The organism is Bacillus cereus group sp. BfR-BA-01360, from assembly GCF_022663595.1.
In the GTDB taxonomy this organism is placed as follows: Bacteria; Bacillota; Bacilli; order Bacillales; family Bacillaceae_G; genus Bacillus_A; species Bacillus_A cytotoxicus.
Window position 1 is genome coordinate 1 of the sequence record NZ_JAKUFV010000021.1, and the last position, 57,671, is coordinate 57,671.

Below are 57,671 nucleotides of genomic sequence, written 5' to 3' on the forward strand. Positions count from 1 at the left end.
CCACTTCCCGTTAATGGCGCGCCCGAGAGGAGTCGAACCCCTAACCTCTTGATCCGTAGTCAAACGCTCTATCCAATTGAGCTACGGGCGCTTATTTGTAATATTTTTCATCGCCATCTCTTAGCGACTTAATCATCTTATCATAACACATTTTTAATTGCAAGCACTTTTTTATTTTTCTTTGGTGCGGCCGAGAGGACTTGAACCTCCACGGGGTTGCCCCCACTAGGCCCTCAACCTAGCGCGTCTGCCATTCCGCCACGACCGCGTATGCGGGTGAAGGGAGTCGAACCCCCACGCCAAAGGCGCCAGATCCTAAGTCTGGTGCGTCTGCCAATTCCGCCACACCCGCGGAAATAAAAAAGAGTGAGCCATGAAGGACTCGAACCTTCGACCCTCTGATTAAAAGTCAGATGCTCTACCAACTGAGCTAATGGCTCATAAATGGCTGGGCTAGCTGGATTCGAACCAGCGCATGACGGAGTCAAAGTCCGTTGCCTTACCGCTTGGCTATAGCCCATCATTTTTTTTGTAATGCAAAATATTATATCATAGAAACAAATAAAAAACAACTGCTGATAGCAGAAGTTGAAATGGCGGTCCCGACCGGGGTCGAACCGGCGATCTCCTGCGTGACAGGCAGGCATGTTAACCACTACACCACGGGACCATTTGAACTTAATCTACCTATTTCTATGCAAGATATGGTGGAGGATGACGGGATCGAACCGCCGACCCCCTGCTTGTAAGGCAGGTGCTCTCCCAGCTGAGCTAATCCTCCAAAAGTGGTGACCCGTACGGGATTCGAACCCGTGTTACCGCCGTGAAAGGGCGGTGTCTTAACCACTTGACCAACGGGCCAATAAATGGCAGAGAAGAAGGGATTCGAACCCTCGCGCCGCGTTAGCGACCTACTCCCTTAGCAGGGGAGCCCCTTGAGCCTCTTGGGTACTTCTCTGTATAACTCCGCAGGTAGGACTCGAACCTACGACCGATCGGTTAACAGCCGATAGCTCTACCACTGAGCTACTGCGGAATAAAGACAATTTGTATCTTATAAAATTTCACGTTGTAAGTCAAGATGTTTTTTTACATTTTGTTCAAACGTGACATGCTTATAATATACTGGATTGCTTTTTAACTGTCAAGGCGTTTTTCAATTTGTTTTACTTTCCCCTTGCACCTTCCGCACACATATTTTCTTATATTCATTTGACGCCTACGTACATATTGAAACGAACACTCCACACATTCATATACATACGTTCTCTCTCCTTTATTTGATACAGGCATTCTCTTACAAAATCGAGGTGCATCCACTTTTTCTAATAGTTGACGAAAGTCACGATCCCTATGCTGATATCCTTTTCCTTCAATATGCAAATGATAATGGCATAGTTCATGCTTAATGATTCCAATCAATTCTTCTCTCCCGTATAATTTGTAGTAATGATAATTCAGTTCTATATTATGACTTTTTAATACATATCGCCCGCCTGTTGTCCGTAATCGCATATTAAATGTCGCTCTATGTAAAAATGGCATTTCAAAATATCGTAATGATATTTCTTCTACAAGTCTTTGAATTTCTTTGTCATTCACCTGTATTCCTCCCAAATGAAAAATAAATTTACACTTTTCTTGCTTTTGATACATATATTAAATAGTACATATACCCATCCTCATACAAAAGGCAGAACTTCTATAAAGTGAAACTTTAATCAGTAGGTTTCTTCATCTCTACTGATTATAAACTTTCACCAACCGGGCTGTTTGTTACCGGCAGTAGGGCTTCCAACCTATCTTCCTTGCTTCTCTCTGCATCTTGAGGCGAGAGTCTTACTGTCCTAAAATGGCGGGATAAATGATAGAAGTCTCTTCCCTAAACTCTTATAGGGCGTTTCTAACACAACACATCTATATGCCTTTTCACACAAAGAAACTACTTATTTGAGTAGGATAAAACAAGGAGGGATACGCGTGCCCACATGGCTTCGAAAACAAATGCAGCGTGCATATTTTGAAAAAAACCGGTATCAAATTAAGCTTTTAAATGAATGCTGGTTTTATTATAGCAACACAAATCAAAATTCGACTGCACTTCCACGTTCCTAACGAATACTTATTTTTTTATCACGCAAACTACCATAAAGAAAAGAGAGCAATCTTTTCTGCTCTCTTTTCTTTCTTACTCGATAGGCAACATGGATAAAGCTACACGTCCCTTTTTCATATCCACATCATCTACCCATACCTTTACAATTTGTCCAACCGACACAATATCTAATGGATGCTTTACAAATTGCTTACTTAACTTAGAAATATGTACCAATCCATCTTGCTTCACACCAATATCTATAAAAGCACCGAAATCAACAACGTTTCGAACAGTCCCTTCTAATTCCATACCGCGCTTTAAATCTTCTAGTTTCAAAATACCTTTTTTAAGCAACGGTTTCGGTAATTCATCACGTAAGTCGCGTTCAGGGCTAATTAAAGCATCTATAATATCCATTAAAGTAGGTTCACCGATATTGGTTTCTGAAGATAATTTCGAAACGTCTACTCCTTCTAAACGTTTTTGTAGTTCTGGTGTTCCTACATCTTGAATTGTTAACCCTATTTTGTTTAATAGCAATTCAACATTCTTATACTGTTCAGGATGAATACTTGTTCGGTCTAATGGGTTTTCTCCTTCTAGTATCCGTAAGAAACCGATACATTGTTCATATGTTTTCGCACCTAGTCGCGGTATTTTCTTAAGTTCTGCACGATTTGTAAATTTTCCATTCTCTTCGCGTTTTACAACAATATTTTTCGCAACTGTTTTGGATAATCCTGATACATATTGCAATAGTGGCACCGAAGCTGTATTTACATTTACCCCAACTTGGTTAACAGCTGTTTCTACTACAAATGTTAATGATTCGTTCAATCTCTTTTGCGATACATCATGTTGATATTGCCCCACTCCAACTGATTTTGGATCTATCTTTACCAATTCAGCAAGCGGATCTTGTAAACGACGACCAATTGAAACCGCACTTCTCTCCTCAACTTGTAAATCCGGAAATTCTTCACGTGCTAAATCAGAAGCTGAATATACACTAGCTCCCGCCTCATTGACAATCATGTAAAATACATCTTGTTTAACATCTTGCAAGGCATCCACAATAAATTCTTCTGTTTCCCTTGAAGCTGTTCCATTTCCAATTGCAATCATTTGTACTTTATACTGATTTATAATAGAAAGAACTTTCTGTTTTGCATCATCGTACTTTTTCACAGGCGGATGCGGATAAATGACATCAATATGCAGTACCTTTCCTGTATCATCGACTACTGCTAATTTACAGCCTGTTCTATATGCAGGATCTACCGCCAATACGACTTTCCCTTTCATAGGCGGCTGCAATAATAAGTTACGCAAATTCTCAGCAAAAATATGAATCGCTTGCTCTTCTGCTACTTCTGTTAATTCCTTACGAATTTCCCTTTCAATCGACGGCTGAATTAAACGTTTATATCCATCTTCAAGCGCTAATTGTACATACATGGCACTTTTCGAAGATTCATCACAAATCACTTTCTTATGTAAAAAACGAAGCACTTCTTCTACAGGCGGCACAATAGAAACTTTTAATATCTCTTCTTTTTCACCACGATTCATAGCTAGCACACGATGTGGTACAATTTTTTGGATTGCTTCTTCATAACCGTAATACATCTCATATATGTTCTTTTCATCTTTTTCTTCATCTTTCACAGAAGAAGAAATCATTCCCTTTTTAAACGTAACATTTCGAATCCAAGTGCGATAGGAAGCGTCATCTGAAATCATTTCCGCAATAATATCCTGCGCTCCTTGCAATGCGTCCTCTGCCGAGTCCACTTTTTTCTCAGTATTTATAAAGGACTTTGCTTTAAATAGCGGTTCCTCTTTTGAAAATAGCAATAACCATTCTGCTAACGGCTCTAGCCCTTTTTCCTTTGCGATCGTTGCTTTTGTTCTTCTCTTTTCTTTATAAGGACGGTATAAATCCTCTACTTCCTGTAATTTTGTTGCAGCAATAATCTGTTGGTGCAACTCTTCTGTCAATTTACCCTTTTCCTCGATTAGACGAATCACTTCTTCTTTTCGCTCTTCGAGTTGCATGACATACTGCCATCTATCTAAGATTGCACGAATCTGCACTTCATCTAAAGAACCTGTCCATTCTTTTCGGTAACGAGCAATAAATGGAACTGTGTTACCCTCTTCTGTTAATTGAATCACATGACGAATTTGTTTTTCAGTAAAGCCTAATTCTTTTACTAACATTTTCATTAACACTTGACGATTATCTACCATTTCCATATATAATCGAAACCTCCTCTAATAAAAAAAGTTGCCCCTACAAAGAGCAACTTAAACTGCCGATTTAAAAATCTATTAGTCCTAAACTAATTTGTAAAGCCTCATCTACACGAATCATCATCACTTCATCTAAACGTGTGATTTTGTCCGTTAAGCGTTGCTTATCAATTGTTCGAATCTGCTCGAGCAAGATCACAGAATCCCTCTCAAATCCGTACTTCTTCGCATCAATCTCCACATGCGTGGGCAATTTTGCTTTCTGAATCTGTGCAGTAATCGCTGCTACAATCACAGTCGGACTAAAACGATTTCCGATGTCATTTTGAATGACAAGAACCGGACGAACGCCTCCTTGCTCAGAACCAACAACTGGGGAAAGGTCTGCAAAATACACGTCGCCGCGTTTTACAATCAAAATATTACCCCCCGCTTACTAAGCGTTCTACTGTATGAGCTGCTTCATACTCTGCTAAGAAAGCTTCAGATGCAATACCAAGATTAATTTTTCCCATTTCAATGTACCCACGTCGCATTGATTCATGTTGGTAGCGTTTTTTCGTCTTATGTTGACGCAATAACAGTTGTGTTGCCTGGCAAATTAGTTCATGGCGATTCTTATTCTCTTGTTTTCCAATCCCGTCCAATTCCGTCACCACTTGCTTTGGCAACCGAACCACGATTTCAGTAGTTACACTTGATTCGGACACAAAAATACACCTCCACCGTCAACTACACACTCAAATATATATGACACCTATTGTAATAATACCATTGTATGGAGCCTGTTGCAAAGACTTCCTTATTCCTTGCTTATGTTTTCCAATTCACAAACAAAACATTCATTCTCTTTTATTTTTCCTTTTCTAATTTCAACATCATATAATACCTTTATGCCTACGAGCTAATCTTAAATACTTCTTTTATATATCATTCAAATAGTTGATTACTTCTACTACTTTCCCATTTCGAATGAATATACGCGGTACACGAAAACTAGTCGTTGTTATAATCTCGTAATTAATCGTACTTGTGTACTCCGCAACTTCTGCTGCGTGAATATATTCACTCCCTTGTTTGCCAATAAGTGTGACTTTTGTACCAAGAGAAACTTTATAAGGAAGACGCAACATCAATTGGTCCATTGTAACTCTACCTACAATCGGAACTCGTTTTCCATTTACAAGCACTTTAAATCCTTGTAATCTTCTAAGCCAGCCATCCGCATAACCAATCGGTATGGTAGCAATCCACTCCTCCGTCCTCGTCTGATACGTAACACCATAGCTAACCCCATCTCCTTTCATAACTTGCTTAATATGTGCAACAGTTGAATGAAGAGAAAGGGCCGCTTCTAATTGTATTGGTAAAAAAGGGCTTATTTCTATAGATGGTGTTACCCCATACATTGCAATTCCGATCCGAACAGCATTAAATGTAATTCCATGGAATCTCAAAGTAGCTGCACTATTCGCTGCATGAACAAGCCTCGGACTTACTCCAAGTTTTTCCAACCAACTCAGTTGCTCTAAAAATGTATTGTATTGTTTATCAAAGTACGATGTCTCTACTTCGTCCGCTGTTGCAAAATGTGTATAAACTCCTTCAAACTCTAGAAATGGAGCATTTTCTAAACTTCTTAAAAATCCTTCTAATTCCCCGCGCTCACGAATCCCAATTCTCCCCATACCACTATCAAAGTTAAGATGAAATTTCATTGAAACTGGACTATTCCAAAGTTTTATCGCTTCTTCCACCCATTCTTTTTGAAACACAGTTAATGTAACATCATGTTCCGCAGCTACATTTACATCGCGTGGCGCTGAGGGACCTAATACTAAAATAGGTGCTGTAATACCTGCACGCCGAAGGATCAAAGCTTCATCTAAAAACGCAACTGCTAATCTTGTCGCTCCGGCCTCTAATGCTGTTTTGGCTACTGGTACATAGCCATGTCCATATGCATTCCCTTTTACTACAGCAAAAATCTCTACATCATCTCGGATTAATTCTTTAATGCGCGTAACATTGTTATAAATTGCATCCAAGTCTACTTCAACCCACGTATCACGGTAAAACGATAATTCTTCCATAAAAAAACACTTCCTTATATAAGATATACGAAGCTTATTCTTTTATATGCAACTTTTCACGAAATCCATTCCTTGAAGTAAGAAAAAAACGTGGTGTATATATCACCACGTCTAAAAAAGGTCATTTCACCTGCTTTTCTGTAACAGAACGAGCAACCATTAACAACTCTTCTTGTTTTAAACCTTTAGACACAAGCATATATTCCACTCCGTTATGAGACCATGTTAAGGAGTCCTTTGTTAATGCGCCAATTGTAAAGCCTAGGTCAACTAACTCTCCACTTACACGAATTGGCGACGAAGCCTCCGCAGCTTTTGCCTTTTCTTGTATTAAAGTAAAAGATTTCTTCTCTCCAGTGTATGTGAGAATCGCACGCTTGCCACTGTCTGTCTTTAACTCTTTCTCTTCTTTTAAAACAACACCTTGCGGGGTATCGCGCGGATATAAAATAGCAAATGACTTATCTTCTTTCACAGTTGTTTGTACATCCATTTGTGCTCTTGACATATTTTGTTTCATATCAAAAGCACCTTTATCAAATTTTGCATCAAATTTCACCTTTGAGAAGTCGACTTTCACAAGAACATTTTGATCGTTATCCATTAGTTTTACTGAAACAGGTGCTAAATCACTCTTATTCAATTTTATTTCCTGCTGTGGTAACATGTTTTGATGATGATAATTCGTTTTTGTCTTAAATACATAGTATTTATCGGTCTTTTTAAACGAGAGATTCTTCTTATCCTTTAAGATGTCCCTTACAAGCGACTCATATAAATAAGCTTGACTGCTATTTTGTGGCCAATCGCTTTGGAAGCGAAAACTTTTATTAAGAGATGGTGTTAACACAAACACACCTTCATTGTTTCTTAAAATAATTTGACTTTGATCTTTCTTCGCATTTTTCAAATTCACACGGTAATAAGCAGGCTCTTTGTGCCAAACTTCTACTTTGTACTCTTGCGGCTCATTTCCCGTCTTAATAGACAATGTTGCTTCAGCCTGGTAGCTCTTCATCCCTTTCACTTTCGCTTCTAAATCCCGCACAACATCTTCCTGTTTCTTCTCCATACAACCCGCTAGCACAAAAACGGTCAATAAACCGACAATCACTAAAAATAGCTGCCTTTTCATCATTTCAGCCCCTTTGCCCCATAAATAAATGGAAGATATTTCTTCCCTATCGCTACCTCAAATATATGAGACAAAGCTTCAAAATATGCAGACTAGCATGACGGGCTTTCTAAAACAACTTGAGCAACTGCGAATTCTCTACTATGACTAATGGATAGATGGACAATATATTCCGTATTTGTAAAAAGTACTGGTTTCCCTTTTTGATCATTTTTTATTTCAATATCTAAAAAACTCACTTCTTTTCCAATACCCGTTCCAACAGCTTTAGAATACGCCTCTTTTGCTGCAAATCTTCCAGCTACAAATTCTACAAGACGCTTCCCCTTTAACTTAGCAGCAACGTCGCGTTCTGTTTCAGTCAAAATCCTTTCTATAAAGTTCAGTTTTCCATTTATCATCTTTTCAATTCGATTTAACTCAATAATGTCTATCCCAATACCTAGAATCATTCTAACAATCCCCTTCTTCTATTTCTCTCTCTTCATTCATATTGTAAGAATAACAGAGAATCTTTCCGATGCAAAAGGTGGGATTATAAAATGCCAAGGATATTGCCATATATACGAATCAGCTCACAACCCGTCACCTTCTCTTTACTCTTCTTACAAGTGCTTATGATGCTATTGGGACATTTTTTCTTCTCTACTTTAGCCGCCTACAATGAATACATATCTAATGGAGAATGGTGGCGATTTATAACTTCCCTTTTTCTTCACGTCGACTTTCAGCATTTTCTTTCAAATATGATTTGTTTACTTATTCTCGGCCTTTCAATTGAAAAATACTTAGGTAGCATCGCTTTTTCTATTATTTTTTTTACCGCTGGTATTAGCGGTAATATTCTCTCTTACCTCATTATGTCCATTACATATATCCATACTGGGGCATCCGGTAGCATATTTGGTCTACTCGGCGCACAACTTTTCATTTTTTACAGCCACTATCGCGATGCAAACGGAAAGGAACTCATGTTATTTTTTTCAATTCTATTTATCCTTCTCCTCTTTACTTTCTTTCATTCTTCTTCCAATCCCATCAGCCATTTAACCGGTCTCTTAATCGGTGGTATTTTGGCACCTTTTTTACAAAACACGCGTTAATGTAGAACTTATAGAATGGAAGGGCTCTCACTATGCTGCATCTTCTCTTTTTAGTATCATATATGCACAAAAAAAGGATGATTCAAAAATCATCCTTTTTTTATTAAGCTTGTGGCTTACGGCTATGATGCTTTCTTTCACCACGTCCATTTGAAGAGCCAGAGCGACCTTCACCTTTACGACCACGGCTGCGATTACGATCGCGATTACGGCCATCACGTTCACGACTACGGTTGCGGTTACCATCACGATATCCGCCGCTTCGTTTCTTAGAACCACGTGAAATTACAGGCGGTTCTGATGTTAAAGAGATTGGCGTTGTATCCGGCTCTTTTGTCATCATTTTTAAAGCAGCTGCTACAACCGCTACAGAATCATTTTCTTCTAACATTTCTTCTGCAATACGCTTGTAGTATGATAAATTGTCATTTTCAATTGCACTTTGTAGTTTTTCCGCAATTAGACGTTGTTGCCCTTCTAATGCTTCATCCAGCGTTGGTGCTTTCATGCGATCCATTTTACGCTTTGTTGTACGCTCGATATTTTTCAATTGTCCCATTTCACGCGGTGTTACAAATAACATCGCAAGACCCGTTTTACCAGCACGTCCCGTACGGCCAATACGGTGAACGTATGATTCTGGATCTTGTGGAATGTCAAAGTTGTATACGTGCGTTACACCTGAAATATCAAGACCACGTGCTGCTACATCCGTTGCAACAAGAACTTCAATAGAACCTTCTTTGAATTTACGAAGTACGGACATGCGTTTCGCTTGTGTTAAATCACCATGAATCCCTTCCGCTGCATAACCGCGTAAGTTTAGTGCTTCTGATAATTCATCAACACGGCGCTTTGTACGACCGAATACGATTGCAAGTTCTGGAGATTGAATATCTAATAAACGTGTTAATACGTCAAATTTTTTCTTTTCTTGTACTTCTAAATAGAACTGCTGGATATTTGGCATTGTTACTTCTTTTGCTTTTACTTTAATGTGCTGAGGCTCAGTCATGAAACGCTCCGCAATGCGACGAATCGGCTCTGGCATTGTCGCTGAGAATAATAGCGTTTGATGCGTTTCTGGCACATCTGTTAAAATCGCTTCAATATCTTCAATAAAGCCCATGTTTAGCATTTCATCCGCTTCATCAAGAACAACCGTTTCTACATTTTGCAAACGAAGTGTTTTACGATTGATATGATCTAAAATACGTCCTGGCGTACCAACAATAATGTGTGGACGTTTTTTTAGTGCACGAATTTGACGGTTAATATCTTGGCCACCATAGATTGGTAAAATACGAACGCGCTTATGTTGACCAATTTTATAAAGTTCTTCACCTACTTGAATTGCTAATTCACGTGTTGGCGCGATCACAATTCCTTGAACCATTTCTTTATTTGTGTCCACTTTTTCTAATAGTGGTAATCCGAATGCAGCTGTTTTTCCTGTACCTGTTTGCGCTTGCCCAATAATGTCTTTACCTTGCAATGCATGTGGAATTGTTTCAGCTTGAATTGGTGTAGCCTCTTCAAAGCCCATTTTTTCAACAGATTGCAGTAAAGAATCGCTTAATCCTAATTCTCGAAATGTTGTCAATGTTACTTCTCCTTTTCTTATCCTAGTACTTATCATTTAAAAAAAGGCTTTTTCCGTGTTTGCGGAAAAGCCCTTTTCCTGAATGCTCACGTATATAAACGGGCGTATATTCGTCACGAAAATACTTCTAAACGTTATTACACTTTATCAATTATAAGTTTTGTATGTGTAAAAAGCAAACCCCAACTGTTACCTTATTTCATAATATAGGGCTTTTTTCTTCACTTTCTCTTTTCAACTTTCACTGTAAGCGCTTATTATAAGTTTCTGCTATTTTCGTGATGAACATTCCTATTTATATACCCCAATTATTTCAACATTGTAATGATTTCTTCCATTTTCATCCCGCGAGATGCTTTCACCAACACGACATCTTCCATATCTACAATATCTTTTAGATTTTTCACTAATTCTTCCTTATTGTCATACGCCTTCACACGTTCATTTGGGAAATTAATTTTTGCTCCTTCAGCAATTTGAGCTCCTAATCTACCATATGTGAATACATAAGAAATTCGTGCAGGATCAATGAGCTTACCTACCTCATAATGAAATTGTACTTCTTGATCTCCAAGTTCTAACATATCACCCAGAACAACAATCTTTTTAGCAAACCCATCTAAACCATTCATCAAATGAAAAGCAGCTTCCATTGCAGTTGGACTTGCATTGTACGCATCATTAATAATTGTTAATCCGCTATTTGTTTTTACAACTTCCATACGCATTCCTGTCATTTGGAGCGTCACTAGACCTTGTTTCATTTCTTCCCATGTCACCCCAAAGTATTTCGCAATTGCCATCGATGCAAGTGCATTATATACATTATGCTTCCCAAGAACAGGCAAATAGAACAATACATTTTCATCTCGGTTCATTGTAAAATGCGTCCCAGTTGCTTGTAATGTCACAGAAGTTGGATAATAATCATTCGCTCTAGCATCTCCAAATGTAATCGTCTCTACCGCTAAATCCATCTTCGGTACGCGATTTGTTAATAAAGGCTCATCCCCGTTATATACAAATACTCCACCTTCTTGTAATCCGGTAACAATCTCAAGCTTCGCTTCTGCAATTGCATCTCGAGAACCTAAATCCATCAAATGAGCTTCGCCAATGTTTGTAATAATCGCTGCATTCGGACGAGCTAACTTAGATAAAAATTCAATTTCTCCTCTACTAGACATTCCCATTTCTAAAACAGCAATTTCTGTATCCTCTTCCAAATTTAAAATCGTAAGAGGTAGGCCGATATGATTGTTAAAATTACCTTCTGTTTTTTGGACTTTAAATTTAGTTGCAAGAAGACTCGTCACAATATCTTTTGTAGATGTCTTACCATTACTTCCTGTTACCCCAACAACTTTTACATTCAATTGATCACGATAGTTTTTAGCTAACATTTGCAATGCTTCCAATGTATCTTCCACAAAGATAACTGGCATATTCGCAGGTGGGTTTTGTACATCTCTTTTCCAAAGTGTAGCTACAGCACCGCTCTCTATTGCTTTCTCTACAAATGAATGACCATCAAAACGTTCACCTTGAATTGGCACATATACATTCCCTTTTTCCATTTTCCGTGTATCAATTGAAACACCTTGCGCAGTCATATCAAAATATTTCTCTGCTAAGCCTGTTCCATTTACCATTTTCTCGATTTGCTTTAACGTTCTTTTTATCATATGAAACACTCCTTATATAGGGGAAGCACTATTCTTGTGAATAGTGCTTCCCCCTTTTTTTGTTAGATTGTATATTTAATTTTTTGTTTTTCCTTATGACGCTCAATTGCTAAACGAATTAATTCTTCAATTAACTCTGGATATGACAACCCCGTATGTTGCCATAATAACGGGAACATACTAAATGGTGTAAATCCTGGCATTGTATTTACTTCATTAATATAAACTTCGCCATCTTTTGTTAAAAAGAAGTCAGCTCTTGTTAAGCCTGCACCATCCAAAGCTTGGAATGCACGAATTGCATCTCGTTGAATTGTAGCTGTTTCTTCTTCTGTAATTTCAGCAGGGATAATTAATGCTGTATCACCATCAATATATTTCGATTTATAATCATAGAATTCTTTCTTAGGTACGATTTCACCTACAACAGAACATTTCGGATCATCATTTCCTAAAACGCCCACTTCCACTTCACGACCGATAATATTTTCTTCTACAATAATTTTACGGTCAAATTGGAAAGCTTCCTCAAATGCTTTCTCTAATTCTTCACGATCTTTACATTTATTAATACCAACGCTTGATCCAAGGTTTGCTGGTTTTACAAAACATGGATATCCTAGCGCTTCTTCTACTTTTTCATAAGCTTCTTCACGATTTTTCTCCCATACACTGCGAACGAAAGATGTATATTTTGCCTGGTTTAATCCAGCCTCTGCAAAAATATTTTTCATCACAACTTTATCCATACCAGCAGCTGATGCTAACACACCATTCCCAACATATGGTATATTCATTAATTCTAATAGTCCTTGTACCGTTCCATCTTCACCGTTTGGCCCGTGTAGCAATGGGAAAATAACATCAATTGCTTCCTCTTGCTTAGAAGCAGGTGCAGGGATAATTTCTGTACTTAGTGATACCGGAGAAATGGCATTCGCTTCTCCACTCATTTGTAAAGCTTGCACACTTGTTACTTCGCCTTCAATGCGTTCCCCACGCATCCATTGGCCTTGCTCTGTAATATAAATTGGATGAATCTCGAATTTTTCTTGATTTAATGCTTTAATAGCAGCTAGAGCTGTTTGTAATGAAACTTGATGCTCTGCTGATTTCCCACCATATAATAAACCTAATTTAATTTTCGTCAATGAAATCACCCTAACCAATTGTTTTCATTTTTCTATTTTAGCACTTTTTATAAAAATAGGTAGTTCTATTTGAAATAAAATGAAACTTCCACAAATAATAGAAAAGCACCGTGTATTGGTTTCTCTATTAGAAGTATATAATGTGAAACTTTAATCAGTGGGGGCTTCATCCCCCACTGATTATGATCCTTCACCAATCGGGCTGTTACGGGCCTCCCTACTCCCACCTATCTTCCTTGCTTCTTTCTGAATCTTGAGGCGGGAGTCTTACTGCCCTAAAATATGAAAAATTCATTCCTTTTGTGTATGTCACCTATTCATTATAAAGATTGCTTTACTGCATTTTCCTTTTGCTTCTTTTCAACAAGATGATCTAATGATATGTATACAAGACCTGCTACTATGCAGCCTATCGCTAAAATTGTAAATAATAAGTGCCCTAATAAGCGGTCAAGTAACACACCTCCTAAAAGAGGCCCAAACGCATTCCCTGTAATCCATTGCAAACTTGCTGCACCCATATATGTCCCGCGTAAATGTTCCGGTGCTAAATTAGCAACAAATGTCATTTGTACAGGAGACATAATCATCTCTCCTAATGTGTATACAGCATATATAATTAGCAATATGATGAAGAGAACTGTCACATTGGTTCCAAAGTTGCCAAACCATTTTGGTACCCATCCTATAAAAAACAAACCAAATCCAAATAGCCACGCACCATATAACATCGTCTTCCCAACCGGCTTATCTGTTGCCCATTTAGAAATTTGAAATTGAAATAAAACAACTAGTAGGCCATTTAAAGCCATTAAATATGGGTACGGATTATTTTTCCCCAATATATCTTTCATTTCATTATCAAAATGAAGCGGGAGCATTCCCTCCGTTTGAGAAAATCCCATTGAAATAATAATTCCTGCCAACAAATAAACCATTAAAACTCTATCTTTTAAAACAACTCTCCAAACAGAACCTCTTTGCTTACTTTCACCTTTTGATTGGGCAATCTGAGCTTTCGGCATTGTTTCACGAATCAATAGGAAGACAAGTAATGCATAAAACAACATAGTAGATGCTGCAATCATAAACACAAGGTCTTTTGATAGTATAACGACCAATGAACCCAGAATCGGTCCAATTGCTGCCCCAATATTATGTCCCATCCGCAATAGACCATATGCCTCTGTTCTTTTTTCAGGTGCAGTAACATCAGCTACCATTGCAGACGCCGCTGGATGAAATAACGAGTTACTAAATCCCAAAAGAATAGATAATATAGCATAAGGAATAAATCCTTCTATAAATAAAAAGCCGAGCATCAAGAGCGCATTACTAGCCATCGAAAAAATCATAATGGGCTTTCTTCCATATATATCAGCAATTCTTCCCCCTATAAGAGAACCGATACTCGCTGCGATAGGAGAAAGCGCCATAATAATTCCTACCTGAAATAAGGAATCTACACGATCTTTTAAATACAATGCAAAAAACGGCATCAACATCATCATCGCAATTCCATTTAACGTTTCTCCTATAAATCGAATCCATACATTACGATCCATCCCTCTCAATTCACGCCATGTTTCCTTCATGTTTTTCCCCCTTTATTTAGCCATTTATTATGTTATAACAATTACAGAAAAATGTAAATTTTCAAAACACATATCCTGCTATTGTGAAAAACACACGACGCTCATCATTTATTACATCGTATGCAGCGCGTACATATTGCAGCATTACACCTCAATCAAAAATAAACAAACATTATATCCCTATATCTTTTTTTGGTTATTTTTGCTATTCTATACATTGTCGATTCCAAAAAGAAAGAGCATGTTCATTTTTTGAACATGCTCTTTCTTCTATTTAACTGTATACGAATTTTCTTCAATCCAACTATACATATACTTTTCATCTTCTATTTCATGCGCTTGTTTTACAATGCGCAGCGGACGGAATGTATCAATCATAACCGCTAATTCAATTGTTTCCTTTTTCCCTAAACTCGCTTCTGTTTTACCTGGATGCGGTCCATGAGGAATTCCACTTGGATGGAGTGTAATAGACCCCTCTTCTACCCCCTTCCTACTCATAAAGTTTCCTTCCACATAATACAGAACCTCATCACTATTCACGTTACTATGATAATACGGTGCTGGAATAGCCTTAGGATGGTAATCATATAAACGAGGTACAAAAGAACAAATAACAAAGTTATGCCCTTCAAACGTTTGATGAACTGGTGGTGGTTGATGAATACGGCCTGTAATCGGTTCAAAATCTTCAATATTAAAGACCCATGGATATAAATATCCGTCCCACCCAACGACATCTAACGGATGATGACCTAAAACATGCTTATGCATAAATCCACGTGATTTTGTCATAACGACAAATTCACCCTTTTCATCATATGTCTCCAGTTTCTCTGGACCGCGAATATCCCTCTCGCAGAAAGGGCTATGTTCTAATAACTGACCATACTCATTTCGATAACGACGCGGTGTTGTAATTTGACTATTCGCCTCTACAACAAGAAACTTAGATTCACCTTCGTCCGGAATCATTCGATATATTGTCCCGATTGGAATCGTTATATAATCTCCTTTGCGATAATGAATCGTTCCAAACATCGTTTCGATTTTCCCAGTTCCATGATGGATAAATAACATTTCATCTCCATCACCATTGCGGTAAAAATAGTCCATTTTTTCCGTCGGATGTACAACACCAATTAATAAATCTTCATTTCCTAATATAAAATTTCTACCACTTATTACATCGCCTTTCTTTTGATTCTCCTTCGTACGAAAATGACGATGCGAAAGCGCCCCCTCTTCTTCATACTGTAATTGACAAGAATACGCTAATGTAGCGCGCTCTACTTCTGTCGGCATATAGTGATGATATAAAATGGATTGTGTACCCGAAAAACCTTTTGTTCCCATTACTTGTTCACGGTAAAGTGATCCATCTTTTTTACGAAATTGTACATGTCTTTTATGGGGAAGTTCTCCCATGTGACGATAATACATGGTCATCACCTGCTTTCATCTCTTTTTTAATTGTATTACGCAGTGTACCTAATCCTGTAATTTCAAGTTCTACTACATCGCCATCTTGTAGCCACTGCTCCGTCCCTAATTCTAAAATGCATCCAGTCCCTACTGTTCCAGAACCTATTACATCTCCAGGGTATAACGTAACATTTTCAGAGGCACGCTCAATCATTTCTGCAAACGTATAATAAATATCTTGAAAATTCCCTTTGGATAAGAGATTTCCATTTACACGGGCGGTCATTTCCAAGTTATAACGATCCTGTAATCGATATATGTCCAGCTCATCTTTTGTAACAAGATAAGCACCTAATGAAGTGGCAAAATCTTTTCCTTTTGCTGGCCCAAGCCCTACTTTCATCTCTTTTGCCTGTAAATCCCTTGCACTCCAATCATTCATAATACAATAACCAAAAATATATTCTTCCGCTTGTTCACGCGGAATATCTCTACCTTCTTTCCCTATAACACAAGCAATTTCTAATTCATAATCAAGCTTTTCAGTATTCTTTGGTCCAATGACAACATGATCTGGACCGATTACAGCACGGTGATTCGTAAAATAAAAAACCGCAATATCATACCATTCAGGAACGACATCTAAACCACGACGCCCACGGGCTGTTTTGACATGTTGTTCAAAAGCATAGAAATCGCGTATACTGCTCGGATTTGGAAGTGCAGCACAAAGTTCCACATGTTCTAAAGGGTATATACCACTTGTCGGCTTTTGAATACGACGTGCAATCTCTAAGTGCTCATTCGCTTTCTCTAAAAAAGCCAGCATTGTAGAAGGAAGTACGCCACCACTTGCTATATTCATATCAATCACTTGATCGCCTTCTAGCCACCCTGCTCGCATCTCTTGTGAAGGAAGACGAAACGTAACAAATTTCATCAATACTCCTCCCTGCTTATCATCAAATAACGTATCCACCAGCAGTCCGATTTCTTACTGGTGGATATACATTTTATAGGTTTCCGCGACGTTCTTGCTCTCTTTCAATTGATTCAAATAACGCCTTAAAGTTCCCTTCTCCGAATCCACGAGATCCTTTACGCTGAATAATTTCAATAAATAAGGTTGGACGATCTACAATCGGTTTTGTAAAAATTTGTAGTAAGTATCCTTCATCATCACGGTCTACTAAAATCTTAAGCTCTTTTAATTTTTCAACTTCCTCATCGATTTCTCCGACACGTGCCGTTAATTCTTCATAATACGTATCTGGTGTGTCTAAAAATTCAACTCCATTGGCACGAAGCGCTTCAACTGTTTTGACAATATCATTTGTTAACAATGCAAGGTGTTGTACACCCTCACCATTGTAAAACTCTAAGTATTCTTGTATTTGCGACTTTCGTTTCCCTTCTGCAGGCTCATTAATCGGGAATTTAATACGACTTCCATTTGTCATAACTTTTGACATCAACGCAGAATATTCCGTACTAATATCTTCATCATCAAAATGAATCATTTGTTTAAAGCCCATAACATTTTCGTAATAGCTAACCCATTCTTCCATTTTCTCAACGTTACCGACAACATGGTCTACAGCAATTAAACCTGCTTCTTCTGATGGGACTTCGAACTCAGCTTTTTCATAGCCAGGCATAAATGTTCCTTTATAGTTTTTACGCTCTACAAGCGTATGAATTGTATCCCCATACGTACCAATTACTGCTTTTTTTATTGCTCCATTCTCATCTGTTAACTCTTCCGGAGGGGAAATTGCAACAGCACCTCGTTTCACAGCTTCTGAGTATGCTTTCTCGACATCGTCAACAAGTAGCGCAACGTCTTTTACCCCATCTCCATGAAGTTTTACAAATTCTGCGATACGATTATCACTATTTAATGCTCCAGACACAACAAAGCGCATATTTTTTTGTACAAGAACATAAGATACCTTTTCGCGGTTTCCTGTCTCTAATCCAGAATAAGCTACGATTTTGAAGCCAAATGCTCTTGCAAGATAATAACTTGCCTGCTTTGCATTTCCTACATAAAATTCTACATGGTCTACATCACGTACTGGGAAAAAATCCTCCATTTGTGCAGTCAACGCATCCATAGATTGTTGTTTCATAACTTTCTCATCCCCCTGTAAATGAATTGAATATTACATACTTACAACCATTCGAAAACTCTTTCAGATACTAATAGCAAATTAGTTAGCAAGCTAACAAATTTGCGACTTTTTAATTTTTCTATTTTTTCTGTCAAATTCCTCTTTTTTTCTCCCACATAAAATTCGACTTTTTTCTATCTAAAAGTTAGCTCATTTCCAACAAAACACTCAAAAATAAAAAAAGCTCTAACATATTATCAATAATTAATATGTTAGAGCTTTTATCTTGTTAAAATAATTGTTCGAATTAAATATGAAAAATTCTTTCTATTTCTATTCATCATACAAATACATTTGCAAGGAATACGATTAACATTGTTAACACGGCTGCCCCACTTGCTGTGCCTAAAAAATCCATCTTTGTTACTTGTAATACTTGTTCCATATTCCTCATGCTCCCTTCCTTTTATTTATATATAAAGTATAAAAATTTTATTATACTAAAACACTTGAAAGAAATACGATAAGTGCTGTTAATACTGCTGCTCCACCTGCTGATCCTAAGAAATCCATCTTTGTTACTTGTAATGCTTCTTTGTTTTCCATATTGTTCATGCTCCCTTCGTTTTGCATATGTATTTCAATTCTTACACTAAAACGTTAGCTAAAAATACGATGAATGCTGTTAATGCCGCTGCCCCGCTTGCTGATCCTAAAAAATCCATTTTCGTTACTTGTAACACTTGCTCTTTGTTCATATTTTCCCTCTCCTTTTATATGCATCTCTATATCATTTTGAAGAAATGATTGATTCATAATTTTTATCTTTTCGTTACAATAATTCGCTCGGCGTAACGTTTGTAACATTAATGTAACATAACTCCCTTTCGTCCGCAACATCATTTGCAAAATTTATGACGTTTTTTTTACAAGATAATAAAAATATCTACTAATATCCTTTTATATAAAGGATTCTATCGTTTCATTGTTTGTAATGTAAATGTAACATTTGTATTACACTCATAAAAATAAGCATACTAAAGTGAAACTTTAATCAATAGGATTTTCTTCATCTCTACTGATTATGAGCCCTCACCAATCGGTCTGTTACGGGATAAACGAATGATAGCGATTTTTTCCTATCTCTCCTTAAAATAGATTACTTCCTGACTTCTACTTTTTATCTCAAAGTTGATATATTTCCTTAACATAACTATGTATAATAAAAGCAAAGAGGTGGTCATTTTGAAATTAATCGCATTAGATATGGATGGTACACTCTTATCATCTAATCTTGAAATCTCCAAAGAAAACTTACAAGCAATTCATGCTGCACAAGAAGCTGGGCATATTGTAATGATTTGCTCTGGTCGTGCAAAAGAAGATGCTTTAAAAGTATTGGAAGAATATAAGTTATCACTTCCAGTTGGAGCAAGCAATGGGGCAATTGTATATGTGGATGGAAATGTAATTAATTCTCGCTGTTTACAAAATGATAAAGTATACAAGCTTGCAAAATTACTAGAATCTGAAGGTTTTCCATATAAATTATATACAAACCAAGGAGTCTATGCTCCTTATAATTGGAATGAACAAGTTATGCGTACATTTGAAGAAAATAAGCATGAACTTGACATTACAATAGAAGAATTGGAAAGAATTACAGAAAAACAAAAAAAATCGAATCTAATTACTGATTTTCAAAAAATCGAAGATGTTATAAGTAATGCAGACTTAGAAATATCTAAATTCTTTATTTTAACTTTCCATGCCGGACACCGCTCGGCACTACTACAAACTTTACAAAAAGATAAAGAGATTATGGTTACAGCGTCAGCACCAACAAACTTGGAAATTATGGATAAAGACGGTCATAAAGGAAATGGACTACGAGAAATGGCGGCACATTTCAACATTCCGCTTAGAGATACCGTGGCAATCGGTGATAACTTTAACGATGTGCCAATGCTTGAAATAGCAGGTCTATCTGTCGCAATGAGAAATGCCGAAGAAGATGTAAAGAAACTATGTGATGTAGTGACATTAACAAATGATGAACATGGCGTTGCGTACGCAATTAAACAATATGTATTAAAACAACCTTCATCCAGCAAGTGATAAAAAGGCTCTTTCACCATTTGAAAGAGCCTTTTTATTTACATATGATGACAAGCAACGTGATGTCCTTCCTCAACTTCTCGAAATTCTGGTACAGCTTGCTTACAAATATTTGTTGCAATTGGGCAGCGCGTATGGAAACGACAGCCTGATGGTGGATTAGCTGGGTTTGGAACATCACCTTGCAAAATGATTCGTTCACGCTTCACAGTTGGATCGGGAATTGGCACCGCAGATAATAACGCTTTTGTATACGGATGAAGTGGATTCGTATACAATTGATCACGAGAAGCTGTTTCGACAATTGTCCCTAAATACATAATCCCTATTTTCGTACATAAATGCTCAACAACGCTTAAATCATGCGAAATGAATAAGTAGGAAAGACCTTTTTTCTCACGCAACTCACTAAACAAATTAATAATTTGTGCTTGAATCGATACATCTAACGCTGCAACAGGTTCATCGGCAACAATAAATTCTGGATCTAATGCCATCGCCCTTGCAATCACAATACGCTGGCGTTGTCCTCCAGAAAATTCATGCGGATAACGATCTATATGATATGGGGCTAATCCACACAATTCTAATACTTCCAACACTTTTTCCCGAACATTTTTCTTTGTTGCTAAACCATGAACTAACATTGGTTCACTAAGCGCTTCACCAATTCGCATCCTTGGATTTAATGAACTAAATGGATCTTGGAATACAAGTTGCATATTGGGGCGATATTTTCGCAGCTTTTCTTTCGATAACAAGTGAATATCTTCCCCTTTAAATTTCACTTCACCTTCTGTTTTTGGAACGAGACGAAGAATGGTTTTCCCAATCGTCGTTTTACCACTTCCAGATTCACCAACTAGACCGAATACTTCACCTTTATTGATTGCAAAGCTAACTCCATCTACTGCCTTTACATGTCCAATTGTCCTTCTAAATACACCGCCTTTCACCGGAAAATACGTTTTTAAATTCTTTACTTCTAATAATGGTTCACTCATCTCTCAGCACGCTCCTCATATAACCAGCATGCTACTTTATGGTTATTTTCATGTTCCTTAAGGTCTGGCGCTGCATTTCTACATATATCCATACAATGCTCACAGCGACCACTAAAGTAGCAAAACTCCCCTAATCCAACTAAGTTTGGAACTTGCCCAGGAATTGAATACAGTTTATCTGTTCGTTTTCCCATTACTGGCTTTGACTTTAATAAACCTTTTGTATATGGATGCTTCGGATTTTGGAATAGCTCTAATACTTTCGCTTCTTCAATGACTTTTCCACCATACATCACAACAACATAATCCGCCATTTCTGCTACAACACCTAAGTCATGTGTAATGAATAAAATAGATGTTTTGAATTCTTCTTTGACTTGTCTTAGTAAATCTAAGATTTGCGCTTGAATTGTAACATCAAGAGCTGTTGTTGGCTCATCAGCAATTAACAATTTAGGATTACAACTAAGAGCAACCGCAATCATAATTCGCTGTAACATTCCGCCGCTTAATTCATGTGGATAGGAATGAACAATCTCATCTGCACGTGCAATCCCAACCTTCCGAATGAGTTCAATTGCTTTTTTATATGCTTCATTTTTACTAAGAAGTTCATGTTCTCGTAATGTCTCAACAATTTGTTCCCCAACAGTAAATACGGGGTTAAGAGATGTCATTGGCTCTTGAAAAATCATCGTTATGTCATTTCCTCTTAAACTACGAAGCTCCTTCTCTTTCATTCCTAACAGGCTTTTTCCTTCGTAAAGAATGTCACCACCAACAATACGACCGGATTCATCAATAAGCCCCATAATAGATAAAGCTGTTACACTTTTCCCGCATCCTGATTCACCAACCACACAAACAATTTCTCCCTCTCGAACAGAAAAGCTCACATGATTAACAGCTTTCACAATCCCCTCTTCTGTTTGAAAGTGTGTTTGTAAATCTTTTAATTCTACTATTGCTCTGCTCATTCTTTTCACCTACCGCTTCATCTTTGGATCTAATGCATCACGAAGTGCATCACCAAGTAAGTTAATTGATATAACGGTTATAAAAATAGCAAACCCTGGTGGAATCCATAACCACGGACGCTTTTGAAAATCAATTAGTGAGTTTGCTGCATGAATCATATTCCCCCATGAAGGTGTAGGTGGAACAACTCCAAGACCTAGATAACTGAGTGCTGACTCCCCTAAAATAGACCCTGCAACCCCTAAGGTAGATACAACTATCAATAACGGTAATACGTTCGGAATTAAGTGATACACAATCTTACGATAGTCTTTCAACCCTAACACATCAGCTGCTTGCATAAAGGATTGTTCCCGAAGCGACAAAATTTGTCCTCTAACAAGACGAGCGAGTCCTGGCCAACCCACCAAACTTAAAATAATCATAATGACATAAAGACGGTAGTTTGATGGGATTTTCCACTCTGATAAAATCGCTCCCATTATAATGAGTAAAGGTAATCCTGGCATTGACATTAAAATATCGGCAAGGCGCATAATAACGTTGTCAACAATACCTCGATAAAAACCAGAAATGGCACCTAATAAAGCACCTAAAATTACCGATAGAACCATTGATGCCAAGCCAATTGTTAGTGATATACGCCCCGCTTGCATAAGCCTTGTTAATACATCTCTTCCAAGTTGATCTGTACCAAGCCAATGTAACAAGCTAGGTGGTTTATTTATTAAAGTAACTTGTATTTTTCCAGATGCATATGGTGAAAAGAATGGTCCAATAAAACAAAATAAAAACATAAAAATTAATGCATAAAACCCGACTAACGCCATTTTATTTTTCTTAATTTTCCTATGGGCCTGTCGCCATGGCGACGATTCATTTCTTCTTTTCTTTTTCTTCTTTATCTCTGTAGTTGTTGTAACAACTTCCATCTCTCTCCCCCCTTTACTGCAACCGAATGCGTGGATCCACAACAGCATATACAATATCCGCTAAGAAATTTGAAACAATCGTTAAAACAGAAAGAAACATTGTAAAGCCCATTAATACTGTATAATCTCGAAAATTTAATGCCTCTAATTGAACGCTTCCAATTCCAGGCCAGTTAAAAATTTGTTCAATAATAATTGCACCAGAGAATAATCCTGGTAGTTCAAATGCAAGCAATGTAATAGCTGGTAAAATGGCATTTTTTAGTGCATGTTTATAAATAACAGCCTTCTCCTTAAGCCCTTTTGCTCGTGCTGTGCGAATATAATCTTGTCTTACAACCTCAAGCATACTTGTTCTAAAATAACGAGTTAACGACCCTACACTAAGAAGTGTCAAAATAAATACTGGTAGGATCATATGTCTAGCAACTTCTAAAACATAAGCAAAACCGGTTGAATTACTACCAACATCAATCATTCCACCTATCGGTAACAAATGAAAATCTACAGCAAAGACTTTAATCAGAAATAAGCCAATAAAGAATGACGGAAATGACATTGCAGCAAAAACTCCGACTGTCACAAGCTTATCGAATAAGGAGTGCTGTTTTGTGGCTGAAAATACTCCGACAATAAGCGCGATTAACCAAATTAAAAATAAAGCTACAATCGCTACCATAAACGAATTCCAAATAAATTTATTTAATAGCGATGTTACAGATTCTTGATATTGCAAAGAAAAACCAAAGTTCCCTTGTAATGCATTACCCAACCAATGAAAGTAACGTTCCATAATTGGTTTGTTTAACCCATATAGTTCCCTCAGCTCCGCAGCTCTTTCTGGCGTAATCTTCGGATTCGAATCAATATAATCCCCTGGTAAAAGTGCGAATAAGAAGAAGATAATAATAGATGTACCAAACAGTGTAGGGATCATTTGTAACAACCTACGAATGATATATGTTTTCACCCTTCGTCTCCCCAATCTTATGTACTTAAAATAGAAGAACATTTTTTCATTCAGCGTTTCGAATAAAAAAATGTCTTCTATTTATACGGACTTATCTTTATTTTTCAATTGATAATACAGGTAAATTAGAACTAATGCTGTCATATTTTTCAGGATCAATTCCTTTTATATTTGCGTTGTAAGCTGTAATCATTTTACGGTAGTTTAATAGAATAACAGGTGGATCATCACTTAATTCTTTATATAGTTCTTTATAAATCAGTTTTCTTTTCTCGATATCAATTGTTTCAAGCCCTTTTTGAATTAACTCATCAACTTTTTCATTTTTATATCCTAGCGTGTTTCCATCACCTTCAGATGAATAACCACTAACTGGTTCGCTTGGATCTACTGTAATTGGAGTTGCAACAGCAGCTAAATCATAGTCACCCTTGTTCACTTTTGAAAGCATCGTATTAAAATCCATAAACTCTGGGTTAAACTCAATTCCTATTTCTTTATAATTCTCTTTCGCAATCGGGATGAATAGATCGCCCTCTTTTGCTGAACTTCCACCATAATATGTTACTTTTAATTTTTGACCGTCTTTTTCCCGAATTCCATCCGAACCGACTTTCCATCCCGCCTCATCTAATAATTTCTTCGCCTTTTCTTTGTCATATTCATACTTATTAATCCCATCTTCTGTATAAGCCCACGAAGTTGGATGAATTGGTACGTTTGCTACCGTACCGTAACCTTTCAAGGCTGTATCCACATACTTTTTACGATCTAATCCATAGATAAGTGCTTGTCGAACTTTTTTATCTTTTAAATATGGCTTTTTACTATTTATTTTTATATAAGAGAATGAAGATGCCGTCTCAATTTCAATATTGGCAAATCCTAAGCCTTTTACTTGTTCTAAAATTTCATCACCTGTTCCAACACCTGTATAGTCTATCTCACCTGTTTGGAATAGTTGAAATTTCGTATCTGCTGACGTAATTTTATAAATAAAATTTTTAATTTTTGGTTCTCCTGCATAATAATGTTCATTCGCTACGAAACGAACTTCTTGCCCAGGAATATATTTTTCAAATTTATAAGGGCCCGCAGCAAGCGGTTTACCATACAGCTCTTTTAAATAATCTAAACTTGTATTTTGTTTATAGTCCTTACCGTAATATGCCTTCGATAATACTGGTCCTCCTAAAGCGAGTAAAGCTTGAGAATTTACTTTCTCTGTTGTAATTGTAATTGTTTGTGGGTCAATAATTTGAATACCTTCAATAGCATTTGCCGTCCCTTCTCTGTAATCTTTTCCCCCCTTAATCGCATATTGCAAAATAGAATCGCTACCTTCATATGCTTGATCATGTAAAAGTGTTAATGTGAATGCTACATCATCCGCTGTTAACGGTGAACCATCACTAAACTTTGCATCTTTACGCAAGTGGAATGTGTATGTTAATTGATCGGAAGAAACATCCCATTTTTCCGCTAAATCGGGAACTGGTTTCCCTTGTTTATCTGTTGTAACAAGGGAAGCAAAAATAACAGATGTTACGTTGCCATCCCAACCGTTCTCTTGAAAATATGGTAAGAAAACACCCCCTGGTTTCGAAATACCAGCAATCAGCGTATCCTTTCTGTTTTTTGCTTTGTCCGGAACTTTCGTCTTATCTGTAGCTGCGATTTTTTCAACTTTGAGATTCTTCAAGTCCTGCTGCTTGGCAGGTTCCGTTGAAACCTCTTCTTCTCCTCCCCCACAAGCGGATAATACAAGTGAACTACCTAGTAAAATCGAAAATACACTCGCCCATCTTTTTGACTTTTTCTCCATTGTCCCCACCTTAACTTTCTTAAGTATTTCTTAAATCGCCCTCAAAAACTATAAAACCCATCGGAAAAATTTGTTTTATCTTTTAAAAAATAAGTGTTCGTGAGGGGGTAATAATTTAATTCATATATTTCCGATAGGTTTTATTTATATTAGATTACACCTCTGATTATTTTTTGTCAATTCATTCTATTTAAATATTTTTAATTTTCTTTCTTATACACTTCGAAAATGAACCTTATGTATAAAATCATAAAAATTATTCTATTTTTTCTTTCCTATGCATAAACTACTAACAAATGACCAAAAAGGGGGCGAAAATATGGACAAACTATTCCAATATGTCTTGCACTATGTGGCATTGACAATCATGATTGTGGGAGCATTGCTTTTGTTCCCATTCTTTCCAAAGTTCGTCCTCTTTTTAGCATTCTTTTTCATACTTGGAATGGCTATTATTATCTCCTTAGGAGAGGACGATACACAAAAAGAAAGCAGAGCTCAGCGCTTAAAGCTGTAAACTCTGCTTTTTGTCATTCATAACGTATTCTTGTTAAACCAATGATAAAAAATACGCCTGCAAACAACAGTAATATGCAAATCTCCCCCGTTATATCAATGAAAGTTCCACCTCTTACAATTAATTCAGTAAATCCGCGCATTGCCCACGTTTGCGGAACGAATTTGGCAATTTGTTGCATCCATTCCGGTTCAATTTCAATCGGCCAATATAGACCGCTTATCATACATGTTGAAATCACAACAATATTTCCTAGCGCAGATTGTTGATCGGCTGTTTTTACAATACTCGCTACTAGCAGCGCCAATCCAATGACCGCTAACAGTAATCCCGATACAAGCATAATAATTCCCAGCATATCCCCCCATTGAACATCAAATAAACGATTCGTTAATATCATCAAGACACCAAATTGAACCCATCCGATTAAGAAGAATGACAGTATATATCCGCCTAGTATTTGAGCTTTTGATGTAGGAGTTTCAAGCAGGCGAGACCATACTCCCATTTGCCTTAGTTTCAAAATCGTCCCTGTTGCACTTAGCATAACAATCATAACAAATAAAATAGAAAACCCTGCTGCACGTCCTGCCATGTGATTCAAATTTTTCTTCCCTGCTATAGAATCTTTTTCAATTGAGACAGGTTCTACTTTTGCATGAATACTTTCATATACATCCTTCCAAGAAGTTCCCCTTGTTTGTTCGAGTTTTTTTGCTGCTGCTACCTCAATTTTCATTTTTTTAATCGTACTTTGCAGAACTTGCTCTACAGAAGAACTTCCTGTAAAATCAGCGCTTGATTGAAATTTAATTTTTCCCGACTCTCCAGCTATCACATTCTCTTGAAATCCCTTTGGAATGATAACAATACCCGAAGACTTCTTATTTTCAACTCTCTGCTTTGCTTCTTGATCAGTTCCTTTTTCAATCGTAATGAAATGATTCCCTCTCAGTTCTTGATAATACGAATGAGATAACTTTGACTGATCATAATCTACTAAACTAATCTTTACTTTTTCGTCTCCACTTCCCCCTAACAAACCTCCGAATATGAATGTAAAAATGATTGGCATTCCAAACATGAGTATATAGCTTTGCGGTTTCGTGAAAACTTGTTTTAACTCTAACGAACAAAGCGCCCAAATTTTTTTCATTTCTTCTCCTCCTATCTCATGCGTAGACGAACAGTTCCAATAATTACTGAAACAAATCCTGCACTAGCCAAACTTAAGATAACTGGAAGTAATGTACTCCAAGATGTACCCGACATAATGTTTAAAAAACTTGTCAGCGCCCATTTATTTGGAGCAATATGAGCAATGGTTTGAAGACTATCTGGAAACGCATAAAGCGGCAGCATAGATCCGCCTAATAGAGCAAGTAATTGAACTCCAATCCCCCCCATTAAATCTGCCGTCTTCTCTTCATGAATCCATGCTGCAATAAGCATCGATAATCCAGAAACACAAATGGCATAGGAAGTTCCTACTGTTATCATCTGAAATATATTCTCGCCCCAATTCACATGAAATACATAATGAGTAGCCAATACAAATACTCCAAATTGAATAAGAGAAAATAACAATGTTCCAAAGAATTTTCCTAATAAAATAGAGAATGAACTTGTTGGAGTACTGAATAACCTTGCCAACGTTTCTGTTCTTCGCTCCGTTATAATAGATTTCGCACCAACTGTTATATTAAATAATAAAAACATGACTACCATAGCTGCTGCATAATATTGCATGGCAGTGACTGTCTTTTTACCGATGGTTCCTTTTTCGACTTCATCTCTATCGGAAGTAGCTACTGTTTGTAAATTCGTACTCACTTCTTTTGCGATTTGTTCTATATTTTTAGGTTGCCACTTTGCTAACTCTGTAATGACAACCTGAGTAGAAACTGCGATGGTTTGTGCCTGTTCTGTAAAAGAACGAATAATCGATTCAGCAATTTTTGCTTGTATATCTTTTGCTGGATTCGTCATTAGTTTTGCTTCTTTTAAAGTTCCTTCTTCTATCTGTTCACTCCAGCCGCTTGGTATGATTACCCCAACATCAATTTTTTGTTTTTTTAATAATTCCTCTAGCTCACTTTGTGATGTTACCATTTCTACTTTTATATCCTTCTCTATCTCTTTTGATTGCAATATGTCTTTTCGAAGCATCTCACCAAACTCATCCGGGCCTTCTTGATAATAGCCGATTACTGTTTTAGGTAGTCCTCCGTTATCAAATATGTTACTTAGTGCCGATCCTAAAATAGCCGTGAGCAATAATGGCATTAGTAACATCATCATAACTCCGCGCCGATCGATGATACGAATCTTTACATCTTTCCATGCTACAATGAGGCTTTTCATAACATTCTCCCCCTAATCGCGAAGTGACCGCCCTGTTAATTGTAAAAAAAGGGCTTCTAAATTTGGTTCTTGCACTTCAAGTTTTAAAATTTGCGCTCGATTTTCTACCGCTACCGAAACAACAGTACCAACAGCCTCTCCATTCTGCAATCCAATATCAAAAGTATTTGTCTCCTCATGGATAACAACCCGTTCTACAGTAGGAATTGCCCTTAATTCTCTCAATAACTTCTGAGTGAAATGATTCAATTGTACTTTCACCATAAAGCCATCTGTCAAACGATTACATAGCTCTGTTTTTGTTCCTACTGCAATCACTTTTCCATGATCAACAATGGCAACTCGTTCACATAAATGCTCTACTTCTTCCATGTAGTGACTTGTATAAATAACAGTCATACCTTTTTCATTTAATTTCTTTACTGTTTCTAAAATATGATTTCGCGATTGTGGATCGATTCCTACTGTCGGTTCATCCATAATTAATAACTCTGGTTCATGCATGAGCGCTGCTCCAATATTAATTCGGCGTTTCATTCCTCCTGAAAATGTTTCAACTTTATCTTTCGCTCGATCTTGTAATCCTACATATGCAAGCACTTCATCTGATCGTTTCTTAGCAACAGCTCCACTTAATCCATACATCTTTCCCCAAAAAATTAAATTCTCTTTCGCAGAAAGCGTAGGATATAAAGCAATATCTTGTGGAACAATTCCGATTTTCCTTTTTATATCTAATGGATACTCTTGTACAGACTTTCCTCCAACTTTAATATCACCACTATCATAAGGAATGAGCCCGCAAATCATCGCTATCGTCGTTGACTTTCCAGCGCCATTTGGCCCAAGTAAACCAAATATTTCCCCTTTATGCACTTCAAAAGATATATTCTGTACAACCTCTCTCTTTCCGAAAGATTTCACAATATGTTCCACAGCTAACATGACGTTTCATCCTCCTTGCATTCATCTACAGTTCCATTGTAAAAAAATGCCCCCTCTCTTCCATCCTTCCTCAGATAGAAATGTAAAATAAAAAAGCAGCATCATTGGCTACTTTTTTCGATTTCTCTATGCTAAAAGTCATGTGTATGTAGTAATACCATATCTCACTGCATATATAGCTGCTTGCGTCCGATCTCTAAGCTCTAACTTACCAATTAAGTTGGAAACATGATTTTTTACAGTACCCTCTGTAATAAACAACTTTTCAGCAATCTCTTTATTATTGAGTCCAAGGCCGATTTCCCTTAATACATCTATTTCACGTTCTGTTAATTGTTCTATTTGATTCTGAACACTTTGTTCTGATGTGTCTACAACTTTTGTTCTTTTTAATTCCTTTACAATTTGCGCTGTTATATCTTGCGGAAGAACAGCACCTCCGCCATGGACTGTTAATATTGCTTGAACAATCGCATCTGTCTCCATATCCTTCAATAAATAACCACTTGCACCTTGTTCTAACGCCTCAAAAATAAGTTCACTATCATTAAACGTCGTTAACATAAGTACTTTGACTTCTGGAAATTTTCCCCTTACCAATCTTGTTCCTTCCACCCCATTTACTCGAGGCATTCGAATATCCATCAAAATAATTTCAGGTTGCAGTTTTTCTATTTTCTCAACAACTTCATCCCCATCACTTGCTGTCCCTACCACCTCAAGTTCTGGGCGCAAGTTTAATAACATTGCTAAACCGTCACGAATCAATGGCTGATCGTCCACAATCATAATACGAATCATTTCGTTCCTCCTATTACCCATGTTTTTTCTTTTAACGGGAACTCAGCTTTTAGCCGAAATCCCTTCTCTATCTCACTTTCAAACCGAATTACTCCTCCATGTTCCTCTATGCGTTCTTTCATGTTCATTAATCCAAAACCAGGGCTCACTTCATTCATGCCGATGCCATTATCAGAAATCGATAACATTACTGTTTCACTGTCACAAAATAATTCAACTTCACATACACTAGCTTTTCCGTGACGTTTCGCATTTGTTAAAGATTCTTGCATAATACGTAGTAGAGTTGGCTGTAGTGATAACGGAATAACAATCGGATCTCCTTTTAATTGAAAGGTTACTTGCACTGTCGCCGCTTTTGAAAACTCCCTTAACATTTCTCGCATACTCTCTACTATATTCCCTAAATTCTTTTCTTCCTTTAGTGCACGTACCGAAGCTCTTACCTCTTGAAGAGATTTCTTAGCTAATTCATGGCATGTACGCAAAACATCTTCTGTCACATTTGACTTTTGTTTCCATAAAGCTTCGGCAAGTTGCAGTTGTACAAGTAAAGCTGTCATATTATGACCTACTGTATCATGAATTTCTCTAGCAATATCGTTTCGTTCCCGAACAGCAGTTAATTCTTCTACTTCTTTAGCATAAAGCCGTAGTTGTTCATGTGCTTCTTTTAAAGCCGTATGAGATGATATTAATTTTTCATACTGTTCATCAACCGTTTGATGTGCTACGGTCAGTTTTCTTATTAAACTCCCTACTAAAGCACTAAAGAGTACAAACATAAAGTTAATGGCGTTTGTATCCAATTCTACCTTCCCTGTATATTGATATGTATATAACAAAATAGAAAACCAACATATAAAGAAAAAACTCACAAAAAAATATACAACTTCTTTCCGCCATGTGTGAATAAATATTCCTACTGCTTCAATCCCAAATATAATCAAGTATAAAGATGTTTCAGGAAATAAAAATCCAAGCATTGCTGTAACAATTCCATTGGTTAGAAATATATAAAAATCACGTTTTTTTCCTTTTTGTGGCTGAAAGAGCAATACATGATTCAAAATATAAATAAAACATGCCATACCAATAAATACTTGCAAACCTATCGTTCCACGTGAAACATTGTTGATATATACTAAACAGATCATAATAATCGTAATGATACGTGCATACTTTAACATACAATTCTCCTCGCATTTTAAAATGTGGATTTCACCTATAACAAAAAAATTATACCATTTTATTACAAACAGATAGATGAAAAACAAGTCACCTCTCTTATATTTTTCATAATGTATCTTATTCTCCTCACTTTAATGTTTGAATAATCATTTTTCTGAAAATAATGAAGATAGACTAAACATTTCACAATATCACATCTAACCTTACAAAACTGTTATGTTCACGTAATGGAAAGCGATAGTGCGAAATGATGCCTCCCTATACAATAAAGATAGAAACAAGAGATCAAAAAAGGAGGAAATAATCATGATGAAAGAAATCGTAAAAGCAATCCTTGAGGTGTTAGTGAACGGACAAGCAGTTGTAAAAGAATTAAATCAATGATAAAAGGAGGAGTAAAGATGATGAACATGGTTAAAATGATTCTTCATGCTTTAATTGATGCAAAAGCTGTTAGCCAAGAATTAAATCAACAATAAAAGGGGAAAAGGGATATGCAGAAAGCCATCGTTATAAACATTTCCTTATGTGCAACAGGCAATCAAAAGAAAAAACTATCGAGAACATAAAAGACAAGATATCCAATACATATAGGTATCTTGTCTTTTATGTTTTCTTTTCATAAAGGGATTCTACTAATTTAGAAGAAATAAAACAGCAATTGAAACGCAAATGATACGATTGGACTATACGAAAAACAAATATAAATAAAAAGAATAGAGGCTACATGCCCCTACTCTTTTACGATTCCTTTATTTCGGTAGTATACTTCTTGCAAACCTTCATTATACTTCATATTTTGATCCGTCCACTCTGTCCCTAAGTTTCCTGGCCATCCAGATGTGTTCGCTATATATTTTAATAAAGCAAAATCGGTTAACCCTTTTTGTACTCCTCTTTTATAACCTTTCAGTAGATGAGGCATCGCAATTTGAGCATTTGTACGAGGATCTTTTAGTTGTTCATCTGTTACATGCTCTGGAGCCAGTCCACCACCGCGATGTAATTGAAACAACCCAAATGAAGTACCATTATCTCCAACACTTCTTGGGTTCAAACGACTTTCATGTTCAGCAATTGTAAGAGGAATCCATTCTGGGAGGTTTACCTTCTTTGCTTCTTCTATAATAATTTGTTTCATTCGCTTTGCTTCTTCTGAATCGCTATAACTTGTCTGTTTTGTCAATCTTTCCATTCCTTCAGTTTCACCTTGAAAATATAAATACATTCCAAGAACAATTAGAAATCCTACAAAGAATTTTTTCACTGCTTTTACCTCTTTCTTTGCTGAAATTTACTCCTTTTCATCCTTCTATCTATATGGTTCTAGCAATCTCTACAACCTTTATCATAGCAAACAAATATATACCGCAGCATCGTGCTTTAGATTGATTTAAAAAAATTCATTCGTACTTTGCCTTTTCTATTCTGCCTTACTTAAGTAAAACTGAACTGTATTCCAATATATTTGCCTTGCCACCTCGTCTATCGGAACATTTTTGATTACACGAATTTCCTTTCATACGTCTTTAATCATATTCGGATGTGTAATTTGATTCACTTGAAATTCCCAAGGTCCGTCTGTCTCTATCACCATATATTTTAACGGATAAAACGAGACGATACTTCTAATTTTTTCCTTATACAAAGTATTTGGTGTAATAGAAATATAGTAACCATTTCGAATCACTCTTTCCATCGTTTCTTTACTTCCCTTAAACCAATGAAAATGAGCATATGAAATTCCATGCTTTTCAAGTAGATCGCAAACAATGTCTGCATATTCATAGACTGCATGTAATATAATTGGCAAATGATATTCCTTAGCCAAAATTATAAATCGCTCTAATACCTCTATATACGTTTCTAATGCAAGGTTCGGCTGCTTTTGTCCTACATAATATGGAAAACAAACCTCACCGATAGCAATAATTGGTTCATATTCTTCTTTCTGAATCGGCTGTTCTGGGTGGAAACCAATCGTTGGATATACAAACGGGTACTGTTTTGCTAAAGATCATATTTCATAACAAGAATGATAGTTCATTGATACCCCCATTCATCCATCAATTGCAACACTTTTTTTCACATCGCTTAATATATTCATTTGCTCTTTACTTTCATATTGATCCAAATATGACTATCTATCCATTTCACTCCTATCACCTCTTACACTTATTCTAATACGTGATTTTAAGGAAAGGATATAAAAAAACAAGAAAGAGCATCTTTCTTGTTTTATATATATTAATTTATTGCCAAACATATAAATCTTTATTTCTATGTTTAGCATTTTATTCCATATCTATATTATTTAACAATTAAATTTGTTATTATATCAAACAATCCAATACATACTATAGCAACCATAAAGTAGCTACAGCACTCTTTCAGCGGAACCTTCACTACTTCTTCTTTACACATCTCATTTGTCTCCCTTCTGAATCATCTCCCTAATCTATTTCTATTATGCAAAAAATATAAAAAACAAGCTATCGAATTAACTTACGTGAACCTTACAATATTGTAAGGTTCAAAAAAATAACTCCATCCCTATTAGGATAAGAGCTATTTTACAGGTTAGTTGGTTTTTCAATATTCTTCATTACTTCAGACAGAAAGTAATATTGCGATACTTTCTATTCTTATTATAATAAGGTTTCTCACATACAACTATCGAATTCCCTTACATCCACCTTACAATATTGTCACCCATGATTATTGTTACTATTTTTCTTTGTAAAGGTAATCACATTATATGTCCCGCTTATTTTCTCATAGAATAATCGCTTATCACGTTTAAACATGTGAAGTAAAACATGTAAGAAAAACAAACCATTAAATACGAAGAAAAGCATCGCTATAATGAGATAAATGATTGGGTTATTTTCATTCGACACCGCAACTGCAAATAACAGATAATTGATCCCGCCAATTCCGAAATATAAAAGACCATAGCGTTTCAATAACTCTAGCCATGTAATTCTCTCGCCCTTTCCCTTCACACGCATGTGCAATAACCATTTCCCGAATGTTTTCCCATTCGTGAAATATTGGATGACGATAAAATAACAAAATACAACAAAAAAGCCATTTAATAATTCATCTAATCCCGAAGTAGAATGGAAGACAGATGTCAATTGAACTTGTTGTCCAATTAATAGCCCTGATACCATTCCAAGAATAAGCCAATCTAGCCAAAGAGCTAATACACGGCGCGTCATCCGAACAGGCTTATTTTGCAAGTCAATTTTTTCATCTAAGCGGTGCATATCTGGCAAAAAGTATACAAATAGCGGCGCAATCCAAAAACCAATAACTCCGCTCGTTGTATTTAAGATGAGATCATCTACATCAAATAAACGATATGGACAATTATACATACCATAAAACCCTGTGATTTGCGTAATTTCAAAAAATAGAGAAGTTAAAAAGACAATACACAACGTTTGCATAAAATTCCGTCGGAAATAATAACGCAAATACACTCCTAGTGGTAATAATAAAATGGCGTTAAATGCCGCTTGTAGGAAACTGCGCTCTTTTAATGCAGCGAGATACGTAGCTGGTTGATTCCAAATCACGTTTGTTTCTTTTAGAAAATCGCTCACAAATGTAAATGGTACTAAATTATAATGTTGCGTTCCTGGGCGCTGCATACTACACGTATCAAATGTACTTGGAAACGGTAAAATGACTAAATAATATGCCGCCATACAATATAATAGTAAGGAATATAAAATAAACATGCGAAAGTAATGAATATAACCATGTTTCCGATACTGCCAAATTAGAAAAGGAATTAATAATAGAAAACCAGCGATCGGAAATGTGATAAATGCTGTTTGAATAGGTAATAAATATGCTCCCAACCTTCCACCTCCTAAAAGTGCAACGTTGCTATTATAGTAAAGTTCCTATTTCATTGCCAGTATATTGTTGTATTGATATATTTTTTCAGAAGCTAAATTAATTCTTATTCCACTATTTTAGAATAGTAAGGTTCTATCACTAATTAAGGTGTCCTGATACATCATTATTCTAAACTAAAAACAACCTATCCAACTTCGGGCAGGCTGTCTTTAGTTCACCGCCATCAACTTCGTTCTAGCTTGCACAGGGATATCTTGTGGTTCAATTTCTACAATTGACTCACCGTAACTTCCTTTTGCAAAGATCTTCAACGGTTCATTTCGTTTTAACATATGGTTAACCTTTTTAATAATCGTTTTCTCTCTTCCCTTTTCATCGTAAGCAATAAACTCATATTCATACCATCCATCACCGATATGTTGACCAATATCATTCACAACAGTATAGTATTCTTTCGTCTTATAAAATGGATTATATTTATCAATTACTGGTCCCAGTCTTGTTGGCGATAAGAGTATTAACAAAGCCGCCAGTGCAATTATAGTGATAATAATTTTTTTCTTTAATACTTCCCACCGCAAGGTTGACTCCTCCTCCACGCAATATGCGCAGTTTTTCTATATATTTATTTTAAAAAGATAGACTAGATCCCGCCATCACACCTTATTACATTTCTCTTACATTTTTGTAAGAATCCAATTCGGATTTTATATGATTTTTAACAATTTGTGAACCTGTAAAAACTGTGATTAATGTCACATCCTCTATTTTCCAGAAAATCTATACTATAGGTATAAAAAATTGTTAAACATTTCACATTTAAGAGGGGAAATGAATATGAAAAAACGCTTAATCCTGATCGGAAATGGTATGGCTGGAATACGATGTATCGAAGAAATTTTAAAACAACAACCAGATCTTTATGATATTACTATTTTTGGTGATGAACCTCACCCAAACTACAATCGCATTATGCTATCTCACGTCTTACAAGGAAAAACTACTACAAAAGATATCATCATAAATGAATATAGTTGGTATAAAGAAAATAACATTACACTTTATCCAAATGAAAAGGTAATTACGATTAATCGGGAAAAACAAATGGTTGTTACTGAAAAACAGCGTATTGTTACATATGACAAACTTATTATTGCAACAGGTTCTAGTGCCTTCATTCTGCCGATTGAAGGTTCGAATCTGCCGGGAGTAACGGGTTTCCGCACCATTGAAGATACACAATTTATGATAAATGCTGCTAAACAATACAAAAAAGCTGTTGTGATAGGTGGAGGACTACTTGGCCTTGAAGCTGCTAGAGGTCTCATTGACCTAGGAATGGATGTACATGTAGTTCATTTAATGCCACATTTAATGGAGCAACAACTTGATGCGAAAGCAGCTTCATTATTACGTGAGGACTTAGAAGCGCAAGGCATGAAGTTTCTTATGCAAAAGAAAACCGTAAAAATTTTAGGCACAGACCATGTAGAAGGTATTCAGTTTGAAGATGGCGATGTTGTACCATGCGATTTAGTTGTAATGGCCGTTGGGATACGTCCTAATACTCAATTAGCAAAAGACGCTGGGTTACTTGTTAATCGCGGAATTGTTGTTAACGATTATATGCAAACAGAAGACAGCGCAATTTATGCTGTTGGCGAATGTGCCGAACATAACGGAATTGCTTACGGACTTGTAGCTCCTTTATATGAACAAGGAGTTGTATTAGCAAGACATATAACAAATACACAGACAGATAAATATAAAGGGAGCATCGTTGGTACGCAGCTTAAAGTAGCCGGATGTGACTTGTTCTCTGCTGGACAAATCTATGAAGACGATCAAACAAGAGCCATTTCTATCTTTAATGAATGTACACGTTCTTATAAGAAAGTCTTCCTTCGCGACAATAAAGTTGTCGGGATTGTCTTATACGGTGATACTGCAGACGGCACACGTCTATTCCGCATGTTACAAAAAGAAGAAGACATACAAGAATATACAGCCGTTTCCCTTCTTCATAAAGCTGGTGAAGAGAGCGGGCTTGATGTTGCAAGTATGAGTGCTGATGATACCGTTTGTGGATGTAATGGTGTTACAAAAGGAACCATTGTTCAAGCCATTTTGGAGCAAGGGTTAACTACTTTTGAAGAAGTAAAAGGATGCACAAAAGCAGCTGGTTCATGTGGGAAATGCCGCCCAATCGTTGAGCAAATTTTATCCCATACACTGGGCGATCATTTTGATCCTTCTGCTCAATCAATTGGTATGTGCGGTTGTACCTCTTTATCACGTGATGAAGTTGTCGCAGCTATTCATGAGAAAGCGTTAAAATCGCCAAAAGAAGTGCGAAACGTCCTTGGTTTCGTACAGGAAGATGGCTGCTCTAAATGTCGTCCTGCACTGAATTATTATTTACGTATGACCAATCCAGAAGAATATGCTGATGATAAAGCTTCACGCTTCGTGAACGAAAGAATGAATGGCAACATCCAGCATGATGGCACATTTTCTGTTATTCCTCGCATGTACGGCGGTGTGACTAACGCAGATGATTTAATGAGAATTGCAGAGGTGGCAAAGAAATATGATGTACCGCTCATAAAAATAACAGGTGCAAGCCGCATTGGTTTATATGGTGTAAAAAAAGAGGATTTACCAAATGTTTGGGCGGATCTTGATATGACATCCGGTTATGCTTATGCAAAATCCCTTCGTAATGTTAAATCATGTGTTGGTTCTCGTTTCTGTCGCTTTGGTACAAAAGATTCCTTAGGACTTGGTATGTTGCTTGAACAGTCATTAGAGATGGTAGATACACCTCACAAAATGAAAATGGGTGTTACAGGTTGTCCACGTAATTGCGCTGAGGCATTAACAAAAGACTTTGGAGTTGTCTGTGTTGAAAACGGCTTCCAGCTTTATATCGGTGGTAATGGTGGTACAGAAGTTCGTGAAGCCGATTTTATTATGACTGTTCCTACGGAAGAAGACGTATTACGCATCGCAACCGCTTATGTACAGTATTATCGTGAAACAGGGATTTATGGCGAGCGAACAGCTCCTTGGGTAGAACGAATGGGCTTAGAACATGTAAAAGAAATACTGCAAAAGGAAGACATGGTCACTGTGCTAAATGAACGTTTCCAAACTGCCCGCAGCACATATGAAGAAGCCTGGGGACAAGCTCTAAAAACAAAGTCATTACAAGCTATGTATAAAGTAGAAACTGTACAATAAGGAGCGATTTATATGTTACACACAAAACAGAAAATAAAAATTATGCGTGCCAAAGACCTCCCCATGCAAATTGGTAAAGAAGTACGAATCGGTGACAAATCTATTGCGTTATTTCGCCTTGCAAACGGGGATATTCGCGCTGTAGAAAATCGATGCCCGCATAAAAACGGACCATTAGCGGAAGGAATTGTTTCTGGTGAATTTGTCTTTTGTCCGTTGCACGATTGGAAAATTTCATTACTTACAGGCGAAGTTCAAAAGCCTGATGATGGTTGTATTCAAACACATAAAGTAGAAGTCATTCAAGATGACATTTATATATATCTATAATTTGTAAAAGATTTAGCTTTCTTTTAAGTCAAACAAGATGAGGTGAAGAGATGAACGGATACGTATATTTAATTGGTGCTGGACCTGGTGATGAAGGGCTGATTACAAAAAAAGCAGTAAACTACTTAAAAAAGGCAGATATTGTGTTATATGACCACTTATTAAACCCAAATTTACTTCGCTATACAAAGCCAACATGCGAACTCATATACTGCGGAAAAATGCCAACAAATCATATTATGCGTCAAGGCATGATTAATACTTGTTTAGTACAGGCAGCAAAGGAAGGAAAAATCGTCGTTCGTTTAAAAGGCGGCGATCCTTCCATCTTTGGTCGTGTTGGTGAAGAAGCAGCTGCTTTAGCTACAGCAAACATTTCATACGAAATCGTCCCAGGGATTACCTCCAGCAGTGCCGCTGGTTCGTACGCCGGTATCCCTCTCACCCATCGCGATTACAGTAATAGTGTAACTTTGCTAACTGGACACACAAAAGGGACAATTTGCGATCAAGTTGATTACAGCAATCTTTTAAATAGCGATACAATTGCCTTTTATATGGGGATTAAAAACTTACCAATAATTTGTAAAAATTTATTACAAGCTGGTAAAAGAAACGATACACCTGTAGCAGTCATTGAATGGGGCACAACTGGAAAGCAGCGAGTAGTAACAGGTACGCTCTCTACAATTGCGGAAGATGTAAAAAAAGAAAACATTTCGAACCCTTCCATGACCATTGTCGGGGAAGTCGTATCATTACGGAAACAACTTGCTTGGCAAGAACGGAAACCTCTTCATGGAAGAAAAATTTTATTTGTCTCTGCAACAAATAAAGTAAGTAAATATGCAGAAATACTGCGAGAAGCTGGAGCAGAAATATACCAAATACCTACCTTCAAAAAGCAAGAACATTCTTTAACAGCAAATGAACTCGGTGAAATATTCGAAGCGGAACGCCTTGTTTTCTGTTCACCAGAAAGCATGGAAATCTTCTTGCAATCTTGCACAAAACATGGAAAAGATATTCGTTCCTTACAAGCGAAACTTCAATATATGAATGCAAAGACAGGGCAAATGTTTATGAAGTACGGATTACTGGGCACACCTGCTACATTTTCTACAGAAACAACCGTTTATTTAGGGCGGAATATAAAACGAATTGACGTCATCAAGAACAAAATAGGTGCTGGTTTGTTCTTAATGACACATGAATATACAATCGATAATCGTTTCGATGAAATTCATGCACGTATGCTCACTGAGTTTACATGGGATAGTATTTTCTTTGAAGGCCGCGCTACAATTGATACATTTTTAGCAGAAATCAATCGCCTTCGTTTTAACGATATTTCGAAATTACCATTTTCATATATGGACGAAGCCACTTTACAATATGCCAACAAGGTTGGGCTCCATTGTATCGATCATCAAGTACAAAGAATAGTGGACCAAACAGAAGTGACTGCATCATGAAAGCAATTGTATATATTGGTCATGGTAGTCGTCTGCAAGAGGGCAATGAGCAATTCAAACATTTTATTCGTTCTGTTATGCAGGAACGAAACGAGAAAATACAAAAGGTGGGGTTTCTGGAACTTGCAACTCCAACCGTTCAAGAGGCTATTTATGAAGCGATTACTGAAGGGGCCACTGAAATTGTAGTTGTCCCTGTTTTACTATTCGCAGCTGCTCATTATAAACGCGATGTCCCTTTTGAAATAAAAACAATACAACAGCTCTATCCGCACATTTCATTTTCAGTTGCACCACCTTTTAGTATCCATCCATTCATGATTAAACTTGTAATAAAACGAATACATGAAATGCAGCCCATAAAAGAAAGTGAAATTCTACTAGTCGGCCGAGGCAGTAGTGATGCTCAGCCTATCTATGAATTAAAACAAATCGGTTTAGCTGTGGAACAAAAATTAAAAATACCGGTAACGTGCACCTTTTTAACAAAAGGGACACCTTCTTTTATAGATATGCTAGCTAAAACAGCACCTACTGCAAAGCATATCTATATTATGCCTTATCTTCTCTTTACCGGATTACTGCTTCAAAAGATAAAAAAGTATGCAAAAATATATGATAATGTGAGCACTTGTAACTGTCTTCAATTTGATTCTTATATGAAATTTACTTTGTTAGAACGAATGGAGGAACATGTACATGTTTCAAACATACCCAATTATGTGCAACCTTACAGGTAAGAATGTTGTCATTATTGGAGGGGGAACAATTGCTTATCGAAAGGCGGCTAGTTTACAAAATACCGGTGCCTTCGTCACAATTGTAAGTCCTCATATTTGCAATGAAATGAAAGAACTATCTTATATTGAATGGAAGAAAAAAGAGTTTACAGAAGATGATATTCAAAGGGCACACCTTATTTATGCAGCCACGAATCATCATGAAATCAATATGATGGTCAAACGAGCTGCTCATGATTTTCAATGGGTCAATGTTGTAAGTGATGGAACAAAATCCTCCTTCCATACACCAGCCATCATTCGAAGGAATGACTATATGATAAGCATTTCCACCTTTGGCAAAAGTCCATCACTTGCAAAGAAAATAAAACAGAAATTATTAGCTCACTTGCCTCAAATATTAAAATAATAAAAAGATGAACGAATCGACTCGTTCATCTTTTTAACTTGCTTTAAAGCCACCGCCAAGTACATCCCGTACATCATGAATCACGACGAATGCTTCTTTATCTACATCACGAATCACTTGTTTTAACTTAACAAGCTCTTGTTTATTAATCACAACATACAACACTTCTTTATTCTTTCCTGTATATCCACCTCGTCCTTCTAGAACGGTCACACCACGTGTCATATGTTTTGTAATTGTCTCACGTATTAAATCTGGCTGATCCGATATAATCGTCACTGCCGTTTTCGTATTAATTCCTTCTACAATGAAGTCAATTACTTTCGCTCCGATGAAGACTGCGACAAGTGTATACATCGCCTTTTCTTGACCGATGATAAAGACAGACCCAGTAATCACAACAATATCAATAATAAGAACACCTTTCCCAACACTCCATCCTAAATATTGATTTGCCAATTGTGCTAAAATTGCTGATCCCCCTGATGTACCTCCTGCCCGGAACATACATCCTAATCCAACTCCAACAAACACCCCAGCAAATAAAGCGGCTAGTAATGTGTCGCTATTTACTCGATGTCCAATATGCTCGGTAACATATAAAAATAAAGACGTCTCTACAATTCCAATAATTGTATAAATCATCGTTTTTTTATCAAAAAATTTATATCCAATCGCTAATAAAATTGCATTTAAAGTAAAGTTCACAACCCCTGGTGACCATCCAAATAAATAATACGTAACAACTGTTAACCCAATAATTCCACCCTCTGACAAACGATTTGGAATTGCAAAATAGTTAATACCGATTGCAAATAATAATGAACCAATTGTAATGAGTGTAATTTCTTGTATTCTTTGAGTAACCATAGTTCGTACCTCCCTCCCCATTTGACATTGTATCACCATCTCCTAGAGGTATAGAAGTGGTTTTTACCACACATTTTGTTATACGCTATTTACAAAATTATGTTTAAACAAACGCTTGGTTAATTATTCAAATTCTCCCTCACAATCCACATTAATCACTGTACTTCCTCTTACTAAATATGTCTCTCATATACAAATAAAAATTTTTCCATTTCGTATAAAAATAACGTCCACATCAAAGGCACTGAAAAAGAGAGTTCTCCCTAAAAAACAACGTGCATTTTATAAAAATGTTGAAAATAAACAGGAGTCCGACACCTATATAGTAGATGATGGACTCCTGTTTTATTATGAAGTAGACTTTTTTAATGGTCTCTCTATATCCAATTATTTTTTCCTATTTCTTTATTAAAGTTTCCTTTAATTCTTCAAACTTCGTATTTAATTGATCTGTCATCTTTTGCATCATCGCTTTCCGATCCATCGCTTCTTCCGCCTCTATTTGAATTGGATCTCCAAAAATAAGCTGTGCTCTCTTACCTTTTATCAATTCTTTCACACTTGTCGGTCCAATATATGCTGCCGGTACTAACGGCACACGAGAACGCATCGCAATTGTTACAGCACCAGCCTTTAAAGAGACATCTTCTGTAGATCTTGTTCCACTTGGAAAAATCCCAACAACTTTTCCTTCTTTTAATAAACGCGATGGGATTTTCAATGTACTTGGCCCTGGATTTGCTCGATCTACAGGAAAAGCATTTACATTCTTAAAAAACCAGTTCAAAAACTTTTTTTCAAATAACTCCTTTTTGGCCATGTAATGGATTTTCGTCGGATACATTCCTGTTGCTAGCATTAACACATCCATAAAACTTGTATGCGTACATGCTACAACATACGGTCCTTCTTTCGGTAATTTCTCTTTTCCTTGTACTTCTACTTTTCCAACAGTCTTAAATATATATTTCAACAAACATGCGATTGGTTTATACATTTCGTTCGTTCCTTTCTCACTTTCCAAATTGAATTCCACTTTTAAAACCATTATAACACTAACTTTTAATAGTTGGTAATAAAATTAGGTATTAATTTAAGAAAAGCAAATCTACCTCAATAAAGAAGGAAAGAGACATATACTTATCCCCCTGCAATGCCTCACCTAGCATATATCGAAAAAAGCTGTGTACCCTATAGGCACACAGCTTTTTTAGTTTGTTTCATATATAATTTGACCCGTTTTACTTATATCGTAACCACCGATTGCTAGCAATTCATTTTGAAATTCTATAGATTGCAAAATATCTTTTACCACTTCAATCAATTGTTCATTCTTCTTATTTTTCAAAATGACTAAGTCATATTGTTCTTTCATAAGTGGAATAAAGTCTACATTTACAATTTGCGCTACTTTTTCTGCTCCTACACCAACATCAGCTTTCCCGCTAGCAATTTGCGAAGCAACACCAAGGTGGTTTGATTCTTCCCATTCATACCCTTGAACATATTCCTTCCTTAAGTTCTGAATGCGAATTTGCTCATCTACTAATACACGAATTCCTGACCCTTTTTCACGGTTTACAAATTGTATAGATGGTTTAACTAAGTCGCTCCAATTCTGTATTTCATTTGGGTTTCCTTTTTGAACATAAAACCCAACATTTCTTGCTAATAAATTGATGACAACACAAGGCTGTCCAACTAAAATTCGTTTTACATATGGAATATTATATTCTTTTGTATCTCCATCAAATAAGTGTAGACTAACAACGCTTTGTTCCCCATGATACATTTTGATTAAACTTGCTAAACTACCTTGATACGCTCGAAGTATATTAGAATTCGGCATTCGATTTTCTATATGCTTTGCTAGCATATCTAACGTTAGTTCTTGACCACTAATTATACAGTGCTCTGCACCTTTGTTCTCTACTTTTACAGAGGATGTTTGTAACTTTCCTGTCTTCATCTGTCTAATATATTGTTCTAGATCCCCCGCATCAATACGCATTTGTCTACCGACTCTATAAGAAGGGAGTTCTCCTTTTTTTATTAAGTCGTATACGGTTAACTTTGATACTTTTAATTGTTTCGCTACTTCTTCCGTTGTGTAGGAATGATGGTTCATAGGCGATTCCTCACTTTCTTACTCTATTGTAGCAAAGAAGTGAAACTTTCTCCTATTTTTTCAAACAGTGACGTATTTCACATTATATTTAATTATAACCATTCATAATTAAATATACTTAGTTATAATTAATATGATAAGAAGGAAAGGAGATTATACGTTATGAACAAATTTATATTGCGGTATATTGGATTGCTCACACTTTCTTTTTTCCTTATTTTCAGTAGCGCTTGTACAAACGGAAACAAGAAAGAGAAAACAAATGCAAAAGAAGAACAAACGATTGAATTGACAATATCAGCTGCCGCTAGTTTACAAGATGCTTTTAAAGAAATTGAAAAACAATATAAGCAGAAAGAACCTAACATAAAGCTATCATTTAACTTTGGTGGTTCTGGTGCACTTCAGCAACAAATTGAACAAGGTGCTCCTGCTGATTTATTTTTCTCTGCGGCAGAAGATAAATTTCAAACGCTTGTAAAAAAAGGATTTATCAATAAAAAAGAAGGAAAAGATCTTCTAGGAAATGAGCTTGTGTTAGTTGTCCCAAAAGAAAGCTCTATTCAAACATTCCAAGAATTAAAAAAAGAGAAAGTGAAAAAACTAGCAATTGGTACACCTGAATCCGTGCCAGCTGGAAAGTACGCAAAAGCTCTTCTTACACACGAAAACTTATGGAATGACCTTCAAGACAAAATTGTACCTACAAAAGACGTTCGTCAAGTATTAACATATGTAGAGACAGGAAATGTAGATGCTGGTATTGTATATAAAACAGATGCCCTCATTTCAGATAAAGTAAAAATAGCTACTGCAGCACCAGCTAACTCTCATGAACCGATTCGTTATCCTGTTGGAATTATAAAAGAATCTAAGCATAAAAAAGAGGCGACTTTATTCTATGAATATTTACAATCCAAAGATGCACAAACAATCTTTAACAAGTATGGATTTACAATCCTACCTTAACTACTATGACATTTGATACACTTTGGCTACCTGTTTTTCTTTCTTTACGAGTCGCTGCACTTGCTACCATTATTTCTATGATTTTCGGTACAATTATTGGTCGGATATTAGCACGCTCCTCTTCGCGTTATAAAGTGTTTTTAGAAACCATTTTTCTATTGCCGATGGTGCTTCCACCAACTGTGATTGGATTCTTTCTCATTATTATTTTTGGAAATCATAGCCCGATTGGAAAATGGATTGAAACATTATTTCAACAATCAATTATGTTTACATCATGGGCAGCAGTCATTGCCTCAACAGTTGTTTCATTTCCGCTTATGTACCAATCGGCCAAAACAGGTTTCTCTATTGCAAATGAACAAATTGAAGACGGGGCCCGTGACCTCGGAGCAAGTGAATATCAAGTGTTTTTACACGTCACACTACCACTTGCATTCCCTGCATTACTTAGCGGAATGATTTTAAGTTTCGTACGAGCACTAGGAGAATTTGGTGCAACACTCATGTTCGCAGGAAATATTCCTGGTAAAACACAAACAATTCCAACAGCCATTTATATGGCAATTGATGCAAGTAATATGCCCCTTGCTTGGACACTTGTTATCATAACAGTTAGTATGTCGCTCATTTTCTTATTGTGCATGCAATTCATTAATAAGCGAATTACTTTTTAAAGCAGCTTTCGACAAAAAGCTGCCTTTTTATTTCCCGAAAAATAAATTATTTTGTAAAACGAGGAAAGGCGTATCTTACAAAAATGTAATCTTTCTGTAAGCTAATTCGATAGTTGCTCCCAACCACATCTCATATAATGAATACATAAGATACCCCCTCAAGAAGTGGATTGTCCCCCCACATCTTGTTGTTAAAAAAGGGTTAACAAATTTATTTCCCTATTCCCCTCAAAAGAAGATCCCGATTTGGGATCTTTTTTTATCGTAAAATAATAACGAAATTTTCCTATTTATAAAAATATACATTTTATTTGAATTCACTTTCTAAAATGATGACTTTCCTGTTATTATATGGAGGTGTTTGAAAAAATAAAGAAATGAAAACGCATTTATAGTGTACCTTCTTCATTATATTTTAATGATCAGTAATCTTCTACTCTACTAATGGAGAATTACCAATTTTTAGAGTGGCTTTCAATTATATTGATATAGTAAAAACGAAGGGAGTCTTGTGATGGACATTTTATTAGCTCTTCTTCCTGCAATTGCATGGGGGAATATCTTATTAGTAAGTGTAAAAGCTGGTGGCGGTGCCTATAGTCAAACGCTTGGTATGACAATGGGTGCTCTATTCTTTGCAATTATTATGTATGTATTTACTCAGCCGGCTTTAACGATGACAATCTTAATTGTCGGTTTTATCTCTGGTGTATTCTGGGCTTTAGGACAAGCAAACCAGTTAAAAACTGTTGAAAGACTAGGTGTTTCGACAACAGTAACCATTTCAACCGGGATGCAACTTATTGCAACTTCTATCTTTGGGGTAATCGCTTTTCATGAGTGGACTACTACTACTACGATTATTCTGGGAACGATTTCAATTCTTTTAATTGTAATTGGTGTTGTCTTCACTTCATTAGATGATAAAGAAAATGCACAGCCACCAGGACAATTAAAAAAAGGACTTTTGACTTTAATTATTTCTACTTTCGGCTATCTTGTATATGTAATTATTATTCGCTGGTATAACATTGATGGCTGGTCAGCTATTTTACCACAAGCGGTTGGTATGTTTGTTGGAGCAATCATACTGACATCTAAGCATAAACCATTTAATAAATATGCAATTCGCAATACAATATCTGGTATACTTTGGGGAACAGGAAACTTATTCTTACTTCTTTCATTACCAAAAGTTGGAGTCGCAACAAGTTTCCCATTATCACAAACAGGTATTGTTATCTCTACATTTGGTGCAATTGTCTTCTTAGGTGAGAAGAAAACAAAACGTCAAATGATATTTATCGCATTAGGCAGTATTTTCATTATTGGTGGTGCTGTTTTACTCGGTATGATAAAAGCATAAACTCACAATTGATTATCACACCCTAAAAGTATAGTAACCTTTTAGGGTGTTTTGACATCTATTTTTCCGTATAAACCATGAATGCTCTTTCCCTCTCAAAACTTTTCTATCATTTTTATATCCATCTAATAGACCTTTTCTTTTTACACGCTCTCTTATCAATGTTATTGTTTTTATAACTTACTTTATAAGAAAGGATTAGAGGAGATGCCAAAGAAACAGCGAATTTTATTTATTGGTGCTGGACGTATGGCCGAAGCAATCTTTTCTGGTTTGCTTAAAACAAGCAAACCACACATCGAAGAAATTATTGTATCGAATCGACACAATACAAAAAAACTCCAGCAATTACAAGAACAATATCCTATTTCAACAACAACTGATTGGAAAGAATGCGTCAAGTTTGTAGACACGATCATTCTGGCAATGCCACCAGCTGCACATGAACAACTATTGACAGAACTAGCACCTCTTCTTACGCATCAACTTGTCGTGACGATTGCTGCTGGAATTGGCCCATCTTACTTAGAGAAAAGATTACCTCACGGCACACCAGTTGCTTGGATTATGCCAAATACGGCTGCTAGCATTGGACAGTCTATCAGCTTGTATACGACGGGACACTTCGTAAATGAAAATCATAAAGAGACATTACAACTTCTTTTAAAAGGAATTGGTACATCACAGCTTTGCACAGAAGAAGAAATTCATCAGCTAACCGCTATTACTGGTAGCGCACCAGCATTTCTTTACCACTTTGCAGAAAGCCTAATTGAAGCTACAAAAAATTATGGTATTGATGAAACAACAGCACATCACCTTGTTATTCAAATGATTGCTGGCGCAGCCACAATGCTTGGGCAAGTACAAAATCCAGCACTTCTTCGGGAACAAGTGACTACACCTGGTGGTTCAACTGCGGAAGGCTTAAAAGTGCTCTATGAACATCATTTTTCCAAAATTATTCAGCAAGCAATTGAAGCTACAAATAAAAAGGCAAGGGGGAAATAATATGAAAATTACCAGTTTACAAGATTACACTACATTACATAACGGGGTAAGAATGCCTTGGTTTGGTTTAGGGGTATTTAAAGTGGAAGAGGGCACAGAAGTAATTGATTCTGTGAAAGCTGCTATCAAAAACGGGTACCGTAGCATTGATACAGCTGCTATCTATAAGAACGAAGAAGGTGTGGGACAAGCAATTCGTGAGTCCGGCGTTCCGCGTGAAGAGCTATTTATTACATCAAAAGTATGGAATAGTGATCAAGGATATGAATCGACATTACAGGCATTCGAAACTTCCTTACAAAAATTAGGTTTAGAGTATTTAGACTTATATTTAGTTCACTGGCCTGTACAAGGAAAATATACCGAAACGTGGAAAGCATTAGAAAAACTTTATAAAGATGGCCGCGTTCGTGCAATTGGGGTAAGTAATTTCCACATCCATCACTTACAAGATATATTCGAAGTTGCAGAAATTAAACCGATGGTGAACCAAGTTGAATATCACCCTCGCTTAACACAAGAAGAATTACATACTTTTTGTAAAGAAAACCATATCCAACTAGAAGCATGGTCACCGTTAATGCAAGGACAACTTCTTGATCATCCAACATTGCAAGAGATTGCAAAAAAATATAATAAATCAACAGCACAAATTATTTTGCGTTGGGATCTTCAAAATGAAGTGGTAACTATCCCAAAATCAATTAAAGAACACCGCATCATCGAAAACGCAAATATTTTTGATTTCGAATTAAGCCATGAAGATATGAAAACAATCCAGTCTTTAAATGAAAATCATCGCGTTGGTCCAGATCCTGATCATTTTGATTTTTAATGGCAGTTTAGCTGTTACATCTACTGAAGAAACGAAAAATTGTCCATGAAGAATAGAAAGGTATCCATTTGTCGGATACCTTTTTTATTACATGTCTTTTCCTACAGCCCTTTCTCTCTTTACTATAAATGATATCCCTACTACACTTAGTGCTACAATTTGTGTAATCAAAATTATAAATAATAGAGAAATAATATTTCCTCTTAAATCCCCACCACCAAATATTATTGCAAAATAACCCTTCACAGCATAAGTTGCGGGAAATAATTCTCCGATTATTTGATATGTTTTGGATAACATAGCCTGCGGGACCATTACACCAGAACTTACAAGTTGCAACGAGAGTGATATAATATTAAAAATCATACCTGCATTTCCGAATAGAGTAAGAAACATTTGCGTTAATGATAGAAAAGCAAAAAAGACAATGGTTTGAAATATCCATACATTCCCAATCGTTTCTTGGATTCCGATGTGAAAAGTTTTCATTAAGCCAATGGTCATACATGCAAGTAGAATAGATACTACACCGTTAATCACTTGGCTTGAAAGAAAATTTCTCCAATCTCTTCCTACTTGTTTTGCCACTTTCGATAATTCCATACTCATAATCATCGCTCCAACGAATGAAGCTAACACAATCATAAGCGGCACCATGTTTACGGAAAACCCTTTTGCATCATTTACTTTGTGCACTTTAAGTCCAACTGATTCTTTTGTTAGCCCCTTTAACATTTCAATGCTCTCTGGCCCCACAGCTTGTAACTTTCCTGCAATAGCTTGTTGTTTATTGTTTGTAATTTCTTTATTTACATTGCTATGAACTTGTTTTGCTATGCTTTCCATCATCTGCTTTGCCATCATCGAGCTGGCTTGGTTAATATGAACGTTTAAATCTGTCTTACCTTTTTCGCTTATATCCTTTGAAAAAGAGGCTGGAATTTCAATAATCATATTGTATGCATACTGATCCATTTCTTCTTTTGCCTTTTCTATAGACTTCTCTTTTGTCACTTGAAAAGGTAAACTTTTCTGTAAACCGTCTCCTATTTTACTTCCCATACTCGTATCTTGGTTTACAATCGCAATTTGCAGTTTATCTGCTCTTTCATTGACTCCATCATAAGCTGTTAGCCAAACACAAAAGAAAATGAGCTGGAATGCTAAAGCTACTCCAATCCCTATATACGTACCTGGTACTCTTAAAAATTGTTTCAACGTATTCATTTTCCCAACCCCTTCTAGCAAGTAAGTACATACTTGCATTTTATTTTAAATAAATACTAGGGTCTTAATGCCCTAGCATATAAAGTTATATTATTTTCAATAAAATCTTCATCATTCATCTCCATCAATCGATTTTCAAAACGCATTTTAGAGAGAAAATATCCAAAGTTAATCCATATAAAATTCATGACTTGTGCTTCAATATTCGTATCAATGATTTTTCCCTTTTTCTGCATTTCTGTAAAATAAATCATTAATTCTTCCTTTAAACCCTTTGGTATTTTGGCGATTTCATCATCTAACTCCGGAAACGCACCTGTTTCACGAATACCGATCGCGATGATATCTTTCACTTCATTCAAAAATTGATGATAATGCCTTGCTAAATTCTTTAAGTCTGTCTCTAACTCCCATACAATTCTTGTTTGTAAAAAATGTTTTAAATGCGGCACATATGAAAATTCAGCAACGGCTGCTTCAATGACCCCTTTCTTATTTTTAAAATTACGAAAGATTGTCACTTCATTGACACCAGCACGCATCGCAATTTCTCTCGTTGTCGCTGCTTTATATCCTCTTTCTTTCACTAATTCAATTGCTGCTTGAATAATTTTTTCGGCTGTCTTTGAGCGCGCCATACAATCCTCTCTTCCTTATGCAAGTGATCACTTGCAATCCATAGTACACTTTTTTCTAATTATTGTCAATTCACTTCCTGTAAATTAGTAAGATCGATATTCGTATAAGCAACCAACGAACTGAAATACAGTTAATACGAAACTAAACAGAATCATAACGAACACACTTATATGTAACGTTGGTTAAAATATAGCATTTGCTATCCATATACTAATACTAAAAAAGAAAAATTGTGCAAGAATCCCTATTGGCTTCAACCATATTCTCGTTTTTTCTTTGTTACTTTTACAATCCATCCAAGTATGAAAACTAAAGTTAATATAATAAATGCTAGCCATCTTCCATACTTCACATCATAAGGTGTCACTTGATTAGGAAAAATGAAGTGCACCATGCGGAATAATAAAAGACTAATACCGAGACAAATAATAAGTGACAGGAACAATTCAATCGTGGCTTTGAAGAGGGCATATGAAAATGAATATTTCTTCCCTTTTGTATCCATCACTTCACATATAACCATCGTAATGAAAAGAACGAAAAACCATATAAAAAAATACATAGGCGTTTCTACTTTGAACAATTCTGCTATTGAATAGAATAACAGCTTCCACATATATTCATTTTCACCTCTGCTAGTCTTCTATCTCTTCAAATTGTAAATTCATTGGCTCATTGGAGAGGGTTTCATAGAAACTTTCTGTCAGATCTGTCGCCGGTACCTTTTCATCTACTTCATCTAACCGAAAACTATCTGCCCATATACATCCTTCCCCTGACAACAAAATGCCAAATGCAATCCCAATCGCTTCTTCTTTTACATCGAGTACAACTGAGTAGGGTTGCCAACTTGTAGTATGTCTTATAGGACGATTTTGCATATTATCCATAGCTAGTGGTTCTGTATCTTTCCCATCTACACGCATCCATAGCCCTGCCCAATCTTTCACATTTTCACTTTTGATAAACGCTGTTAACCGCAAGCGCTTTCCTTTATATTGATCCGCTTTAAACATTTGCATTAGCGTCGTAAATCCGCCATGGGTCACACCCTCTTTCGCTTGAATATAAGCTGATACTTTTCCTTGGTGAACTGTTTTATAATCTAAGCCCATTTCATATTCTGTAGGGTGACTTCCACTTAATACCCATCCTTTCGGTAAACCTTTTTGCATTGAAAATTCCCCTCTTTCTATATAAAATGATTGAAAATAGTTACGGTATTTTTTCGGTGGCAAATGATACATTCTTTTAAACGCTCTAGTAAACGCCTCTTGTGAAGAAAAACCATATTGCAGTGCAATATCAAGAATCGGTCTATTTGTCGTTACTAAAGCTTGAGCAGCATATGTAAGTCTTCTTTTTCGAATATACTCTGTTACACTTATTCCTAAATTGCTTTGAAAAATGCGATGAAAGTGATACATAGATGTCGCACTATACGAAGCGACTTTTACAGTTGTCAATTCTTCTTCTAAATGATTTTCTATATACACAATTGCCTTTTTGACTAAACTACTATATTCATCATACATATCCGTGCCTCCTTACACTTCCAATTTACCATATACATCCAAGTCATTTTTTGATTTAATTTGCGAAGTCTGCTACCTATTACATAGAAAATATCTTTCTAATTGATACATAATTAAGGACATTTAGGGAAAAATTGTATAGAAGGAAGCTATACTAAGGAGGAAGATACCATGAGAATTTTACTTTCAGCTTTATTAGCTCTTATGTTAATACCTGCATTAACAGGGTGTAACGCACCAGCAAAAGAGGGTACAACTTCTAACAAGAAAACAACGGAAGAAGCAAAGAATGAAACATCTGCTGATTTAAAGCTTAACTTTAACGAATTCGATCTAGATGTTGACTACCAAGATACAAACAAAGATTATGAAGCTGACTATAAACATAAATCTGCTGATCAAAAAATGGAAGCAAAAATTGAAGACCATAAAGCTAATGTAAACTTAACTAGCGATGAAGCAATTGCAAAGTTAAGCCCACTTCTTAAAAAGCTAACATTTGATAAAAACACACCAGATCAAGAAGTGATTGATCAAGTAGTCGACGTCTTCCAACTCGATAAAGATTATCAAAAATTCGAATTAGAAGTTGTCTTCTCTGATGGAACGAAGAAAGAATATAAGAAGGAAGCAAAATAAAGAAGTAGGCAAATGCCTACTTCTTTATTTTGTATTATTTCTTGATTTTTACATAACGTAAATCTGGTTTACCTTCAACATCATACTGAACCCCAGACACTGATTCTTTTTGTAAATAGGATGATGATGGGAATAAGATTGGGATTAATGGCGTTTCAGCAAACATAATATCTTCTGCTTTATGCAACAAATCAAAGCGCTTTTCTTCATCTCTTTCAACTTCCGCTTCTTTTATTAAAGTATCAAATTCTTTATTATGCCATTTTGCATAGTTATTCGGTCCATCACCTGCATATAATTCAAGTTTTTTAATTGGATCTACAGCTCCGCCCCATCCCATATAAGCTAATTGAAAGTCACTTTGTTTATACGTATCAATGTAACTTTTCCACTCTTTATTTTCTAGTTTTACATCCACACCAAGATTTTTCTTGAACATTTCTTGCATTGCTTCTGCTACTTTTTTATGTTGTGTATCTGTTGTATACTTCAATGTTACTTGAGGAAGCTCTGTCCATCCTTGTTCTTTCATGCCTTCTTCTAATAATTTTTTCGCTTCTACTGGGTCAAATTTTAAATAATCCCCTTTTTCTTTACGGAAATCACGGCCACTCTGTGTTTTCGCTCCTTCTGGAACAAAAGCATATGCTTCTTGTGCATTCCCTTTATACAATTTTTCAACAATAAATTTACGATCAAGTGCTAACGCAAATGCTTTTCGTATTTTCGCATTGGTAAACGGTTCTTTTTCAACATTAAATGAATAAATATAAGATGAAAATCCTGCCATACGTTTATATTCTTTATTTCTTTTTTCTTTTTCAACCATCTCTTGTGGCAAGCCGCTTAATAAGTCTAGTTCTTTCGATTTATACAATTGATATGCCGTATTAGTATCTGGAATAATGCGAAACTCCAATTCTTTTAATGTTACTTTTTTATCATGAAACTCTTTGTTCTTCTCTAAAATAATTGCTTGGTTATGCTTCCACTCTTTTAATTTGAACGGTCCGTTTGTAAGTAATTCTTTTGGACTTGTTTTTAACTTATTTTTATCATCGATAGATTTTTTTGAAAGTGGAATAAATAAAGAATTCGCTAATTGTTGTTTGATAGATGCAACTGGATGTTCAAGCGTTACTTTTAAAGTTTGCGAATCTACCGCTTGAATACCTACTTGTCCTTCTTCACCTTTTCCAGTATTATACGCTTCTGCACCCTTAATAAAATACATTTCTGTTGCATTCATAGAGCCTGTTTTAGGATTTAATATACGCTTCCATGCAAATTCAAAATCATTAGCCGTAATAGGTGAACCATCTGACCATTTCATATCTTTCTTTAAATGAATTGTATATTCTGTTCCATCTACATTTACTTCTTCTTTCTCTGCCAACTCATTTTGATATTTTCCATTCGCATCCTTTGTATATAGACCACTAAATAAATGTTCAATTACATAACCTGACGTACTATCTGTCGCAATTGCTGAATCAAGTGTATATGGGTCACTACTAATATTTGTGACTAAGCGATCCCCCTTATCTGCACTTGCCTTTGACGCTTCTTTCTTACCGCAGCCGACAGAAGCAATCGCTAAAACTGTCATAATGGCAAAAAGTAAAATCTTCTTCATTCTACATTCTCCTTTAGCCTGAAATTTTTGGTGTCGATTCTAACAATGTTTTTGTATAAGAATGTTGTGGATTACGGAATACTTCATCCGTATCTCCAAACTCAACAAGTTCTCCTTTGTACATAACAGCTACTTTTTCACATAAATAATGAACCATCGGTAAATCGTGAGCAATAAATAAATATGTATAACCTTGTTCTCTTTGAATTTGCTGCAAGAAATGAACAATTTGAATTTGCAAGGAAACATCCAATGCTGAAATCGGTTCATCTAGTATTAGTACTTCAGGCTCACATATAAGCGCCCTAGCAATAGCGATCCGTTGACGTTGCCCACCGCTAAATTCATGCGGATAGCGCTCGATATACCTTCTATCTAATCCGACGCGTTCTAACGCATCACCAGCAACTTTATCCTTCTCCTTCTTATCGCCTAACCCAAACGAGATATATCCTTCTGCAACACTATCTCGAATCTTCCACCGCGGATTTAAAGCTGCGGTGGAATCTTGAAAAATAAATTGTACTTTTTGTAAAAAATCTCGCTTTTCTTTCCGATTAAGCGCATGGACAATTTGACCGTTATAAGCAATCTCTCCTGATGAAGGTTTTTCAATACCAGCTATTAACTTACCAAGCGTTGTTTTTCCTGAACCACTTTCTCCAATAATGCCAAGTGTAGTTCCCTTTGAAATGGATAGTGATATATCTTTCAGCGCAGCAAGCCCCTTCTCCTTACTCCCATATATTTTCGTAACCTGTTTTACTGTAATGAACTCTGTCGTCATGAAGCACTCACCTTCTCTTTCGCTTTCCCTTTACGCTGCTCAATAATATGTTTCCAGCAGAATGAACTATGTTCCGGCGAAAATACTGTTTTCTCTGGGAAACGATGAATACATTCTTTCATCGCAACTGGGCATCGGTTCACAAACGGGCATCCAAAACTATTTAATATTTCAAGCGATGGTGTTGTTCCATCAATCGCCCGCAATACCTTTTCTGAATCGTCCATATTCGGAATAGCTTGTAATAAACTTTTTGTATACGGATGCTTCGGTGACTCAATGACTTCTTGAATCATTCCTTTTTCTACAACACGGCCGCCATACATAACAACAACTCGATCTGCTACTTCACGTACAAGCGCAAGGTCATGTGTAATTAATAGAATACTTGTATGTTGTTTTTCTTTTCTCTCTTTTAATAACTCCATAATTTGTTTTTGAATTGTTACATCCAGCGCTGTTGTTGGCTCATCTGCAATGACGAGTTTTGGGTGACAAGCAAATGCAATTGCTAAACAAATGCGCTGCCTCATACCGCCACTTAGTTGATAGGGGTATTGCTCGAAACGCTGTTCTGCTTCATGTATGCCTAAATCATTTAATAACTGAATCGCAATTGCTTTTGCTTCTTTCTTTGATTTCTTTTCATGCTGCAAGATTACTTCTGTAATCTGTTTTCCTACTTTCATTGTTGGATTTAATGATGAAAGCGGGTCCTGAAATATAAAAGAAATATCTTTTCCCCGTATGTGATTCCATTCAGCTTCTTGCAAGTTTGTTAATTCGCTATTTTGAAAAGAAATTTTCCCTTCCTCAGTGCGAATTGACTCTTGGTTTAAGCCAATAATCGATTGTGCTGTTACACTTTTTCCCGAACCACTTTCTCCCACAAGTGCAACTATTTCACCTTCATGAATGGAAAAAGAAACATGTTTTACAATCGGTTGTTTACGATCCTCTTTTTCAACGGCTAACGTTACGTTTTCTAAAGATAAGAGCTGCCCCATGTTTTTTCCCCTTTCGATTTTGTTTCACAATTTTTGGATCAATTGCATCCTGCAAACCATCTCCAATCGCATTAAAAGCAAACATAATTAATGCAATCATTATCGCTGGGAAAAACAGCTGCCACCATTCCCCACTTAATAATGTTCCTAGTGCATCGTTTGTCATCGTTCCCCAACTTGCTGCTGGCGATTGTACACCCAATCCGATAAAACTTAAAAATGATTCTGAGAAAATGGCAGCTGGAATCGTAAAAGATAAATTCACAATAATAATCCCTGTTAAATTCGGAATTAGGTGTTTATAAATAATTTTCATATGAGATGTTCCTAATCTCTCAGCAGCAATGACAAATTCTTTTTGTTTTAATGAAA

Annotated in this window: 56 protein-coding genes, 10 tRNA genes and 1 pseudogene (1 of these 67 running past the window's edge); 15 read left to right on the plus strand and 52 right to left on the minus strand. The window is 36.2% G+C overall.

The genetic code is table 11. The annotated features are described in order from the left end of the window. Positions 1-14: 14 nt before the first annotated feature. The 11 genes from MR056_RS16685 to MR056_RS16735 form a co-directional block, all read right to left on the minus strand. A tRNA-Arg gene (locus MR056_RS16685) sits at positions 15-91 on the minus strand. A 91-nt stretch (positions 92-182) separates the two neighbouring features. Next, positions 183-268, minus strand: a tRNA-Leu gene (locus MR056_RS16690). Positions 269-271: 3 nt separating this feature from the next. Continuing rightward, positions 272-352 (minus strand) — tRNA-Leu (locus MR056_RS16695). A gap of 15 nt (positions 353-367) precedes the next feature. After that, positions 368-440, minus strand: a tRNA-Lys gene (locus MR056_RS16700). Positions 441-445: 5 nt separating this feature from the next. Then, positions 446-520, minus strand: a tRNA-Gln gene (locus MR056_RS16705). Positions 521-594: 74 nt separating this feature from the next. Further along, a tRNA-Asp gene (locus MR056_RS16710) sits at positions 595-670 on the minus strand. Positions 671-705: 35 nt separating this feature from the next. Continuing rightward, a tRNA-Val gene (locus MR056_RS16715) sits at positions 706-781 on the minus strand. Positions 782-786: 5 nt separating this feature from the next. Then, positions 787-861: transfer RNA gene (locus MR056_RS16720), tRNA-Glu, on the minus strand. A 6-nt stretch (positions 862-867) separates the two neighbouring features. Then, a tRNA-Ser gene (locus tag MR056_RS16725) sits at positions 868-958 on the minus strand. Positions 959-964: 6 nt separating this feature from the next. Further along, a tRNA-Asn gene (locus MR056_RS16730) sits at positions 965-1,036 on the minus strand. Positions 1,037-1,137: 101 nt separating this feature from the next. Then, the gene (locus tag MR056_RS16735; RefSeq protein ID WP_011983367.1) at positions 1,138-1,602 is read right to left on the minus strand and encodes a SprT family protein; all 465 of its coding nucleotides are present in this window, start codon (positions 1,600-1,602) and stop codon (positions 1,138-1,140) included. 378 nt (positions 1,603-1,980) lie between these two features. Here MR056_RS16735 and cmpA point away from each other — a divergent pair, with 378 nt between their 5' ends. Then, positions 1,981-2,115, plus strand: a complete 135-nt coding sequence (gene cmpA / locus MR056_RS16740; protein ID WP_087097560.1) for a cortex morphogenetic protein CmpA — start codon at positions 1,981-1,983, stop codon at positions 2,113-2,115. Positions 2,116-2,188: 73 nt separating this feature from the next. Here cmpA and MR056_RS16745 read toward each other — a convergent pair whose 3' ends face one another. From MR056_RS16745 to acpS, 6 genes are all read right to left on the minus strand, one after another. After that, a complete protein-coding gene (locus tag MR056_RS16745; protein ID WP_011983366.1) occupies positions 2,189-4,357 on the minus strand; it encodes a Tex family protein in 2,169 nt (722 codons plus the stop codon). Positions 4,358-4,421: 64 nt separating this feature from the next. Continuing rightward, positions 4,422-4,772 carry a type II toxin-antitoxin system endoribonuclease NdoA gene (gene ndoA, locus MR056_RS16750; RefSeq protein WP_242136590.1) on the minus strand — a complete coding sequence of 117 codons (351 nt, stop codon included), beginning with the start codon at positions 4,770-4,772 and terminating at the stop codon, positions 4,422-4,424. Positions 4,773-4,776: 4 nt separating this feature from the next. After that, positions 4,777-5,064 (minus strand): antitoxin EndoAI, encoded by a 288-nt coding sequence (locus tag MR056_RS16755; protein ID WP_000004571.1) that lies wholly within the window; start codon positions 5,062-5,064, stop codon positions 4,777-4,779. Positions 5,065-5,277: 213 nt separating this feature from the next. Further along, the gene (alr, locus tag MR056_RS16760) at positions 5,278-6,447 is read right to left on the minus strand and encodes an alanine racemase (RefSeq protein ID WP_011983365.1); all 1,170 of its coding nucleotides are present in this window, start codon (positions 6,445-6,447) and stop codon (positions 5,278-5,280) included. Between the two features lie 121 nt (positions 6,448-6,568). Next, entirely contained in the window at positions 6,569-7,519 is a 951-nt protein-coding gene (locus tag MR056_RS16765; protein WP_041810183.1) for a LolA family protein, read from the minus strand. Between the two features lie 155 nt (positions 7,520-7,674). Then, positions 7,675-8,034 (minus strand): holo-ACP synthase, encoded by a 360-nt coding sequence (gene acpS, locus MR056_RS16770; protein WP_011983363.1) that lies wholly within the window; start codon positions 8,032-8,034, stop codon positions 7,675-7,677. Between the two features lie 90 nt (positions 8,035-8,124). On the opposite strand from acpS, the gene MR056_RS16775 reads away from it, so the two are divergent. Beyond that, on the plus strand, positions 8,125-8,685 hold the full coding sequence (locus MR056_RS16775) for a rhomboid family intramembrane serine protease (protein WP_048721301.1): 561 nt from the start codon (positions 8,125-8,127) through the stop codon (positions 8,683-8,685). A gap of 103 nt (positions 8,686-8,788) precedes the next feature. Here MR056_RS16775 and MR056_RS16780 read toward each other — a convergent pair whose 3' ends face one another. The 10 genes from MR056_RS16780 to MR056_RS16825 all read right to left on the minus strand — a co-directional run bounded on the left by MR056_RS16780 (position 8,789) and on the right by MR056_RS16825 (position 19,016). Then, positions 8,789-10,288, minus strand: a complete 1,500-nt coding sequence (locus MR056_RS16780; RefSeq protein WP_048721298.1) for a degradosome RNA helicase CshA — start codon at positions 10,286-10,288, stop codon at positions 8,789-8,791. 308 nt (positions 10,289-10,596) lie between these two features. Next, on the minus strand, positions 10,597-11,973 hold the full coding sequence (locus MR056_RS16785; RefSeq protein ID WP_011983360.1) for a UDP-N-acetylmuramoyl-tripeptide--D-alanyl-D-alanine ligase: 1,377 nt from the start codon (positions 11,971-11,973) through the stop codon (positions 10,597-10,599). A gap of 62 nt (positions 11,974-12,035) precedes the next feature. Then, on the minus strand, positions 12,036-13,124 hold the full coding sequence (locus tag MR056_RS16790) for a D-alanine--D-alanine ligase (protein ID WP_011983359.1): 1,089 nt from the start codon (positions 13,122-13,124) through the stop codon (positions 12,036-12,038). A 320-nt stretch (positions 13,125-13,444) separates the two neighbouring features. Beyond that, complete coding sequence (locus MR056_RS16795) at positions 13,445-14,719, minus strand: MDR family MFS transporter (protein WP_011983358.1); 1,275 nt, start codon at positions 14,717-14,719, stop codon at positions 13,445-13,447. 270 nt (positions 14,720-14,989) lie between these two features. Continuing rightward, positions 14,990-16,162, minus strand: a complete 1,173-nt coding sequence (locus MR056_RS16800) for a homogentisate 1,2-dioxygenase (protein ID WP_011983357.1) — start codon at positions 16,160-16,162, stop codon at positions 14,990-14,992. After that, positions 16,128-17,084, minus strand: coding sequence for a fumarylacetoacetate hydrolase family protein (locus tag MR056_RS16805; protein ID WP_011983356.1), 957 nt, complete (start codon positions 17,082-17,084; stop codon positions 16,128-16,130). The genes MR056_RS16800 and MR056_RS16805 overlap by 35 nt, the downstream gene beginning before the upstream one ends. 73 nt (positions 17,085-17,157) lie before the next feature. Beyond that, entirely contained in the window at positions 17,158-18,276 is a 1,119-nt protein-coding gene (hppD, locus tag MR056_RS16810) for a 4-hydroxyphenylpyruvate dioxygenase (protein WP_011983355.1), read from the minus strand. Between the two features lie 322 nt (positions 18,277-18,598). Next, the gene (locus MR056_RS16815; protein WP_011983354.1) at positions 18,599-18,712 is read right to left on the minus strand and encodes a DUF3948 family protein; all 114 of its coding nucleotides are present in this window, start codon (positions 18,710-18,712) and stop codon (positions 18,599-18,601) included. A gap of 41 nt (positions 18,713-18,753) precedes the next feature. Next, positions 18,754-18,873: a DUF3948 family protein gene (locus MR056_RS16820; protein ID WP_087094354.1), complete on the minus strand. Its 120-nt coding sequence runs from the start codon at positions 18,871-18,873 to the stop codon at positions 18,754-18,756. Positions 18,874-18,905: 32 nt separating this feature from the next. Next, positions 18,906-19,016, minus strand: coding sequence for a DUF3948 family protein (locus MR056_RS16825; RefSeq protein ID WP_011983352.1), 111 nt, complete (start codon positions 19,014-19,016; stop codon positions 18,906-18,908). Positions 19,017-19,503: 487 nt separating this feature from the next. Between MR056_RS16825 and MR056_RS16830 the strand changes: the two genes are divergently transcribed. Beyond that, a complete protein-coding gene (locus tag MR056_RS16830) occupies positions 19,504-20,376 on the plus strand; it encodes a Cof-type HAD-IIB family hydrolase (RefSeq protein ID WP_011983351.1) in 873 nt (290 codons plus the stop codon). A gap of 38 nt (positions 20,377-20,414) precedes the next feature. Here the strand turns inward: MR056_RS16830 and MR056_RS16835 are convergent, their stop codons facing one another. From MR056_RS16835 to MR056_RS16855, 5 genes are all read right to left on the minus strand, one after another. Then, positions 20,415-21,380 carry an ABC transporter ATP-binding protein gene (locus MR056_RS16835; protein WP_011983350.1) on the minus strand — a complete coding sequence of 322 codons (966 nt, stop codon included), beginning with the start codon at positions 21,378-21,380 and terminating at the stop codon, positions 20,415-20,417. Beyond that, on the minus strand, positions 21,377-22,357 hold the full coding sequence (locus MR056_RS16840) for an ABC transporter ATP-binding protein (RefSeq protein ID WP_011983349.1): 981 nt from the start codon (positions 22,355-22,357) through the stop codon (positions 21,377-21,379). Before MR056_RS16840 ends, MR056_RS16835 begins: the two co-directional genes overlap by 4 nt. A gap of 9 nt (positions 22,358-22,366) precedes the next feature. Beyond that, positions 22,367-23,290: an oligopeptide ABC transporter permease gene (gene opp4C, locus MR056_RS16845; protein ID WP_011983348.1), complete on the minus strand. Its 924-nt coding sequence runs from the start codon at positions 23,288-23,290 to the stop codon at positions 22,367-22,369. Between the two features lie 13 nt (positions 23,291-23,303). Then, positions 23,304-24,260 carry an ABC transporter permease gene (locus MR056_RS16850; RefSeq protein WP_048721288.1) on the minus strand — a complete coding sequence of 319 codons (957 nt, stop codon included), beginning with the start codon at positions 24,258-24,260 and terminating at the stop codon, positions 23,304-23,306. Positions 24,261-24,357: 97 nt separating this feature from the next. Continuing rightward, complete coding sequence (locus MR056_RS16855) at positions 24,358-26,085, minus strand: ABC transporter substrate-binding protein (protein WP_048721285.1); 1,728 nt, start codon at positions 26,083-26,085, stop codon at positions 24,358-24,360. Between the two features lie 319 nt (positions 26,086-26,404). Here MR056_RS16855 and MR056_RS16860 point away from each other — a divergent pair, with 319 nt between their 5' ends. Beyond that, the gene (locus MR056_RS16860; protein WP_041809369.1) at positions 26,405-26,602 is read left to right on the plus strand and encodes a hypothetical protein; all 198 of its coding nucleotides are present in this window, start codon (positions 26,405-26,407) and stop codon (positions 26,600-26,602) included. A gap of 13 nt (positions 26,603-26,615) precedes the next feature. Here MR056_RS16860 and MR056_RS16865 read toward each other — a convergent pair whose 3' ends face one another. The 9 genes and pseudogenes from MR056_RS16865 to MR056_RS16905 form a co-directional block, all read right to left on the minus strand. Then, entirely contained in the window at positions 26,616-27,758 is a 1,143-nt protein-coding gene (locus MR056_RS16865; protein WP_242136591.1) for an ABC transporter permease, read from the minus strand. 11 nt (positions 27,759-27,769) lie between these two features. Beyond that, complete coding sequence (locus tag MR056_RS16870) at positions 27,770-28,966, minus strand: ABC transporter permease (protein WP_048721282.1); 1,197 nt, start codon at positions 28,964-28,966, stop codon at positions 27,770-27,772. A gap of 12 nt (positions 28,967-28,978) precedes the next feature. After that, the gene (locus MR056_RS16875; protein ID WP_048721279.1) at positions 28,979-29,911 is read right to left on the minus strand and encodes an ABC transporter ATP-binding protein; all 933 of its coding nucleotides are present in this window, start codon (positions 29,909-29,911) and stop codon (positions 28,979-28,981) included. Between the two features lie 138 nt (positions 29,912-30,049). Further along, positions 30,050-30,712, minus strand: coding sequence for a response regulator (locus MR056_RS16880; protein WP_048721276.1), 663 nt, complete (start codon positions 30,710-30,712; stop codon positions 30,050-30,052). Continuing rightward, complete coding sequence (locus MR056_RS16885) at positions 30,709-31,902, minus strand: sensor histidine kinase (protein ID WP_011983340.1); 1,194 nt, start codon at positions 31,900-31,902, stop codon at positions 30,709-30,711. Before MR056_RS16885 ends, MR056_RS16880 begins: the two co-directional genes overlap by 4 nt. Positions 31,903-32,636: 734 nt before the next feature. After that, complete coding sequence (locus MR056_RS16890) at positions 32,637-33,170, minus strand: transglycosylase SLT domain-containing protein (protein ID WP_048721272.1); 534 nt, start codon at positions 33,168-33,170, stop codon at positions 32,637-32,639. A 156-nt stretch (positions 33,171-33,326) separates the two neighbouring features. Beyond that, positions 33,327-34,060 (minus strand): annotated as a pseudogene (locus MR056_RS16895) (TatD family hydrolase). A 551-nt stretch (positions 34,061-34,611) separates the two neighbouring features. Further along, positions 34,612-35,775 (minus strand): VanZ family protein, encoded by a 1,164-nt coding sequence (locus MR056_RS16900; protein WP_011983338.1) that lies wholly within the window; start codon positions 35,773-35,775, stop codon positions 34,612-34,614. A gap of 210 nt (positions 35,776-35,985) precedes the next feature. Further along, positions 35,986-36,357 (minus strand): YxeA family protein, encoded by a 372-nt coding sequence (locus MR056_RS16905; RefSeq protein ID WP_011983337.1) that lies wholly within the window; start codon positions 36,355-36,357, stop codon positions 35,986-35,988. A 256-nt stretch (positions 36,358-36,613) separates the two neighbouring features. Between MR056_RS16905 and nirB the strand changes: the two genes are divergently transcribed. The 5 genes from nirB to MR056_RS16930 are packed head-to-tail and all read left to right on the plus strand — an operon-like array spanning position 36,614 to position 41,973. Beyond that, entirely contained in the window at positions 36,614-39,019 is a 2,406-nt protein-coding gene (nirB, locus tag MR056_RS16910; RefSeq protein WP_048721266.1) for a nitrite reductase large subunit NirB, read from the plus strand. Positions 39,020-39,031: 12 nt separating this feature from the next. Then, positions 39,032-39,349 (plus strand): nitrite reductase small subunit NirD, encoded by a 318-nt coding sequence (gene nirD, locus MR056_RS16915; RefSeq protein ID WP_011983335.1) that lies wholly within the window; start codon positions 39,032-39,034, stop codon positions 39,347-39,349. Positions 39,350-39,399: 50 nt separating this feature from the next. Further along, positions 39,400-40,824 (plus strand): uroporphyrin-III C-methyltransferase, encoded by a 1,425-nt coding sequence (locus tag MR056_RS16920; protein ID WP_048721263.1) that lies wholly within the window; start codon positions 39,400-39,402, stop codon positions 40,822-40,824. Continuing rightward, positions 40,821-41,564 carry a sirohydrochlorin chelatase gene (locus tag MR056_RS16925; protein WP_048721260.1) on the plus strand — a complete coding sequence of 248 codons (744 nt, stop codon included), beginning with the start codon at positions 40,821-40,823 and terminating at the stop codon, positions 41,562-41,564. The genes MR056_RS16920 and MR056_RS16925 overlap by 4 nt, the downstream gene beginning before the upstream one ends. Continuing rightward, positions 41,524-41,973: a precorrin-2 dehydrogenase gene (locus MR056_RS16930; RefSeq protein WP_011983332.1), complete on the plus strand. Its 450-nt coding sequence runs from the start codon at positions 41,524-41,526 to the stop codon at positions 41,971-41,973. Before MR056_RS16925 ends, MR056_RS16930 begins: the two co-directional genes overlap by 41 nt. A 33-nt stretch (positions 41,974-42,006) precedes the next feature. On the opposite strand, the gene MR056_RS16935 is transcribed toward MR056_RS16930, so the two are convergent. The 3 genes from MR056_RS16935 to MR056_RS16945 all read right to left on the minus strand — a co-directional run bounded on the left by MR056_RS16935 (position 42,007) and on the right by MR056_RS16945 (position 44,971). Next, entirely contained in the window at positions 42,007-42,843 is an 837-nt protein-coding gene (locus MR056_RS16935) for a YitT family protein (RefSeq protein ID WP_011983331.1), read from the minus strand. Positions 42,844-43,240: 397 nt separating this feature from the next. Further along, a complete protein-coding gene (locus tag MR056_RS16940; RefSeq protein ID WP_048721317.1) occupies positions 43,241-43,840 on the minus strand; it encodes a lysophospholipid acyltransferase family protein in 600 nt (199 codons plus the stop codon). Between the two features lie 213 nt (positions 43,841-44,053). After that, positions 44,054-44,971 carry a substrate-binding domain-containing protein gene (locus MR056_RS16945; RefSeq protein ID WP_011983329.1) on the minus strand — a complete coding sequence of 306 codons (918 nt, stop codon included), beginning with the start codon at positions 44,969-44,971 and terminating at the stop codon, positions 44,054-44,056. 162 nt (positions 44,972-45,133) lie between these two features. On the opposite strand from MR056_RS16945, the gene modA reads away from it, so the two are divergent. The 5 genes from modA (at position 45,134) to MR056_RS16970 (ending at position 49,829) form a co-directional block, all read left to right on the plus strand. Next, complete coding sequence (gene modA / locus MR056_RS16950) at positions 45,134-45,940, plus strand: molybdate ABC transporter substrate-binding protein (RefSeq protein WP_048721255.1); 807 nt, start codon at positions 45,134-45,136, stop codon at positions 45,938-45,940. 5 nt (positions 45,941-45,945) lie between these two features. Beyond that, positions 45,946-46,617, plus strand: coding sequence for a molybdate ABC transporter permease subunit (gene modB / locus MR056_RS16955; protein WP_011983327.1), 672 nt, complete (start codon positions 45,946-45,948; stop codon positions 46,615-46,617). Positions 46,618-47,131: 514 nt separating this feature from the next. After that, entirely contained in the window at positions 47,132-47,983 is an 852-nt protein-coding gene (locus MR056_RS16960) for a GRP family sugar transporter (protein ID WP_048721252.1), read from the plus strand. A gap of 207 nt (positions 47,984-48,190) precedes the next feature. After that, complete coding sequence (proC, locus tag MR056_RS16965) at positions 48,191-48,994, plus strand: pyrroline-5-carboxylate reductase (protein WP_087097558.1); 804 nt, start codon at positions 48,191-48,193, stop codon at positions 48,992-48,994. 1 nt (position 48,995) lies between these two features. After that, a complete protein-coding gene (locus MR056_RS16970) occupies positions 48,996-49,829 on the plus strand; it encodes an aldo/keto reductase (protein WP_087097556.1) in 834 nt (277 codons plus the stop codon). A gap of 87 nt (positions 49,830-49,916) precedes the next feature. Here the strand turns inward: MR056_RS16970 and MR056_RS16975 are convergent, their stop codons facing one another. The 4 genes from MR056_RS16975 to MR056_RS16990 form a co-directional block, all read right to left on the minus strand. Then, positions 49,917-51,056, minus strand: coding sequence for a YhgE/Pip domain-containing protein (locus tag MR056_RS16975; RefSeq protein ID WP_087097554.1), 1,140 nt, complete (start codon positions 51,054-51,056; stop codon positions 49,917-49,919). A gap of 56 nt (positions 51,057-51,112) precedes the next feature. Further along, positions 51,113-51,694: a TetR/AcrR family transcriptional regulator gene (locus MR056_RS16980; protein WP_011983322.1), complete on the minus strand. Its 582-nt coding sequence runs from the start codon at positions 51,692-51,694 to the stop codon at positions 51,113-51,115. Positions 51,695-51,948: 254 nt separating this feature from the next. Further along, a complete protein-coding gene (locus tag MR056_RS16985; protein ID WP_242136592.1) occupies positions 51,949-52,311 on the minus strand; it encodes a DUF5823 family protein in 363 nt (120 codons plus the stop codon). 19 nt (positions 52,312-52,330) lie between these two features. Then, positions 52,331-53,230 (minus strand): helix-turn-helix transcriptional regulator, encoded by a 900-nt coding sequence (locus MR056_RS16990; protein WP_087097552.1) that lies wholly within the window; start codon positions 53,228-53,230, stop codon positions 52,331-52,333. 171 nt (positions 53,231-53,401) lie between these two features. On the opposite strand from MR056_RS16990, the gene MR056_RS16995 reads away from it, so the two are divergent. Then, positions 53,402-53,869 carry a YusW family protein gene (locus MR056_RS16995; RefSeq protein WP_011983320.1) on the plus strand — a complete coding sequence of 156 codons (468 nt, stop codon included), beginning with the start codon at positions 53,402-53,404 and terminating at the stop codon, positions 53,867-53,869. A 34-nt stretch (positions 53,870-53,903) separates the two neighbouring features. Here the strand turns inward: MR056_RS16995 and MR056_RS17000 are convergent, their stop codons facing one another. The 4 genes in view from MR056_RS17000 to MR056_RS17015 are tightly spaced (at most 13 nt apart) and all read right to left on the minus strand, a layout consistent with a single transcriptional unit that may run on beyond the window. Next, complete coding sequence (locus MR056_RS17000) at positions 53,904-55,505, minus strand: peptide ABC transporter substrate-binding protein (protein WP_011983319.1); 1,602 nt, start codon at positions 55,503-55,505, stop codon at positions 53,904-53,906. Positions 55,506-55,518: 13 nt separating this feature from the next. Further along, the gene (locus MR056_RS17005) at positions 55,519-56,292 is read right to left on the minus strand and encodes an ABC transporter ATP-binding protein (RefSeq protein ID WP_087097550.1); all 774 of its coding nucleotides are present in this window, start codon (positions 56,290-56,292) and stop codon (positions 55,519-55,521) included. Next, a complete protein-coding gene (locus MR056_RS17010; RefSeq protein WP_048721236.1) occupies positions 56,289-57,299 on the minus strand; it encodes an ABC transporter ATP-binding protein in 1,011 nt (336 codons plus the stop codon). The genes MR056_RS17005 and MR056_RS17010 overlap by 4 nt, the downstream gene beginning before the upstream one ends. After that, positions 57,256-57,671: the 3' portion of an ABC transporter permease gene (locus tag MR056_RS17015; protein ID WP_048721233.1), read on the minus strand. 589 nt of this gene lie beyond the right edge of the window; only the last 416 of its 1,005 coding nucleotides appear in the window; its start codon lies beyond the right edge, outside the window — the gene reads right to left on this strand; the stop codon is at positions 57,256-57,258. Before MR056_RS17015 ends, MR056_RS17010 begins: the two co-directional genes overlap by 44 nt.

What these genes read in the sequence shown, in the direction of transcription:
- MR056_RS16970 (WP_087097556.1), top strand. Translation starts at nt 48,996, where the DNA reads ATGAAAATTACCAGTTTACAAGATTACACTACATTACATAACGGGGTA.
- MR056_RS16855 (WP_048721285.1), bottom strand. Translation starts at nt 26,085, where the DNA reads ATGGAGAAAAAGTCAAAAAGATGGGCGAGTGTATTTTCGATTTTACTA.
- MR056_RS16945 (WP_011983329.1), bottom strand. Translation starts at nt 44,971, where the DNA reads ATGAACCATCATTCCTACACAACGGAAGAAGTAGCGAAACAATTAAAA.
- MR056_RS16835 (WP_011983350.1), bottom strand. Translation starts at nt 21,380, where the DNA reads ATGAGTGAACCATTATTAGAAGTAAAGAATTTAAAAACGTATTTTCCG.
- MR056_RS16930 (WP_011983332.1), top strand. Translation starts at nt 41,524, where the DNA reads ATGTTTCAAACATACCCAATTATGTGCAACCTTACAGGTAAGAATGTT.
- MR056_RS17005 (WP_087097550.1), bottom strand. Translation starts at nt 56,292, where the DNA reads ATGACGACAGAGTTCATTACAGTAAAACAGGTTACGAAAATATATGGG.
- opp4C (WP_011983348.1), bottom strand. Translation starts at nt 23,290, where the DNA reads ATGGAAGTTGTTACAACAACTACAGAGATAAAGAAGAAAAAGAAAAGA.
- MR056_RS16820 (WP_087094354.1), bottom strand. Translation starts at nt 18,873, where the DNA reads ATGAACAATATGGAAAACAAAGAAGCATTACAAGTAACAAAGATGGAT.
- MR056_RS16765 (WP_041810183.1), bottom strand. Translation starts at nt 7,519, where the DNA reads ATGGAGAAGAAACAGGAAGATGTTGTGCGGGATTTAGAAGCGAAAGTG.
- MR056_RS16960 (WP_048721252.1), top strand. Translation starts at nt 47,132, where the DNA reads ATGGACATTTTATTAGCTCTTCTTCCTGCAATTGCATGGGGGAATATC.
- MR056_RS16985 (WP_242136592.1), bottom strand. Translation starts at nt 52,311, where the DNA reads ATGTGGAAGCTGTTATTCTATTCAATAGCAGAATTGTTCAAAGTAGAA.
- MR056_RS16775 (WP_048721301.1), top strand. Translation starts at nt 8,125, where the DNA reads ATGCCAAGGATATTGCCATATATACGAATCAGCTCACAACCCGTCACC.
- MR056_RS16995 (WP_011983320.1), top strand. Translation starts at nt 53,402, where the DNA reads ATGAGAATTTTACTTTCAGCTTTATTAGCTCTTATGTTAATACCTGCA.
- MR056_RS16925 (WP_048721260.1), top strand. Translation starts at nt 40,821, where the DNA reads ATGAAAGCAATTGTATATATTGGTCATGGTAGTCGTCTGCAAGAGGGC.
- MR056_RS16745 (WP_011983366.1), bottom strand. Translation starts at nt 4,357, where the DNA reads ATGGAAATGGTAGATAATCGTCAAGTGTTAATGAAAATGTTAGTAAAA.
- MR056_RS16980 (WP_011983322.1), bottom strand. Translation starts at nt 51,694, where the DNA reads ATGGCGCGCTCAAAGACAGCCGAAAAAATTATTCAAGCAGCAATTGAA.
- MR056_RS16880 (WP_048721276.1), bottom strand. Translation starts at nt 30,712, where the DNA reads ATGATTCGTATTATGATTGTGGACGATCAGCCATTGATTCGTGACGGT.
- MR056_RS16940 (WP_048721317.1), bottom strand. Translation starts at nt 43,840, where the DNA reads ATGTATAAACCAATCGCATGTTTGTTGAAATATATATTTAAGACTGTT.
- modA (WP_048721255.1), top strand. Translation starts at nt 45,134, where the DNA reads ATGAACAAATTTATATTGCGGTATATTGGATTGCTCACACTTTCTTTT.
- MR056_RS17010 (WP_048721236.1), bottom strand. Translation starts at nt 57,299, where the DNA reads ATGGGGCAGCTCTTATCTTTAGAAAACGTAACGTTAGCCGTTGAAAAA.
- nirB (WP_048721266.1), top strand. Translation starts at nt 36,614, where the DNA reads ATGAAAAAACGCTTAATCCTGATCGGAAATGGTATGGCTGGAATACGA.
- MR056_RS17000 (WP_011983319.1), bottom strand. Translation starts at nt 55,505, where the DNA reads ATGAAGAAGATTTTACTTTTTGCCATTATGACAGTTTTAGCGATTGCT.
- MR056_RS16875 (WP_048721279.1), bottom strand. Translation starts at nt 29,911, where the DNA reads ATGTTAGCTGTGGAACATATTGTGAAATCTTTCGGAAAGAGAGAGGTT.
- MR056_RS16935 (WP_011983331.1), bottom strand. Translation starts at nt 42,843, where the DNA reads ATGGTTACTCAAAGAATACAAGAAATTACACTCATTACAATTGGTTCA.
- MR056_RS16920 (WP_048721263.1), top strand. Translation starts at nt 39,400, where the DNA reads ATGAACGGATACGTATATTTAATTGGTGCTGGACCTGGTGATGAAGGG.
- MR056_RS16865 (WP_242136591.1), bottom strand. Translation starts at nt 27,758, where the DNA reads ATGAAAAAAATTTGGGCGCTTTGTTCGTTAGAGTTAAAACAAGTTTTC.
- MR056_RS16990 (WP_087097552.1), bottom strand. Translation starts at nt 53,230, where the DNA reads ATGTATGATGAATATAGTAGTTTAGTCAAAAAGGCAATTGTGTATATA.
- MR056_RS16785 (WP_011983360.1), bottom strand. Translation starts at nt 11,973, where the DNA reads ATGATAAAAAGAACGTTAAAGCAAATCGAGAAAATGGTAAATGGAACA.
- MR056_RS16975 (WP_087097554.1), bottom strand. Translation starts at nt 51,056, where the DNA reads ATGAATACGTTGAAACAATTTTTAAGAGTACCAGGTACGTATATAGGG.
- alr (WP_011983365.1), bottom strand. Translation starts at nt 6,447, where the DNA reads ATGGAAGAATTATCGTTTTACCGTGATACGTGGGTTGAAGTAGACTTG.
- MR056_RS16815 (WP_011983354.1), bottom strand. Translation starts at nt 18,712, where the DNA reads ATGAGGAATATGGAACAAGTATTACAAGTAACAAAGATGGATTTTTTA.
- hppD (WP_011983355.1), bottom strand. Translation starts at nt 18,276, where the DNA reads ATGAAACAACAATCTATGGATGCGTTGACTGCACAAATGGAGGATTTT.
- MR056_RS16840 (WP_011983349.1), bottom strand. Translation starts at nt 22,357, where the DNA reads ATGAGCAGAGCAATAGTAGAATTAAAAGATTTACAAACACACTTTCAA.
- MR056_RS16870 (WP_048721282.1), bottom strand. Translation starts at nt 28,966, where the DNA reads ATGAAAAGCCTCATTGTAGCATGGAAAGATGTAAAGATTCGTATCATC.
- MR056_RS16795 (WP_011983358.1), bottom strand. Translation starts at nt 14,719, where the DNA reads ATGAAGGAAACATGGCGTGAATTGAGAGGGATGGATCGTAATGTATGG.
- MR056_RS16800 (WP_011983357.1), bottom strand. Translation starts at nt 16,162, where the DNA reads ATGTATTATCGTCACATGGGAGAACTTCCCCATAAAAGACATGTACAA.
- MR056_RS16885 (WP_011983340.1), bottom strand. Translation starts at nt 31,902, where the DNA reads ATGTTAAAGTATGCACGTATCATTACGATTATTATGATCTGTTTAGTA.
- MR056_RS16825 (WP_011983352.1), bottom strand. Translation starts at nt 19,016, where the DNA reads ATGAACAAAGAGCAAGTGTTACAAGTAACGAAAATGGATTTTTTAGGA.
- acpS (WP_011983363.1), bottom strand. Translation starts at nt 8,034, where the DNA reads ATGATTCTAGGTATTGGGATAGACATTATTGAGTTAAATCGAATTGAA.
- MR056_RS16860 (WP_041809369.1), top strand. Translation starts at nt 26,405, where the DNA reads ATGGACAAACTATTCCAATATGTCTTGCACTATGTGGCATTGACAATC.
- nirD (WP_011983335.1), top strand. Translation starts at nt 39,032, where the DNA reads ATGTTACACACAAAACAGAAAATAAAAATTATGCGTGCCAAAGACCTC.
- modB (WP_011983327.1), top strand. Translation starts at nt 45,946, where the DNA reads ATGACATTTGATACACTTTGGCTACCTGTTTTTCTTTCTTTACGAGTC.
- proC (WP_087097558.1), top strand. Translation starts at nt 48,191, where the DNA reads ATGCCAAAGAAACAGCGAATTTTATTTATTGGTGCTGGACGTATGGCC.
- MR056_RS16805 (WP_011983356.1), bottom strand. Translation starts at nt 17,084, where the DNA reads ATGAAATTTGTTACGTTTCGTCTTCCTTCACAAGAGATGCGAGCAGGG.